The organism is Streptomyces sp. L500, from assembly GCF_054551825.1.
This window is the reverse complement of record NZ_JBTOLC010000048.1, coordinates 1-43,135: the sequence shown is the minus strand read 5'-3', so window position 1 is coordinate 43,135 and position 43,135 is coordinate 1. Positions and strand designations below refer to the sequence as shown.

The 43,135-nt window shown below is 72.8% G+C and carries 29 protein-coding genes; 19 read left to right on the top strand and 10 right to left on the bottom strand.

Annotated elements, in window-relative coordinates:
• Window positions 1-65: 65 nt before the first annotated feature.
• Window positions 66-980 (bottom strand): glycerophosphoryl diester phosphodiesterase membrane domain-containing protein, encoded by a 915-nt coding sequence (locus ACX9I7_RS28300; RefSeq protein ID WP_387575212.1) that lies wholly within the window; start codon window positions 978-980, stop codon window positions 66-68.
• Between the two features lie 439 nt (window positions 981-1,419).
• On the opposite strand from ACX9I7_RS28300, the gene mtnA reads away from it, so the two are divergent.
• The 7 genes from mtnA (at window position 1,420) to ACX9I7_RS28265 (ending at window position 9,976) form a co-directional block, all read left to right on the top strand.
• Window positions 1,420-2,547 carry an S-methyl-5-thioribose-1-phosphate isomerase gene (gene mtnA / locus ACX9I7_RS28295; RefSeq protein ID WP_459388917.1) on the top strand — a complete coding sequence of 376 codons (1,128 nt, stop codon included), beginning with the start codon at window positions 1,420-1,422 and terminating at the stop codon, window positions 2,545-2,547.
• Complete coding sequence (gene mtrA / locus ACX9I7_RS28290) at window positions 2,544-3,221, top strand: two-component system response regulator MtrA (protein WP_126914414.1); 678 nt, start codon at window positions 2,544-2,546, stop codon at window positions 3,219-3,221. The genes mtnA and mtrA overlap by 4 nt, the downstream gene beginning before the upstream one ends.
• Window position 3,222: 1 nt before the next feature.
• Window positions 3,223-5,307: an MtrAB system histidine kinase MtrB gene (gene mtrB / locus ACX9I7_RS28285; RefSeq protein WP_387575208.1), complete on the top strand. Its 2,085-nt coding sequence runs from the start codon at window positions 3,223-3,225 to the stop codon at window positions 5,305-5,307.
• Complete coding sequence (locus tag ACX9I7_RS28280; protein ID WP_387575206.1) at window positions 5,291-7,132, top strand: LpqB family beta-propeller domain-containing protein; 1,842 nt, start codon at window positions 5,291-5,293, stop codon at window positions 7,130-7,132. Before mtrB ends, ACX9I7_RS28280 begins: the two co-directional genes overlap by 17 nt.
• Window positions 7,133-7,280: 148 nt before the next feature.
• Window positions 7,281-8,006 (top strand): ComF family protein, encoded by a 726-nt coding sequence (locus ACX9I7_RS28275; protein ID WP_459388916.1) that lies wholly within the window; start codon window positions 7,281-7,283, stop codon window positions 8,004-8,006.
• Window positions 8,007-8,345: 339 nt separating this feature from the next.
• On the top strand, window positions 8,346-9,032 hold the full coding sequence (gene hpf / locus ACX9I7_RS28270) for a ribosome hibernation-promoting factor, HPF/YfiA family (RefSeq protein WP_189457149.1): 687 nt from the start codon (window positions 8,346-8,348) through the stop codon (window positions 9,030-9,032).
• Between the two features lie 200 nt (window positions 9,033-9,232).
• The gene (locus tag ACX9I7_RS28265; RefSeq protein WP_126914410.1) at window positions 9,233-9,976 is read left to right on the top strand and encodes a response regulator; all 744 of its coding nucleotides are present in this window, start codon (window positions 9,233-9,235) and stop codon (window positions 9,974-9,976) included.
• Between the two features lie 3 nt (window positions 9,977-9,979).
• On the opposite strand, the gene ACX9I7_RS28260 is transcribed toward ACX9I7_RS28265, so the two are convergent.
• Together ACX9I7_RS28260 and ACX9I7_RS28255 are read right to left on the bottom strand one after the other, a co-directional pair.
• Window positions 9,980-11,242 (bottom strand): winged helix-turn-helix domain-containing protein, encoded by a 1,263-nt coding sequence (locus ACX9I7_RS28260; RefSeq protein ID WP_459388915.1) that lies wholly within the window; start codon window positions 11,240-11,242, stop codon window positions 9,980-9,982.
• A gap of 13 nt (window positions 11,243-11,255) precedes the next feature.
• On the bottom strand, window positions 11,256-11,849 hold the full coding sequence (locus ACX9I7_RS28255; RefSeq protein WP_459388914.1) for a GNAT family N-acetyltransferase: 594 nt from the start codon (window positions 11,847-11,849) through the stop codon (window positions 11,256-11,258).
• Between the two features lie 226 nt (window positions 11,850-12,075).
• Here ACX9I7_RS28255 and secA point away from each other — a divergent pair, with 226 nt between their 5' ends.
• A complete protein-coding gene (secA, locus tag ACX9I7_RS28250) occupies window positions 12,076-14,895 on the top strand; it encodes a preprotein translocase subunit SecA (RefSeq protein WP_459388913.1) in 2,820 nt (939 codons plus the stop codon).
• 60 nt (window positions 14,896-14,955) lie between these two features.
• Here the strand turns inward: secA and ACX9I7_RS28245 are convergent, their stop codons facing one another.
• A complete protein-coding gene (locus ACX9I7_RS28245) occupies window positions 14,956-15,396 on the bottom strand; it encodes an Rv3235 family protein (protein WP_392758810.1) in 441 nt (146 codons plus the stop codon).
• Window positions 15,397-15,699: 303 nt separating this feature from the next.
• Between ACX9I7_RS28245 and ACX9I7_RS28240 the strand changes: the two genes are divergently transcribed.
• From ACX9I7_RS28240 to ACX9I7_RS28225, 4 genes are all read left to right on the top strand, one after another.
• Window positions 15,700-16,203 (top strand): DUF6912 family protein, encoded by a 504-nt coding sequence (locus ACX9I7_RS28240; RefSeq protein WP_459388912.1) that lies wholly within the window; start codon window positions 15,700-15,702, stop codon window positions 16,201-16,203.
• Window positions 16,204-16,253: 50 nt separating this feature from the next.
• Complete coding sequence (locus tag ACX9I7_RS28235; protein WP_459388919.1) at window positions 16,254-16,961, top strand: HAD family hydrolase; 708 nt, start codon at window positions 16,254-16,256, stop codon at window positions 16,959-16,961.
• A gap of 331 nt (window positions 16,962-17,292) precedes the next feature.
• Window positions 17,293-22,299, top strand: a complete 5,007-nt coding sequence (locus tag ACX9I7_RS28230; RefSeq protein ID WP_459388911.1) for an NAD-glutamate dehydrogenase — start codon at window positions 17,293-17,295, stop codon at window positions 22,297-22,299.
• Between the two features lie 85 nt (window positions 22,300-22,384).
• Window positions 22,385-23,545: a hypothetical protein gene (locus ACX9I7_RS28225; RefSeq protein WP_387575188.1), complete on the top strand. Its 1,161-nt coding sequence runs from the start codon at window positions 22,385-22,387 to the stop codon at window positions 23,543-23,545.
• On the opposite strand, the gene ACX9I7_RS28220 is transcribed toward ACX9I7_RS28225, so the two are convergent.
• The gene (locus ACX9I7_RS28220; RefSeq protein WP_459388918.1) at window positions 23,473-24,039 is read right to left on the bottom strand and encodes a GtrA family protein; all 567 of its coding nucleotides are present in this window, start codon (window positions 24,037-24,039) and stop codon (window positions 23,473-23,475) included. The two genes, ACX9I7_RS28225 and ACX9I7_RS28220, sit on opposite strands and share 73 nt — an antisense overlap.
• 159 nt (window positions 24,040-24,198) lie before the next feature.
• Here ACX9I7_RS28220 and manB point away from each other — a divergent pair, with 159 nt between their 5' ends.
• The 6 genes from manB (at window position 24,199) to ACX9I7_RS28190 (ending at window position 33,098) form a co-directional block, all read left to right on the top strand.
• Window positions 24,199-25,278 carry a mannose-1-phosphate guanylyltransferase gene (manB, locus tag ACX9I7_RS28215; protein WP_387575184.1) on the top strand — a complete coding sequence of 360 codons (1,080 nt, stop codon included), beginning with the start codon at window positions 24,199-24,201 and terminating at the stop codon, window positions 25,276-25,278.
• 127 nt (window positions 25,279-25,405) lie between these two features.
• On the top strand, window positions 25,406-26,221 hold the full coding sequence (locus ACX9I7_RS28210) for a polyprenol monophosphomannose synthase (protein WP_189457133.1): 816 nt from the start codon (window positions 25,406-25,408) through the stop codon (window positions 26,219-26,221).
• Window positions 26,222-26,224: 3 nt separating this feature from the next.
• Window positions 26,225-27,808 (top strand): hypothetical protein, encoded by a 1,584-nt coding sequence (locus ACX9I7_RS28205; protein ID WP_459388910.1) that lies wholly within the window; start codon window positions 26,225-26,227, stop codon window positions 27,806-27,808.
• On the top strand, window positions 27,805-29,073 hold the full coding sequence (locus ACX9I7_RS28200; protein WP_459388909.1) for a glycosyltransferase family 87 protein: 1,269 nt from the start codon (window positions 27,805-27,807) through the stop codon (window positions 29,071-29,073). Before ACX9I7_RS28205 ends, ACX9I7_RS28200 begins: the two co-directional genes overlap by 4 nt.
• Before the next feature lie 3 nt (window positions 29,074-29,076).
• A complete protein-coding gene (locus tag ACX9I7_RS28195; protein WP_459388908.1) occupies window positions 29,077-31,899 on the top strand; it encodes a bifunctional glycosyltransferase/CDP-glycerol:glycerophosphate glycerophosphotransferase in 2,823 nt (940 codons plus the stop codon).
• Entirely contained in the window at window positions 31,896-33,098 is a 1,203-nt protein-coding gene (locus tag ACX9I7_RS28190) for a glycosyltransferase (RefSeq protein ID WP_459388907.1), read from the top strand. The genes ACX9I7_RS28195 and ACX9I7_RS28190 overlap by 4 nt, the downstream gene beginning before the upstream one ends.
• Before the next feature lie 68 nt (window positions 33,099-33,166).
• Here the strand turns inward: ACX9I7_RS28190 and ACX9I7_RS28185 are convergent, their stop codons facing one another.
• On the bottom strand, window positions 33,167-35,068 hold the full coding sequence (locus ACX9I7_RS28185) for a glycosyltransferase family 2 protein (protein WP_459388906.1): 1,902 nt from the start codon (window positions 35,066-35,068) through the stop codon (window positions 33,167-33,169).
• A gap of 89 nt (window positions 35,069-35,157) precedes the next feature.
• Here ACX9I7_RS28185 and ACX9I7_RS28180 point away from each other — a divergent pair, with 89 nt between their 5' ends.
• Entirely contained in the window at window positions 35,158-36,714 is a 1,557-nt protein-coding gene (locus ACX9I7_RS28180; RefSeq protein WP_459388905.1) for a glycosyltransferase family 39 protein, read from the top strand.
• Between the two features lie 90 nt (window positions 36,715-36,804).
• Here ACX9I7_RS28180 and ACX9I7_RS28175 read toward each other — a convergent pair whose 3' ends face one another.
• From ACX9I7_RS28175 to ACX9I7_RS28160, 4 genes are all read right to left on the bottom strand, one after another.
• Window positions 36,805-37,686 (bottom strand): carbohydrate ABC transporter permease, encoded by an 882-nt coding sequence (locus tag ACX9I7_RS28175; protein WP_358634413.1) that lies wholly within the window; start codon window positions 37,684-37,686, stop codon window positions 36,805-36,807.
• Window positions 37,687-37,795: 109 nt separating this feature from the next.
• On the bottom strand, window positions 37,796-39,166 hold the full coding sequence (locus ACX9I7_RS28170; protein WP_387575167.1) for an ABC transporter permease: 1,371 nt from the start codon (window positions 39,164-39,166) through the stop codon (window positions 37,796-37,798).
• Window positions 39,167-39,180: 14 nt separating this feature from the next.
• A complete protein-coding gene (locus ACX9I7_RS28165) occupies window positions 39,181-40,617 on the bottom strand; it encodes an ABC transporter substrate-binding protein (RefSeq protein ID WP_459388904.1) in 1,437 nt (478 codons plus the stop codon).
• Between the two features lie 210 nt (window positions 40,618-40,827).
• A partial coding sequence (locus tag ACX9I7_RS28160) for an FtsK/SpoIIIE domain-containing protein (RefSeq protein ID WP_459388903.1) occupies window positions 40,828-43,135 on the bottom strand: 2,308 nt, incomplete at its 5' end.

The window sequence follows — 43,135 nt, the reverse complement described above, 5'->3', positions numbered from 1 at the left end:
GATCCTGCCCCTCTGCCCCCTGGATGGGCATCCTCAAGACGCCCACCCAGGGAAAAGCTCAGGTCTCACATACCCGCAGCACGCGCGAGCTCGATATCAAGCGACTCGCGACGGATCCGCTGATCCATATACAGCAGCGCGGTCACGCCGGCAGTGATCGGCAGTGCCAGCGCGGAACCGATCGCCGCACCGATGCCATTGATGATCAAAGACGTCCACGTCAAATGATCCATGGTGGATTCACCGGTCACGATCCCGTCAATGAGACTCGTCGGTATCTGCGCCATTGAACCGATCATGAAAACGATAAAGGCGGCCAGAACCTGTATTCCAAAGATCCGCCAGCCCGCACCCCGAACAAGCTTCGCCGAGCGACGCATAGCGCTGATGACGCCCTGCTTTTCGAGCATGAGCGCCGGCGCCGCGAGGCTGTAGCGGACCCACAGCCAGGCCGCCGTCGCCATGCCGGCGAGCCCGCCGAGGCCCAGCAGGCCCGCACTGTCACCGCTCAGGTCACCGGAAATCCCCGCGTCGGAACCCGCGGCGACCAGCAGCCCCGGGACCAGGCCCACCGCGAACGCCGCCGCCATGAGCACGGGAAGCAGGACGAACAGCCCCGTCAGAGCGAGCAGCCGGGGCCGGGCCTCGCGCCAGGCGTCGCCCACGGAGGCGGGCCGGCCCAGCACGGCGCGGCTCACGACGACCGTCAGCATGGCGCTCGCGATGATCGTGCCCACCAGCCCGACCAGTGAGGCGACGGTCAGGCTGCCCAGGGACTTGCCGATGGCGTCCAGCACCTCATGAAGGTCCGCTGTGCCCGGGTCGGCGAGCTTGTTCAGGCCCGCCACGTCGCGGAACCACAGCCCCGTTACCGTGGTCCCGGCCGCCTGGGTACCGAGGGCGACGGCCGCGGAGACGCCGAGGACCGTCCGCCAGTACAGGCGCGTCGTGCTGACAGCGCCGTCCAGGATCTCGCCCACACCGAGGGGCCTCAGGGGCACGACGCCGGGCTGGGGAGCCGGCGGAGGTGGCGGACTCCACTGTTGGCCACCCCAGCCGCCACTTCCGTTACGAGTGCCGTTGCCACTGCCGCCACCACCGCCCCAGCCGCCGCTGTTGCCCCAGTGCCCGCCGTCACTGCCGTTGCCACTGCCGTCGCCGCTTCCGCTGTTGGCCCGGGCGCGGCCCCGGCCCTGCGGGGTGCGGTCCGGAGAGTCGTTCATCCTCTGTTTCTCCTGTAGCTCCCTCTGATGCCCGTGTTCGCCGTCCAGCGGCCCGTCCGAGCGGTTTACCGGTCAGCCATCGTGTCAGTAAGCGCGTGCGAGGCGGCAAGCGCCCGAGCGGCTCGTAGGGGCTCGTAAGGGGGAGGCCGTCAGGGGAGGCCTTCAATAGTTGGTGTGGGCGGGGCAGACTGGACCAATGGCTGATCAGTACGCGGCATCCGCGTCCGGCACCGGATCCTCCGTCCCGGCCCTGCGCTGGGAGGAGCTGCCCGAGGGACCCGTGCTCGTCCTCCTCGACCAGCGGAGGCTGCCCACGGAAGAGATCGAGCTGGTCTGTACCGACGTCCCCGCGCTGATCGAGGCGATACGAGCGCTCGCCGTGCGCGGCGCCCCGCTCCTCGGCGTCGCGGGCGCGTACGGCCTCGCCCTCGCGGCCGTCCGCGGCTTCGACGTGGAGGAGGCCGCCGAAATGCTCGCCCACGCCCGCCCGACCGCCGTGAACCTCGGCTACGGGGTGCGGCGCGCGCTGGCGGCGTACCGTACGGCCGTCGGAAGCGGTGCCGACGGGCTTCAGGCGGCCGCCGCCGCCCTCGCCGAGGCCCGCGCCCTGCACCAGGAGGACGCGGACGCCAGCGCCCGTATGGCCGCGCACGGCCTGGAGCTGCTGGAGGAGCTGCTGCCCGGGGGCGGGTATCGCCTCCTGACCCACTGCAACACGGGCGCCCTGGTCTCCGGGGGCGAGGGCACCGCCTTCGCCGTGGCGGGCGCGGCGCACCGGGTGCGGGAGCTGCGGCGGCTGTGGGTGGACGAGACGCGTCCCCTGCTGCAGGGGGCCCGGCTGACCGCGTACGAGGCGGCCCGGGCCGGAATGCCGTACACGCTGCTGTCCGACAACGCGGCGGGTTCGCTGTTCTCGGCGGGTGAGGTCGACGCGGTGCTGATCGGCGCGGACCGGGTGGCGGCGGACGGGTCGGTGGCGAACAAGGTGGGCAGCTATCCGCTGGCGGTGCTCGCCCGCTATCACCATGTGCCGTTCATCGTCGTCGCGCCGACCACGACGGTCGATCTCGGGACCAGCGACGGCGCCGCGATCGAGGTGGAGCAGCGGCCCGGGTACGAGGTCACGGAGTTCCCGGGAAGCGTTTCCGGAAACCCGGTGGCGCCCCTGGGTACACAGGCCTACAACCCTGCGTTCGATATCACACCGCCGGAGTTGGTGACCGCCATTGTCACGGAAAACGGGGTTGTTTCGCCCGTGACGGAGGCGGGTCTGGCAGAGCTGTGTGCCAGGTCACGATCGGGTAATGGGATGATGTCGATATGAAGGGACGCGTTCTTGTCGTCGATGACGACACCGCACTGGCCGAGATGCTCGGAATCGTGCTTCGTGGTGAGGGTTTCGAGCCGTCGTTCGTGGCGGACGGCGACAAGGCGCTCGCCGCTTTTCGTGAGGCCAAACCCGATCTTGTTTTGCTGGATCTGATGCTGCCCGGCCGTGATGGCATTGAGGTGTGCAGGCTGATCCGCGCCGAGTCCGGGGTGCCGATCGTGATGCTGACCGCCAAGAGCGACACGGTCGACGTGGTGGTCGGGCTGGAGTCCGGTGCGGACGACTACATCGTCAAGCCGTTCAAGCCCAAGGAGCTGGTGGCCCGTATCCGGGCGCGGCTGCGCAGGTCGGAGGAGCCGGCACCGGAGCAGCTGACCATCGGTGATCTGATCATCGATGTCGCGGGGCACTCGGTGAAGCGCGACGGCCAGTCGATCGCGCTGACGCCGCTCGAGTTCGACCTGCTGGTGGCGCTGGCGCGCAAGCCGTGGCAGGTCTTCACCCGTGAGGTGCTGCTCGAGCAGGTCTGGGGCTATCGCCACGCCGCCGACACGCGGCTGGTGAACGTGCACGTCCAGCGGCTGCGCTCGAAGGTCGAGAAGGACCCCGAGCGGCCGGAGATCGTGGTGACCGTCCGTGGTGTGGGCTACAAGGCCGGACCCAGCTGACGTGTCGGGTGACGGTGCCGCTCCGGAGCGGGACGCGGGGCGGCCCGTGGACGCGGGCGGGGGGATATCGCTCCTCCGGCGTCTCTGGCGGGCCGGCAGGCTGCTGTCGGACGGCGCCGGCTCGGCGCCGGTCCACCCGGTGCTGCGGCTGTACGCGCGCTGGGTGCGCAGGCCGCTGCTGCCCGCGATGCGCCTGTGGCGGCGCAACATCCAGCTGCGCGTGGTGGCGACCACCCTGCTGATGTCGCTGGGTGTGGTGCTGCTGCTCGGTGTGGTCGTCATCGGGCAGGTCCGCAACGGTCTGCTGGACGCCAAGAAGCACGCCTCGCAGAGCCAGGCCGAGGGCGGTTTCAAGGCGGCGCGCGACGCCGCGGACGCCGCCGGTGCCGATCGCGGTCAGGACGGCGCCCAGTCCGGTGCCCGGGGCACGCCCGACTCCGGTGCGTGGCTGACGGCGCTGGTGCAGCAGCTCGCCAGCGGTGGGCAGGGCGTCTACCACGTGGTGGCGCTCAGCGCGGGCGACGGCGACACGACGTACGTGGGCGGGACGCGGGGGCCGAGGGCCTCCGGGGACATCGACCCGGAGCGCAGTGTCCCGGCGGATCTGCGCAGGCAGCTGGACAGCCGGACGGGCACGTTCGAGAAGCCCGGGACGATCAAGCGGAGCGCCTCCGACGAGGGCGAGCCGGCGCTGATCGTCGGCAAGCGGCTCTACGACGTCAACGGCAAGCCGTACCAGCTGTACTACCTCTTCCCGTTCACGCAGGAGGAGAAGTCACTCAGCCTGGTGAAGGGCACGCTGACCACGGCCGGGGTGTTCGTGGTGGTGCTGCTGGGCGCCATCGCCTGGCTGGTGGTGCGGCAGATCGTCACGCCCGTGCGGATGGCCGCGAGCATCTCCGAGCGGCTCGCGGCGGGTGTGCTCCAGGAGCGGATGAAGGTCACCGGTGAGGACGACATCGCACGTCTGGGTGAGGCCTTCAACAAGATGGCCCAGACCCTCCAGGTGAAGATCCAGCAGCTGGAGGAGCTCTCACGGATGCAGCGGCGGTTCGTCTCGGACGTCTCGCACGAGCTGAGGACGCCGCTGACGACCGTACGGATGGCGGCCGACGTCATCCACGAGGCGCGCGACAGCTTCGATCCGGTGACCGCGCGTTCGGCAGAGCTGCTGTTCGGACAGCTGGACCGGTTCGAGTCGCTGCTCGCGGACCTGCTGGAGATCAGCCGGTTCGACGCGGGCGCGGCGGCGCTGGAGGCCGAGCCGATCGATCTGCGCGACGTGGTGAACCGGGTGGTCGAGGGCGCTCTGCCGCTCGCCGACCGCAAGGGGAGCCGGCTGCTGGTGCGCGGCGCCGAGCAGCCCGTCATCGCCGAGGCGGACGCCCGCCGGATCGAGCGGGTGCTGCGCAATCTCGTGGTCAACGCCGTGGAGCACGGCGAGGGCCGGGACGTGGTCATCCGGCTGGGAGTGGCCGGGGGCGCGGTCGCGGTCGCGGTGCGCGACTACGGCGTGGGACTCAAGCCCGGCGAGGCCACCCGGGTGTTCAACCGCTTCTGGCGCGCCGATCCCGCCCGCGCGCGGACGACCGGCGGTACGGGCCTGGGCCTGTCGATCGCGGTGGAGGACGCGCGGCTGCACGGTGGCTGGCTGCAGGCGTGGGGCGAGCCGGGCGGTGGTTCGCAGTTCCGGCTGACGCTGCCGCGCACGGCGGGCGAGCCCCTGCGCGGTTCGCCGGTTCCGCTGGAGCCCGAGGACTCGCGGCGCAACCGCGGGGTGGAGGCGTCCGGGCTGCCGCCAGCGCTACCGGGGCGGGGTGCGCCCGTGCCCGGCGCGGGGTCGCCCGTACCGGCGCACGGCAGAAACGTGCCTCCGTCAGTCGATCCCACCGCGCTGCCGGGCAGCGGCGCGCGGGTGGTGACGCGTCCCGGAGGGGCGCTCGGTGGTGAGAAGAGTGGTGACCGTGCCGGTGACACGACGGCCCGTCGGGCCGATGGCCGGGAAGGTCGCGAGATCGAGGAGGCCGACGCCGACGCCGAGGGCGGCGGAAGCGGGACCGGAGGCGACCGTGACGGTCAGGCGTAAGGAGACCCGCCCGAGGCGACGGTTCGCCGGTGCGGGCGCCGTGCTGGTCGGCGGCGCGCTGCTGGCCGGCTGCGCGTCGATGCCCGACGGCGGCGAGGTGAAGTCGGTCGACTCCCCGCAGCAGCGCGCCGACGCCGACGCGCAGGTGCGGGTCTATGGCGTGGCACCGCGCAAGAACGAGCAGCCGCTGGAGCTCGTCATGGGCTTCCTAGAGGCGACGACGAGCGACGACACGGACTACGAGACGGCCCGGCAGTACCTGGCGAAGGGCATGCGGGGCCGCTGGGATCCGTCGGCGCCCACGACGGTGCTGTCGCAGACGCCCCAGGTGCGGGTCGAGCGCACCGGCGGCGACCGCGAGCCGGGGTACACCGTGACGCTGACGGGCCGGCGGGTCGCGACGGTGGACGCCAGGCACGCCTACAAGCCGGACGAGGGCGAGTTCAAGACCCAGTTGCACATGGCGCGTGAGGATGGCGAGTGGCGCATCGACGGGCTGGAGCCGGGCTTGGTGCTCGGGGTGGCCGACTTCCAGCGCATCTACCGGTCGGTCAATAAGTACTACTTTGCCGAGTTGGGGCAGGGCGCGAGCGGCGCGGGGAAGTCCCGCGAGGTGCTCGTCGCCGACCCCGTGTATCTGCGCAAGCGGATAGACCCGGTGACGTCGACGGTGAAGGCGCTGCTGGACGGGCCGACGTCATGGCTGGACCCGGTCGCCGCCACCGCCTTCCCCACGGGTACGCGGCTGGAGGACCAGCGGCTGTCCATCGACGACTCCAACGGCCTGAAGGTGCGGCTGAACGACAAGGTCGCCGGCGCCAACCAGGACCAGTGCCTGCGGATGGCCGCGCAGCTCCTCTACACCGTGCAGGAGTCGGCCAAGGCCACCGATGTGACGCTCCAGCGCAAGGACGGCTCCAGGCTGTGCGTGCTCGGCAAGGAGCAGGCGCGCTACTACGCGCCGGACCTGACCTCCGGGCGGCCCGACCGGCAGTACTTCGTCGACGGCCAGCACCGGATGGTGAGCCTGGCCGACGGGGACGACGAGGCGCGCCGGGTCGCCGGTCCGCTGGGCGCGGACGGTTCGGCTCCGCTGCGCTCGGTGGCGGTGGACCGCGCGGAGCGCCGTGCGGCGGGTGTGTCGGCCAACGGGCAGGCCCTGTACGTCGCCTCGCTGCAGGCGGGTGCGCCGCTGGGCGAGGCCCGGCTGACGGTGCGCGGCGGTACGGGCGCCAGGACGGGGCTGACGGCGCCGAGCTGGGACGGGCTGGGCGACCTGTGGGTCGCGGACCAGGACGCGGACAGGCCGAGGCTGCTGCGGTTGCCCGGGGGCACGGGCGCTCCGGAGGAGATCCAGGTGCCCGGGCTGGACGGCGGGCGGATCACCGGGTTGCGGATCGCCGCGGACGGTGTGCGCATCGCGCTGCTGGTGACGAAGGGCGACCATACGGTGCTGCGGCTCGGCAGGGTCGAGCGGCGGGGCGGCGCTGGTCATACCGGTCTGTCGGTGCAGGAGCTGCGGAACGTGGCGCCCCGGCTGGTGGACGTCAACGCCGTCTCCTGGGCGGGCGCGAGCCGGCTGCTGGTGGCCGGCAACGAGCAGGGCGGGCTCCAGCAGCTCCAGTACGTCGAGACGGACGGTTCGCAGGCCAATGGCTCCGGCCTGCCGGGGATCACGGGGGTGCGGGGCGTGGCCGCCTCGGAGAACCCGGGCAAGGCGCAGGCGCTGGTCGCCGAGGGCGACGGCGGGATCGTACGGCTGTTGCCGGACACCAACTGGAAGCTGGTGGGGAAGGAAGGTACGGCTCCGGTCTACCCGGGGTGACGGCCGGTGGCGCCTGGTGGTGACGGGCGCGGTCGGCGCCGGCGGGGCGATGGGCGTCGCGTTCGCGCAGGCCAGGGCTGTTGGCTCGGGGCGGCGCGGGTTATCCACAGGGGTGGCGGCTCGGGGTGCTGCGCGCGAGAGTGGAGCCATGCGCGGGTGGTGGCAGGAACTCGCCGGCCTGGTGGCGCCGGTGGACTGCGCGGGGTGCGGGCTGCCGCGGTCCGTGCTGTGCGAGGAATGCGGTGCGGAGCTGGGCGGGCGTCCGGCGCGGCGGGTGCGGCCGGATCCGGTCCCGGCCGGGCTGCCGCCCGTGCACGCCTCCGCGCGGTACGAGGGCGGGGTGCGCTCGGCGCTGATCGCGCACAAGGAGCGGGGCGGGCTCGCGCTGGCCGGTCCGCTGGGCGCCGCGCTGGCGGGCGCGGTCGGGGCGGCCGGTCGCTCTGGTGCGGGGTGGGATGTACGGGGCCGGAGGGGCCCGTTATGGCTCGTGCCGGTGCCTTCCGCGCGGTCGGCGGTGGCCGGGCGGGGGCAGGACGCCGGGCGGCGGCTCGCCCTGGCGGCGGCCCGGGCGCTGCGCGGCTCCGGGGCGTCCGTGCGGGTGGCGGCGGTGCTGCGGTTGCGGCGGCCCGTGCTCGATCAGTCGGGTGTGGACGCCCGGTGGCGGGTGGAGAACGTGGCGGGGGCGATGGAGGCCGTCCGGGGCGCGGAGCGGCTGTGGCGGTCGGGAGGTCCGGTGGTGCTGGTGGACGATCTCATGACGACCGGCGCCTCGCTGGCGGAGGCGGCGCGCGCGGTGACGGCGGGCGGCGGCCGGGTCGTGGCCGGGGCGGTGATCGCGGCTGCACCGAGAGCGTTCGGAAACCACCGGAACTGACGGAGAACGTCCTGCGTTGCTGAGGGAAACGGCCGGAAAACACCTGAACGGAGGTACGTCGCGATAGGGGGTACCGACGGGCTTCCGAGCGAGATATGTTCGGTTGTGAGGAAGGGCAGGATCTATGCCTGATATCTCCGATTGGCGTGCTTTGTACGCCTGGGCGGAAGCTTGTAAGTAGCCCGTGGAGCCTTGAGGCACGGTGGGGTGTAGATCTTGCCGACGGGGGAGGAGGAGGTGAAAACCGCTTAGTCGGTGGCTCCGGCTCTCCCCGGGGCCTGATGCAAGAGGGATGCGCTCCGCAACCTTCGGCGGAGCGATCCGGGAACGGAGTTCTGCGTGGACATCGTCGTCAAGGGCCGCAAGACAGAGGTGCCCGAGCGGTTTCGCAAGCACGTGGCCGAGAAGCTGAAGCTGGACAAGGTCCAGAAGCTGGACGGCAAGGTGATTCGCCTCGACGTGGAGGTGTCCAAAGAGCCCAACCCGAGGCAGGCCGACCGCTCCGACCGAGTGGAGATCACGGTGATCTCCCGGGGACCGGTCATCCGGGCGGAGGCCGCAGCGACGGATCCCTATGCCGCGCTCGATCTGGCCACGAACAAGCTCGAGGCACGGCTGCGCAAGCAGCACGACAAGCGTCATTCCCGCCGGGGCAACGGACGCGTCCCGGCGAGCGACGTCGGCGCCGTCATCGGCGCCGCAGAGCTCAACGACAGCGGTGAACTCGTCGCGGAGCAGGGAGCGGGCGAGGTGCCCGTCACCCACATGGGACCACTGGAGATCCGGGGAGAAGGCCCCCTGGTGGTCCGCGAGAAGACCCACTCCGCGGCCCCCATGGCGCTCGACCAGGCGCTCTATGAAATGGAGTTGGTCGGCCACGACTTCTATCTGTTCGTCGACTCCGAGACCAAGATGCCCAGTGTCGTCTACCGGCGGCACGCGTACGACTACGGCGTCATCCGCCTGAACAGCGACCCGTTCTACACCGGAGAGCCCGGAGGAGCGGGCGGAGAGCTCGGCGGCTGACCCGTGACGATGCCCCGGGAGCGCCCGGCGCGCTCCCGGGGCACCGCTTGTGCGGCGCGCCACCTCCGCGGCCGGGGAAGCACCGTCCGGCGGCCCGGCATGAAATCATGGCCCGGACCAACCACCGGTCCGCCGGAGCCGTTTGGGGCGGCGCCGGACCGAGCGACCGCGACGGGCCATGGCCTTCAGGGGGAGGAACAATGGCGGACAGGTTCGGGCCCGTGATCGGGGCCGACGAGGACGACGAAGAAGGCGCCCGGGACGAGCGGGACGCCGCCCGGAGGGAACCGATCAGGGTCCTGGTCGTGGACGACCACGCGCTCTTCCGCAGGGGGCTGGAGATCGTCCTCAAGCACGAGGAGGACATCGAGGTCGTCGGGGAGGCCGGGGACGGCGCGGAGGCGGTGGACAAGGCTGCCGACCTGCTGCCCGACATCGTCCTCATGGACGTCCGGATGCCCAAGCGCGGCGGCATCGAGGCCTGCACCTCCATCAAGGAGGTGGCCCCCAGTGCGAAGATCATCATGCTGACGATCAGCGACGAGGAAGCCGACCTCTACGACGCCATCAAGGCCGGGGCGACCGGCTACCTCCTCAAGGAGATCTCCACCGACGAGGTGGCGACGGCCATCCGGGCGGTCGCCGACGGCCAGTCCCAGATCAGCCCGTCGATGGCCTCGAAGCTCCTGACCGAGTTCAAGTCGATGATCCAGCGCACCGACGAGCGCAGGCTGGTGCCCGCCCCCCGGCTCACCGACCGCGAGCTGGAGGTCCTCAAGCTCGTCGCCACCGGGATGAACAACCGGGACATCGCCAAGGAGTTGTTCATCAGCGAGAACACCGTCAAGAACCACGTCCGCAACATCCTGGAGAAGCTCCAGCTGCACTCCAGGATGGAAGCGGTCGTCTACGCGATGCGGGAGAAGATCCTCGAGATCCGCTGAGCCTCAGCCGAGGGCGGTCAGGGCGCTCACCAGGGCGGCGGCCAGCTTCGCGTCGTCGCACCGCTCGACGCGCACGCTGTCGCAGCCCACCCACCCGGCCGCCTCCCACAGCGCCCGGGCCATGGGCTCGACCGCCTTGGCCCCTTCGAGCGACACCTGCCGGGCCACCAGCGTCCGGCCCTCGCGCGCCGGGTCCACCCGGCCCGCCAGCCCGCCGGCCGTCAGCAGCGGCATCGCGAAATAGCCGTGGACGCGCCGGGCCTTGGGCACGTACGCCTCCAGCCGGTGGGTGAAGCCGAATATCCGCTCCGTGCGCGGCCGGTCCCAGATCAGCGAGTCGAACGGCGAGAGCAGCGTCGTACGGTGGCGGCCCCGGGGCTCCTCCGCCAGCGCCGCCGGGTCCGCCCACGCCGGCTTGTCCCAGCCCGCCACCTCGACCGGCACCAGCCCCGTACCGTCGATGACGGCGTCGACCTGCTCGCCCTTGAGGCGGTGGTAGTCCGCCAGATCCGCGCGCGTCGCCACACCCATCGCCGCGCCCGCCTGGGCCACCAGCCGCCGCATGCACTCGGCGTCGTCGAGGTCGTCGTGGAAGAGGGCGTCCGGCACGGCGCGCTCGGCCAGGTCGTAGACCCGCTTCCAGCCGCGCCGGCGGGTGCAGACCACCTCGCCGGTGTCGAGCAGCCACTCCACCGCGATCTTCGTCTCGGACCAGTCGTACCACTCGCCACCGTTCTTGGCGCCGCCCAGGTCCGTGGCCGTCAGGGGGCCCTCGGCCCGGAGCCGGTCCCGGACGGCCGCGCACGAACGGTCGGCGTCCGCCATGATGTGCCAGCGGTGGCCCCGCTCCCGCATGGCCCGGCGGCGGAAGGCGAACAGCGGCCACTCCTCGATCGGCAGGACGCACGCCGCGTGCGACCAGTACTCGAAGGCCCCCGTCTCGGCGTCCCCGCTCCAGTACGCCTCCTCGACCGTGCCGCGCCCGACGGCGCCCAGCCGCGCGTAGGGCACCAGCTCGTGCGAGCGGGCGAGCACCGAGATCGTGTCCAGCTGGACCGCGCCCAGCCGGCGCAGCACCCCCCGGACGCCCCCCTTCCGGTCGGGCGTGCCGAGGAGGCCCTGCGCGCGGAGAGCCAGCCGGCGCGCCTCGTCGGCAGAAAGCCGGACGGCGGCCCTCCGGTCCCCGGAAGGGCGGGCGCCGGGCGTACCGGCCTTGACGGTGACGGCAGTTGTCATGCCGATCACCCTAGAGGGGACCACTGACATCACCCGGTGATGATCAGCCGCGCCCGGGAAACGGCAGGTAGGGGGTGTGCGTCGGCCGGCCGAGGTCCGAGGGGAGCAGCGAGCCGATCCAGGCGTCGCGGCGGGTGCCGTTGTAGACGATCTTCGAGCGCATCGTGCCCTCCATCCGGAACCCGGCCTTCAGGGCGACGGCGCGCGAGCCCTCGTTGCCCGCCTCGGCGTACCACTCCAGGCGCTCGACACCCAGGTCCTCGAAGGCCCAGCGGATCACCTCGCGCGCGGCCTCCACGGTGTGGCCGCGGCCCCGGCCCTCCTTGGCGGTCCAGTAGCCGAGCTCGGCCTGGCGCTCGGGGGTGCGCAGCTCGGCGAGCCGCACCAGGCACATGGAGCCGATCAGCCGGCCGTCCTCGCGGGAGAAGAGACCGAAGGTGTACATGGAGTCGTCGCGCCAGCCGTCCGGGCACTTCGTCCCGACGAACGCGCAGGCGTCCTCCAGGGTGTAGGGGGAGGGCACGCTGGTGTAGCGCGGGATGTCGGGGTCCTGGCAGGCCGCGTGGACGGCGGGTACGTCCGACGAGGTGAACGGGCGCAGCAGCAGGCGTTCGGTGGTCAGATGTATGGGCTCCATGGGCGGAGTCTAGATTCGGGGCGCTTCGGACGTGTCCGAATTTCGCCGCTCCGGCACCTTCCGGGAGTGCCGTTCGTTCTCACAGTGGGTGACACCCGGCCTCGGTGATGACGGACCTCCCGGCGTGGTGGGGTCCTCGCTTACGATGGCCGTTGCGGCGGGGACTGTCCCGTCGTGCCCGCGCACCCCACCGTGCCCAGGCCCGACCGGCAAGGAGCCAGCCTACGTGTCCGTCTTCGGCAAGATCATGCGTGCAGGAGAAGGCAAGATCCTGCGCAAGCTGCACCGCATCGCGGACCAGGTCAATTCCATCGAAGAGGACTTCCTGCACCTCTCCGACGCTGAGCTGCGCGCCCTGACCGAGGAGTACAAGCAGCGGTACGCCGACGGCGAGAGCCTGGACGACCTGCTGCCCGAGGCCTTCGCGACCGTCCGCGAGGCCGCCAAGCGCGTCCTGGGCCAGCGGCACTACGACGTCCAGCTCATGGGCGGCGCCGCGCTGCATCTGGGCTATGTCGCGGAGATGAAGACCGGTGAGGGCAAGACCCTCGTCGGCACCCTCCCGGCGTACCTGAACGCGCTGTCGGGCAAGGGCGTCCACCTGATCACGGTGAACGACTACCTGGCGGAGCGCGACTCGGAGTTGATGGGCCGGGTGCACAAGTTCCTGGGCCTGTCGGTCGGCTGCATCCTCGCCAACATGACCCCGGCGCAGCGCCGCGAGCAGTACAACTGCGACATCACGTACGGCACGAACAACGAGTTCGGCTTCGACTACCTGCGCGACAACATGGCGTGGTCCCAGGACGAGCTGGTCCAGCGCGGGCACAACTTCGCCGTGGTCGACGAGGTCGACTCCATCCTGGTCGACGAGGCCCGGACGCCGCTGATCATCTCCGGTCCGGCCGACCAGGCCACGAAGTGGTACGGCGACTTCGCCAAGCTCGTCACCCGCCTGACCAAGGGCGAGCCGGCGAACCCGCAGAAGGGCGTCGAGGAGACCGGCGACTACGACGTCGACGAGAAGAAGCGCACGGTCGCCATCCACGAGGCCGGCGTGAGCAAGGTCGAGGACTGGCTGGGCATCGACAACCTCTACGAGTCGGTCAACACCCCCCTCGTCGGTTATCTGAACAACGCCATCAAGGCGAAGGAACTGTTCAAGAAGGACAAGGACTACGTCGTCATGGACGGCGAAGTCATGATCGTCGACGAGCACACCGGCCGTATCCTCGCCGGCCGCCGCTACAACGAGGGCATGCACCAGGCCATCGAGGCGAAGGAGGGGGTGGACATCAAGGACGAGAACCAGACGCTCGCCACGATCACCCTCCAGAACTTCTTCCGCCTCTACTCCAAGCTGTCCGGTATGACCGGTACGGCCATGACCGAGGCCGCCGAGTTCCACCAGATCTACAAGCTCGGCGTGGTGCCGATCCCGACGAACCGTCCGATGCAGCGCAAGGACCAGTCGGACCTGATCTACCGCACCGAGGTCGCGAAGTTCGCCGCCGTCGTCGAGGACATCGCGGAGAAGCACGAGAAGGGCCAGCCGATCCTGGTCGGCACGACCTCCGTCGAGAAGTCGGAGTACCTCTCGCAGCAGCTGTCCAAGCGCGGCATCCCGCACGAGGTCCTCAACGCCAAGCACCACGAGCGCGAGGCCCAGATCGTCGCCCAGGCGGGCCGCAAGGGCGCCGTCACCGTCGCCACCAACATGGCCGGCCGCGGTACGGACATCAAGCTCGGCGGCAACCCCGACGACCTCGCCGAGGCGGAGCTGCGCCAGCGCGGCCTGGACCCGGTGGAGCACGTCGAGGAGTGGGCGGCCGCGCTGCCCGGCGCCCTGGAGAAGGCCGAGGCCGCGGTCAAGGCCGAGTTCGAGGAGGTCAAGAGCCTCGGCGGGCTCTACGTCCTCGGCACCGAGCGCCACGAGTCGCGCCGCATCGACAACCAGCTGCGCGGTCGTTCCGGCCGTCAGGGCGACCCGGGCGAGTCCCGCTTCTACCTGTCGCTGGGCGACGACCTGATGCGTCTGTTCAAGGCCCAGATGGTCGAGCGCGTGATGGCCATGGCCAACGTCCCCGACGACGTGCCGATCGAGAACAAGATGGTCACCCGCGCCATCGCCTCCGCCCAGTCGCAGGTCGAGCAGCAGAACTTCGAGACCCGCAAGAACGTCCTGAAGTACGACGAGGTGCTCAACCGCCAGCGCGAGGTCATCTACGCCGAGCGCCGCCGCGTCCTGGAGGGCGAGGACCTCCACGAGCAGGTCCTGCACTTCATGGACGACACCATCGACGACTACATCCGCCAGGAGACCGTCGAGGGCTTCGCCGAGGAGTGGGACCTGGAGCGGCTGTGGGGCGCCTTCAAGCAGCTCTACCCGGTCAAGGTCACCATCGAGGAGCTGGAGGACGCGGCGGGCGACCGCGCGGGCATCACCGCCGAGTTCATCGCCGAGTCCGTCAAGGACGACATCCACGACCAGTACGCCGCCCGCGAGGAGCAGCTCGGCTCCGACATCATGCGTGAGCTGGAGCGCCGCGTCGTGCTGTCCGTCCTGGACCGCAAGTGGCGTGAGCACCTCTACGAGATGGACTACCTCCAGGAGGGCATCGGCCTGCGGGCCATGGCCCAGAAGGACCCCCTGGTCGAGTACCAGCGCGAGGGCTTCGACATGTTCACCGCGATGATGGAGGGCATCAAGGAGGAGTCGGTCGGCTACCTGTTCAACCTGGAGGTCCAGGTCGACCAGCAGCTGGAGGAGGTCCCCGTCGAGCAGCGCGAGGCGCCGTCCCTGGAGAAGGTCCAGGACACCGTGCCCGCCGCCCGTCCGGAGATCCGCGCGAAGGGCCTGGGCGCCCCGCAGCGCCCCGACCGGCTGCACTTCTCCGCCCCCACGGTGGACGGCGAGGCCGGTCTCGACGAGCGCGACCTCACGGCCGACGAGATGACCGAGTTCCGCTCCGAGGCGGACGGCATGACGCGCGCCGAGCGCCGCAAGGCGCAGCGCGGCGCCGGCGGTCGCCGCCGCAAGAAGTAACGGCGCGGCACACGTTCGCGGAGGGGCGGGACACCACCGGTGTCCCGCCCCTCGCCGCGTTCAGGCACGGGCCCCGCCCAGTTCCACCGCGGCGCAGCGCCACCGCCGGTCCGGGCAGTGCTCCAGCCGGAAGGCCAGCGCCCGCAGCCGGTCGCCGGAGGCGATCCGGGCGAACGCCTCGATCACCCCGGGCCGGGGCTGGAACTCGTCGCAGTGGCGCACGAAGGGGATGCCGTGCCCCGGCGGGACGGGCCGCAGCGGTGCTCCGGGCGCGAGCTCGGCCAGCTGGTCGTAGGCCGGGGGCAGGGTGTGCCCGAGCATCCAGTGCACCGGGCGCTGGCCGCTGAGGGTGAGCAGCAGCCGTTCGGCGAACCAGTAGCGCGGATGCCGCCGTTCGCGTTCGTGGCGCCGGGCGGCCGCGTCGGCGGCCGGCCGCCGGGAGTCCGTGCGCCGTGGTGGCGCGGCCGGGCCCGGGCCGGCGGGTCCCCTGTTCCTGTTCACGCGATGGTTCCTGTTCACGCGTCGCCCCCGCGGTGCGCGGCCCGGCTGCAACCGGGCGTGGCTTGGTCGGTGGATCTTCTACCGGCGCCGTTCGGAGGCGGGCAAGGACGTCCCCGGGGTGGCCGTGGGACCGGGGACGTTCACCTATCAGGGGGACACGGGCCGCGCGGGGCGGCTGGGCCGGGAGACCGGCGCGTCCGGGGGGAGGCGCCTCAAGGGGCCTCCGGCACTTCGAAGGGGGACTCGCGCCCGTATGCTGGCAGCACTGTTCGTAAGCCCTCAGGAAGCAGGAAAGCGGCGGTCATGCGCGTCTACGTCCCCCTGACCCTCCACAGCCTCGCCGAGGCGCACAAGGCGGGCCTGCTGGGCCCGGCACCGGTGGACGCCTACGCCGTCACCCCCGCCCTGCGCGAGTGGTACGTCTCGGACGACATCGAGGAGCTGGAGTACGCGGCGCTCGGCCGTGCCGCGCAGGGCTCGCTGCGGCGGCTGGCGGCGGATCCGCGGGCGCCGCGGCGGCGCGTGGTCGTCGCGGTCGACGTGCCCGACACGGCGGTGACCGCCGACCCGGATCGCGGGCTGGACCAGTCGGCGCTCGGCGAGGTGCGGCTGGTGGAGACGGTGCCGCTGAAGAAGGCGGCCTCGGTGCACGTCGACGCGGACGACGCCGAGGAGGACGTGGCCGCCGCCGCGGCGGCGCTGGGCGCGGCGGACCAGGGCGACGAAGACGCGCAGTTCATCGTGGACGGCGCCGACGACCACGAGCTGATGTGGTTCGGCGTCCAGGAGATCCCGAACCTCGTCTGAGGGGTCTGTCGGACCCGGACGGTACGGTCGTGAGCATGGGGACGCACAGCATGGGCACGCGGAGCACGGGGCACAAGCGGGGCACGGGGGAGCGGGGCGGGGAAGCCGCGCCGCACATCGTCTGGGACTGGAACGGCACCCTGTTCCACGACATCGACGCGGTGATCACGGCGACCAACGCCGCCTTCGCCGAGATCGGCCTGGCGCCGATCACCCTGGCCCGGTACCGGGAGCTGTACTGCGTCCCGATCCCGCGCTTCTACGAGCGCCTGATGGGCCGCCTCCCCACCCAGGACGAGTGGGACCACATGGACGTCGTCTTCCACCGGCACTACGCGGACCATCACATACGCTGCGACCTCACGGCCGGCGCCGAGTCGCTGCTGGCGCGCTGGCAGGACACCGGCGGCACCCAGTCGATCATGTCGATGTACGGGCACGAGGACCTGCTGCCGCTGGTGCGGGGCTTCGGCATCGAACGCAGATTCATCCGGGTGGACGGACGCACCGGGCCTTCGGGCGGCAGCAAGACGGAGCACATGGCGCGCCATCTCGCGGGGCTGTCCGGTGTGGCCGCCGGTCGTACGGTGGTCATCGGGGACGCCGTGGACGACGCCGTCGCGGCGGCGCACGTCGGTGCCCACGCCGTGCTGTACACGGGCGGTTCGCACAGCCGGGGCAGTCTCGCGGAGGCTGGTGTTCCGGTGGTGGACAGCCTGGAGGAGGCCGTCGCCGAGGCGGAACGTCTCGTTGTCTGAGGCCGGGCTGTCCAGAGTGCGAAGGTTTCGTGGCCGTAATGTATAGAAGCTGCTCATGGACGCCTCCCGGGGGAAGAGCGATAGCCTTACCAGGTGATCAGCGCGATATCCAGCAGGGGCGCCGTCGCCCCTGTCCTGCTCCCGGGCCGCCACCGCGCCCGGGCCATCGCAGCGGATCCCCGGAGCCGGGCTGTCCTGACGGCGTTCGCCGTGTTCCGCCCGGCCACCCCTCATCCCGGCGGACCGTCGGTGACGACCGGACACCCCGAGTCGCGACGTGAAGCCATCACCACCTATGTCACGCAACGGCGCGCGACAGGAGCCAGAGGACATGCAGACCAAGCTGGACGAAGCAAAGGCCGATTTGCTCGAGCGGGCGGCCCGCGTCGCTGAAGGCAGCCCCGGGGGAGCGCACCCGGCCGGCCCCCAGGGCGAGGGCGGCCTCGACCAGAAGACCCTGACCGCCTACCTCCAGCGCTACTACCTGCACACCGCACCCGAGGACCTCACCGGCCGTGACCCGGTCGACGTCTACGGAGCGGCCATCTCGCACTACCGGCTGGCCGAGAACCGGCCGCAGGGCACCGCGAACGTGCGCGTCCACACGCCGACGGTCGAGGAGAACGGCTGGACGTCCAGCCACTCCGTCGTCGAGGTCGTCACCGACGACATGCCCTTCCTCGTCGACTCCGTCACCAATGAGCTCTCCCGCCAGAACCGCGGCATCCACGTCGTCATCCACCCGCAGGTCGTCGTCCGCCGTGATGTGACCGGCCGCCTCCTGGAGGTCCTCGGCTCCGCCTGCGACGCGCACGGCAACGGCAAGGACGCCGAGCTGCCGCACGACGCGTTCGTCGAGTCCTGGATCCACGTCGAGACCGACCGCGAGACCGACCGCGACGACCTCAAGCAGATCGCCGCCGACCTGCTGCGCGTCCTGTCCGACGTCCGCGAGACCGTCGAGGACTGGGGCAAGATGCGCGACGCCGCGCTGCGCATCGCCGAGGGCCTGGCCGAGGAGCCGACCGCCGACGTCCCGCCGACCGAGCTCGACGAGGCCCGTGAGCTGCTGCGCTGGCTGGCCGCCGACCACTTCACCTTCCTCGGCTACCGCGAGTACGACCTGACCAAGGTCGTCACCGACGGCGAGGAGGAGGACGTCCTCACGGCCGTCCCCGGCACCGGCCTGGGCGTGCTGCGCTCCGACCCCCCGCACACCGCCGACGGGCACCACGGGGGCCACCACGCCCCGCTGCCCCGCCCCTCCTCGGCGTCCTTCAGCCGGCTCCCGGCGGACGCCCGCGCCAAGGCCCGTGAGCACAAGCTGCTCGTCCTCACCAAGGCCAACAGCCGCGCCACCGTCCACCGCCCCTCCTACCTCGACTACGTCGGGGTGAAGAAGTTCGACGCCGACGGCAACGTGATCGGCGAGCGCCGCTTCCTGGGCCTGTTCTCCTCGGCCGCCTACACCGAGTCCGTCCGCCGCGTCCCGGTCATCCGCCGCAAGGTCGCCCAGGTCCTGGAGGACGCCGGCTTCAGCCCCGACAGCCACGACGGGCGCGACCTCCTCCAGATCCTGGAGACCTACCCGCGCGACGAGCTGTTCCAGATCCAGGCCGACCAGCTGCGCGCCATCGCCACCAGCGTGCTCTACCTCCAGGAGCGTCGCCGGCTGCGGCTGTACCTGCGCCGCGACGAGTACGGGCGCTTCTACTCCGCCCTGGTCTACCTGCCGCGCGACCGCTACACCACCGGCGTCCGGCTGCGCCTGATCGACATCCTCAAGGAAGAGCTCAACGGCACCAGCGTCGACTTCACGGCCTGGAACACCGAGTCGGTCCTCTCCCGGCTGCACTTCGTCGTCCGCGTCGAGCCCGGCTCCGCGCTGCCCGAGCTCTCCGAGGCCGACGCCGACCGCATCGAGGCCCGCCTGGTGGAGGCCGCCCGCTCCTGGGCCGACGGCTTCGCCGAGACGCTCACCGCCGAGGTCGGCGAGGAGCGCGCCGCCGAGCTGCTGCGCCGCTACGGCCAGGCCTTCCCCGAGGGCTACAAGGCCGACCACACCCCGCGCGGCGCCGTCTCCGACCTCGCCCACCTGGAGAAGCTGACCACCGCCGGCGGTGCCCGGGCCTTCGAGCTCAGCCTGTACGAGCCGGTCGGCGCGGGCCCCGGCGAGCGCCGCTTCAAGATCTACCGCAAGGGCGAGCCCGTCTCCCTCTCCGCCGTCCTGCCGGTGCTCCACCGGCTCGGCGTCGAGGTCGTCGACGAGCGCCCGTACGAGCTGCGCTGCGCCGACCGGGCCAACGCCTGGATCTACGACTTCGGGCTGCGGCTGCCCGAGGACATCGTGGGCGACAACGCGCGCGCCCGCTTCCAGGAGGCCTTCGCGGCCGTGTGGACCGGCGCCGCGGAGAACGACAACTTCAACAACCTCGTGCTGCGGGCCGGTCTCGACTGGCGCCAGGCGATGGTGCTGAGGGCCTACGCCAAGTACCTCCGGCAGGCCGGTACGACCTTCAGCCAGGCGTACATGGAGGACACCCTCAGCAACAACGTCCACACCACCCGCCTCCTGGTCAACCTGTTCGAGGCCCGGATGTCCCCGGCGCTCCCGCAGGACGGCCGCAACGAGCTGATCGAGGGCCTGCTGGAGGAGCTGGACGGCGCCCTGGACCAGGTGGCGAGCCTGGACGAGGACCGCATCCTGCGCTCCTTCCTCACCGTCATCAAGGCCACGCTGCGCACCAACCACTTCCAGCGCGACGAGCAGGGCGAGCCGCACTCGTACCTCTCGCTGAAGCTGGACCCGCAGGCCATCCCGGACCTGCCCGCGCCCCGCCCGGCCTTCGAGATCTGGGTCTACTCGCCGCGCGTCGAGGGTGTCCACCTGCGCTTCGGCAAGGTCGCCCGAGGCGGTCTGCGCTGGTCCGACCGGCGCGAGGACTTCCGCACCGAGATCCTGGGCCTGGTCAAGGCGCAGATGGTGAAGAACACCGTCATCGTGCCCGTCGGCGCCAAGGGCGGCTTCGTCGGCAAGCGGCTCCCGGACCCGTCCGTGGACCGCGACGCGTGGCTCGCCGAGGGCATCGCCTCGTACAAGACCTTCATCTCCGGTCTGCTCGACATCACCGACAACATGGTCGGCGGCGAGGTCGTCCACCCCAAGAACGTCGTCCGCCACGACGAGGACGACACCTACCTCGTCGTCGCCGCCGACAAGGGCACCGCGACCTTCTCCGACATCGCCAACGAGGTCGCCGAGTCCTACGGCTTCTGGCTGGGCGACGCGTTCGCCTCCGGCGGCTCGGCCGGCTACGACCACAAGGGCATGGGCATCACCGCCCGGGGCGCCTGGGAGTCGGTCAAGCGGCACTTCCGCGAGCTGGGCCACAACACCCAGACCGAGGACTTCACGGTCGTCGGCGTCGGCGACATGTCCGGTGACGTCTTCGGCAACGGCATGCTGCTCTCCGAGCACATCCGCCTGGTCGCCGCGTTCGACCACCGCCACATCTTCATCGACCCGAACCCGGACGCGGCCGTCTCCTACGCCGAGCGCCGCCGGCTCTTCGAGCTGCCCCGCTCCTCCTGGGCCGACTACAACACCAAGCTGCTCTCCGCGGGCGGCGGCGTCCACCCGCGCAGCGCCAAGTCGATCCCGGTCAACGCCCATGTGCGCGAGGCCCTGGGCATCGCCCCCGGCGTCACCAAGATGACCCCCGCCGAGCTGATGAAGGCCATCCTCAGCTCCCCGGTCGACCTTCTTTGGAACGGCGGCATCGGCACGTACGTCAAGGCGTCCACCGAGTCGCACGGCGACGTGGGCGACAAGGCCAATGACGCCATCCGCGTCGACGGCCGGGACCTGCGCGTCAAGGTCGTCGGCGAGGGCGGCAACCTGGGTCTGACCCAGCTCGGCCGCATCGAGTTCGCCCTCACCGGCGGCCCCGAGTCGACCGGCGGCCGGGTCAACACCGACGCCATCGACAACAGCGCCGGCGTGGACACCTCCGACCACGAGGTGAACATCAAGATCCTGCTCAACGCCCTGGTGACCGACGGCGACATGACCGTCAAGCAGCGCAACAAGCTGCTGGCCGAGATGACCGACGAGGTCGGCGAGCTGGTGCTGCGCAACAACTACGCGCAGAACGTGGCCCTGGCCAACGCCGTGGCCCAGGCGCCCAGCCTGCTCCACGCCCACCAGCGGATCATGCGCCGCCTCACCCGCGACGGCCACCTCGACCGCGCCCTGGAGTTCCTGCCCGCCGACCGGCAGATCCGGGAGCGGCTGAGCGCCGGGCGCGGCCTGACCCAGCCCGAGCTGGCCGTCCTGCTCGCCTACATCAAGATCACCGCGGCGGAGGAGCTGCTCACCACCGAGCTGCCCGACGACCCGTACCTCCAGCGACTGCTCTACGCCTACTTCCCGCAGGCCCTGCGCACGTCGTTCGGCGAGCAGATCGACAACCACGCGCTGCGCCGCGAGATCGTCACGACCGTCCTGGTCAACGACACGGTCAACTCCGGCGGCTCGACCTTCCTCCACCGTCTGCGGGAGGAGACCGGCGCCTCGCTGGAGGAGATCGTCCGGGCGCAGACCGCGGCCCGCGAGATCTTCAGCCTGAACGAGGTCTGGGACGCCGTCGAGGGCCTGGACAACGTGGTCGCCGCCGACGTCCAGACCCGCATCCGGCTGCACTCGCGCCGACTGGTCGAGCGCGGCACCCGCTGGCTGCTCAACAACCGCCCGCAGCCGCTGGCGCTCGCGGAGACCATCGCGTTCTTCCGCGACGGCGTGGACATGGTCTGGGCCGAGCTGCCCAAGCTGCTGCGCGGCGCCGACATGGAGTGGTGGCAGTCCATCCACGACGAGCTCGTCGCCGCCGAGGTGCCCGCCGAGCTGGCGGTCAAGGTCGCGGGCTTCTCGTCCGTCTTCCCGGCGCTGGACATCGTCGCCACCGCCGAGCGCACGGGCAAGGAACCGCTGGGCGTCGCCGAGGTCTACTACGACCTGGCCGACCGGCTGCACATCACCCAGCTGATGGACCGCATCATCGACCTGCCGCGCGCCGACCGCTGGCAGTCGATGGCCCGCGCCTCCATCCGTGAGGACCTCTACGCGGCCCACGCGGCGCTGACGGCCGAGGTCCTCTCGGCGGGCAACGGCTCCTCCACGCCGGAGCAGCGCTTCGCCGAGTGGGAGGAGCGGAACGCCGCGATCCTGACCCGGGCGCGGACGACGCTGGACGAGATCCGCGGGTCGGACGCGTTCGACCTGGCCAACCTGTCGGTGGCCATGCGCACGATGCGCACGCTGCTGCGTTCGCACACCTGACGGGTGACCGCCGCACCGGCATGAAGGGGGCGGCTCCGGGGGAAAACCCCCGGGGCCGCCCTTTTCGCATGCGTGAGAGAGTCGGATGACAGTCGTTCCGCGGCTCGCGACCACCCGGACGGCGTACCGGGAGGCGGTCGTCGCGGCGGCCGTCCAGCTTGCCGTCGCCGCCGTCGGCTTCGCCGTCCTGCTGCTGGTCAACCACCACCTCGGCCACGGGACGCGTTGGCTGCTGTACCGCTGGGACAGCGGCAACTACCTCCGGATCGCCGAGCGGGGCTACCCCGGCCACATCCCCCACCGCCCCGACGGGACGCCCGACTACAGCCGGCTCGCCTTCTTCCCGCTCGTCCCCGCGCTGATCCGCGGGCTCCACCTGGTGACCGGCCTGCCCCACGACTGTGCCGGGGTGCTGGTCTCCTGGTGCGCGGCGGCGGTGGCCGGGGCCGGGGCGTACACGCTCGTACGGTGCTGCGGGGGAGGCCGGGGCGCCGGGTACGCGTGCGTGGCGCTGTGGTCCTGTTCGCCGTACGCCTTCGCGCTGTGGGTGCCGTACTCGGAGGCGGTCTTCAGCGCCCTGCTGATGTGGGCCCTGGTGGCGCTGGTGCGGCGCCGCTGGGTCGCGGCGGGCGTCCTGTGCGCCCTGGCGGGCGCCGTACGGCCGACGGCGACGGTACTGATCGCCACGGTGCTGCTGGCCGCCGCGGTGGCCCTGCTGCGCCGCCGGGACGGCGCCCGGCCGTGGGCGGCGCTGGCCCTGGCACCGCTGGGGCTGCTGGTCGGCTGGCTCTATCTGGGCAGCCGGGTGGGGCGGTGGGACGGCTGGTTCGAGGCGGAGCGGGCCTGGGGGCAGACGTTCGACTTCGGCGCGGGCACCGCGGACTTCCTGCGGCAGGTCCTGCTCTACGGCGATCCCCGGGCGGTCGCCGACGTGCGCCACACGGCCGTGCTCGCCGTGGTCCTGCTGACGGCGGCGGCGGTGGTGGCGCTGGCACTGGACCGGCGGGTGCCCTGGCCGCTGGTCGCGGTCGTCGCCGGGGCCTGGCTGCTGATGGTGGCGACGCCGGGCTCGCCGTACTCCAAACCACGTTTCATGCTGCCGTTCCTGCCGGTTCCGCTGCTGTTGGCGGCCCGGCCGCTCGCGCGTGTTCCGCTGGGGGTGCGGGTGTGTCTCTACGGTGGAGGTGCGGTGGTCTCGGGTTGGTACGCGGCCGGGTTGCTCGTGCTGTTCGACGGATCGCCGTGATCGCCGTGACCTCCGTGGGGAGAGTCGTGGCGCATGGCCCGCCCCGGCAGGGCCCTGAAGACCCAGGCCCGGTAGGACCAGAAGCGGAACAGGGTCGCCGTGCCGATGCCCAGGAACTTGAAGAGATTGCCGAGCAGCGCCCCGCCCCAGCCGAAGCCGTAGGTGGCGACGTAGAGGACACCGTTCTCGATCACCAGTCCGATGCCGCTGAAGGCCGCGAAGAGGGCGATCTCCCTGCTGCGCCGGCCCTTGTCGCGATCGCGGTAGGTGAAGTGGCGCAGCCCCAGGTAGTTGAAGGCGATGGCGACGGCCGTCGCGACCACGCTGCAGCGCACCACCGGCAGCCCGGTGGCCCCCCGGCACACATTGAAGACGCCGAGGTTGACGAAGATCCCCAGGCCGCCCACCGTGCCGAACTTCGCGAACTCCCGGACCAGCGCCGTCAGCCTCCCCCGGCCGGGCGAAAGTCTTTCCCTCGATTCCGTCGGTCGCAAGGGCTTCTCCAGATACGGTCGCCACGCGTAGCGGACATCTCGCTTAGACAACCGATTGTAGTGTAAATTGCCGCAAAAACTGACGTAGTGCGACGAGATGGCCACAATGGGCGAGGGTCTGGTATAGGGAGGAACCGGCATGTATGACGAGGAACTGGCATGACTGAGGCGGTACTGCTCGTCGGAGGCAAGGGAACCCGGCTCCGGCCGCTCACCATCAACACGCCGAAACCCATGGTCCCGGCCGCCGGGGTGCCCTTCCTCGCCCATCAGCTGGCCCGCGCCAGAGCCGCCGGCGTGAAGCACGTCGTCCTCGCCACCTCCTACCTCGCCGAGGTCTTCGAGCCGTACTTCGGCGACGGCTCCGCCCACGGCCTGCGGCTCACGTACGTCCACGAGGAGGAGCCGCTGGGCACGGGCGGGGCCATCCGGCAGGCCTCCATCGCCCTGACCTCCGGGCCCACCGAACCGGTGCTCGTCTTCAACGGCGACATCCTCACCGGCCTCGACATCGGCGACCTGCTGCTGCGCCACGAGCGGGCGCAGGCCGACGTCACCCTCCATCTCACCCGGGTGGCCGACCCCCGCGCGTTCGGTCTGGTCCCCACCGGCCCCGACGGCCGGGTCCTGGCCTTCACCGAGAAGCCGCGCCGCCCCGAGGAGATCGTCACCGACCAGATCAACGCCGGGGCCTATGTCTTCCGGCGCGAGGTCATCGACACCATCCCGCAGGGGCGGCCGGTCTCCGTCGAGCGGGAGACCTTCCCCGGGCTGCTGGCCGCCCGGGCCGTGCTGCACGGGGTGGTCGACGCCTCGTACTGGCTGGACCTGGGCCGCCCCGCCGCCTTCGTCCAGGCGTCCGCCGACCTCGTGCGCGGCGTCGTCCACTCCCCGGCCGTCCCCGGCGACCCCGGTGAGTTCCTGGTGCTGCCCGGTGCGCGGGTGGCGGACGGGGCGCGGCTGCTGGGCGGCACGGTGGTGGGGACCGGCGCGTACGTCGCGGCGGGCGCCGTCGTGGAGGGCTCCGTCGTGCTGGACGGCGCCCGGATCGAGGAGGGCGCGCGCGTCCGGGCGTCCATGATCGGCACCGGCGCCCGGGTCGGCCCCCGGACCCTCCTCGACGACGTGGTGATCGGGGACCGCTCCGACATCGGCGCGGACAACGAGCTGCGCGAGGGGGCGCGCGTCTGGTGCGCGACGGCGATCCCCGACGCCGCCATCCGCTTCTCGGCCGTCTGAGCGTCACCGCCTGCCCCCGCGCGAACACCGACTTAGTGTTTGAACGTCTTCAGCGTTTGAACGTCCGTCGACCACCAACTGTCGACAGCCGCCCGATTGGCCCTCTCCGTCTGCCGAGGATCCGCTCATGAGCCCTCCGCGCACTCCCGCCGCCGCGACACCGCTGCCCGCCGAATGGGGCCGTACCCCGCTCACGGTGGTGATGCCGACGTACAACGAGGCGCAGAACCTGCCCACCATGGCCGAGGCGCTCATGGCCCTGCCCCTCGAAGGGCTGCGGCTGCTGGTGGTCGACGACAACAGCCCCGACGGCACGGGCACCGTCGCCGAACAGCTGGCGGAGAAGTACAACGAGCCCGGCCGGACGCGCATGGGCGTCATGCACCGCACCACCAAGGACGGCCTCGGCCGCGCCTACGCGGCCGGCATGGAGCGGGCCGTGGCCGAGGGCGCCGAGTACGTGCTCCAGATGGATGCCGACGGCAGCCACCCCACCGGCAAGATCTCCGAGATGCTCGGCGTCGCCCTCGCCACCGGCGCGGACGTGGTCGTCGGCAGCCGGTACGTGCCCGGGGGCACCCTCTCCGACGCCTGGAAGGCCCACCGCAAGCTGCTCTCCCGCTGGGCGAACGCCTACGCCAGCGGGATCCTCGGCACGCGCGTCCGCGACATCACCAGCGGCTTCAACCTGTGGAGCGCGGACGCGCTGCGGGCCGTGGGCCTCGGCAGCGTCGACAGCGCGGGCTACAGCTTCCAGGTCGAGACCAAGTACCGCGCGCTGCGGGCCGGTTTCACGGTCATGGAGGTGCCCATCCACTTCGAGGACCGCACCGCCGGGGAGTCGAAGATGAACCTGGCCGTGCAGCTCGAATCCGTGGCCATGCCCTGGCGGCTGCGCTCCAGAACACTCCGCGGCCCGGCGGCCGGCAAGCGTGCCCGCTGACCTGTGAGCCCGCCCACGGCCTTCAGGACGCCCCGGCCGCCGCTGTCCCGGACCTTCCCGCCGCGCGGAGCGGGCCTGCCGCGCCGGACGGCCGCGGCCGCCCTCCTGCTGCTGGGCGTCCTGCTGCTGCTCATGGTGGTGCGGCTGCCGTGGTCCGGCGACCTGGGGATGCACGCCGCCGTCCTGGAGCGGCTGCGAGCGGACCTGATCCACCCGGGCAACCCCCTGGTGGACGAGGACACGCCGAGTCCGTACTACTCGCCCTGGACGGTCGCGCTGGCCCTGGTCGCGAAGGCGACCGGCTGGGGCACCTTCGGGGTGCTGCGGCTGGCCGGGCTGGCCGGTCTCGTGCTGCTGGCCACGGGCCTCGCCGCCTTCACCCGGACGTTCAGCCGGGCACGGACGGCCGTCCCGCTCGCGCTGCTGTGCGTGCTGCTGCTGTACGGGGTGGTGCCGTTCGCGTGGAGCGGGATGCCGGGGCTGGCCTCGCTCAGCCTGACCCTCGCCTACCCGGGCACCTTCGCCCTGGGCCTCTCCTGCTGGCTGTGGGCGCTGCTGCGCCGGGCGCGGACGGCCGGCTGGGGGCTGCCGGGGCATCTGGGACTGGGGTTCCTGCTGGGGTCGGTGCTGCTGGTGCATCAGTTCACCGGGGTGGTGGCGGTGCTGGGCGTCCTGGCGGTGCTGCTGGGGACGCGGCCGGGACCGGCCGGGACCGGGTGGGCGCTGGTGGCGGCGGGGGGTGCCGTGGCCCTGGCGCTGCCGCTGTGCTGGCCGTACTACTCCTTTCCCGCGCTGCTCGGCGGGGGCGGGCTGGACCCCGTCCACCGGGCGCTCTACGGCCGGGCGGCGGAGCGGTTCTGCCTGATGGCCGTGGGGGTGGCTGCTCTCGGGGCGCGGTGGTGGCGTGATCGCCGCGACCCTCTGACGCTCCTCTTCGGGCTGGGCGTGGTGGTCGTCTCGGCGGGGTGGGCGAGCGGGCATTACGCGTGGGGGAGGGCGCTGCCGGCCGTACTGATTGCGGCTCAGCTCGCGCTCGCCGTCGAGACGGCCGAGGCTCTCGACGACCGTGGGGCGGACCGTGGGGCGGGTGGTGGGCGGCTGCGGAGCGTGCGGCGCGGTCTGCCGGTGGTGGCGGTGGCGGCGCTGCTGGCGGGGGCGTGGGCGCAGGCGGGGGTGCTGTCGTATGTGCTGCGGCGGGAGGCGGTGCCGCCCGGGCTGCGCGAGGCGCCCGTCATCGCGCTGTGGCCGCGCTTCGGCTGGGTCGCGACGCATGTACCCAAAGGGGCGACGGTGATGACGGACGACTACTACGCGCTGCGGATGCTCCCCGCGTACGGCCCGTACACCGTCGCGCCGGCCTATCCCGACCTCTTCCTCCCCGACGAGAAGCGGCGGCGCGACGCCACGCGGCGGTACTTCGCCCCGGTCACCTCCCGGGCCGAACGGCTCGGCATCCTCAAGGAGTACGGCGTGCGGTGGGTGCTGCGGAAGAACGGGGAGGCGGGCCTGGCGCCCGGCGACCCCGCGCTCAGGAAGGCGGCCCAGGGGCCGGGCGGGCGCGTGCTGCTGGAGGTCGTTGGACGATGAGCGCGACGGAGACCGCGCCGGTGGCCGGGCCGTCCTTCGGGGACGCGGCTGCCGGGTGGCTGCGCGGCCGGGCTCCCGTGCCCGCGCTGGTCTCGGCGGTACTGGTGTTCACCTTGAGCTCGGTGCGGGCGTACGGCAAGGCGCGTTCCGGCATCGACAACGCGGTCGTGGTGCGGGCCGCGCGAGCGCTGCTGAGCGGCGGGTCGCCGTACGCGGACAAACGTTTCCTGTATCCGCCGGGGGCGGTGTTCGCGGCGCTGCCGCAGACGCCGTTCCCGGAGAAGGTGCTGTTCTACGCCGTGCCGGTGGTGACGGGCGCGCTGGTCGCGGTGGGCGTGGTGCTGGCGCTGCGGATCTTCGGGGTCCGGGCGGACAGCCGGCTGGCGGTGGCGCTGGCGCTGGGGACGGCGCTGTTCCTGCCCTTCCAGAGCCTGGTCTTCCTGGGCAACTGGACGGCGGCGTCGGTGGTCGCCTTTCCGGCGGCCCTCCTGCTGGCGCGGCACGGGCGGTGGTCCGCGGCGGGCATGGTGGTCGGGGCGGCCGTCGCGCTGAAGCCGATGCTGGTGCCGCTGTTCCTGCTGTTCCTCCTGGCGCGGCAGTGGCGGGCGTTGGCGTGGGCGCTGGGGCTGCCCGCCGTGATCTCGCTGTCGGCGGCGGTCGCGTTGCCGAGGCCGGGGCTGTTCTTCACCCGGACGCTGCCGTTCCTGTTGCACGGTCAGGACGCGTACGCCCGTCCGTACGACGCCTCGTGGCCGGCCGTGCTGCCCCGGCTGGGGGTGCCGCACCTCCTGGCGTTCGCGCTGGCGGCCGTGGCCGGGACGGCGGTGCTGTACTTCGCGTGGCTGCGGTGGCGGTGCGGGGGAGACCAGGCGTTGCGGCTGGTGGAGTGCGCGGCGCTGCTGATGCTGGCCGCTTTCGTGGTCTCGCGGCCGTCGTTCCTCAACTACGCGCTGGTCGTGGCGCCTTCGCTGGCCGCGTCGGTGGCGGTACGGGGGGCGGCGGCGAGGTCGGTGTGGTTCTGGGTGCCTCTGGTGCCGCAGTTGGGCGGGGTGCCGTGGCCGGGGGTGGACAGCGCGCAGCGGCACGCGTTCCGGGACGTGGTGATGTTCGGCGGGCTGGCGGTGGTGCTGGGACTCGCGGCGTGGCGGGAAAGGGGGCGAGGCGAGGGGGTTGTCACGGAGAGTAGTTATGGTTACTCTCTGTGTTCAGCGGCCGAGGTCCGGCGTTCAGGGGCCGAGGTCCGGCCCGATCCCGAAGCGAGGTGAACCATGTCCGCTCCCGCGCCCTCCGCCACCCCGGAGGTCAGCGTAGTAGTGATCGTCCACAACGACGCCGGGCGGTTGCCGCGCGCCGTCCGATCGGTCCTCGGGCAGTCGCTGCGCCACCTCGAAGCGATCGTCGTCGACGACTGCTCGACGGACGACACTCCCCGCGTCGCCCGGGAGCTGGCCGCCGGTGACCCACGTGTGCGCCTGCTGAGGCTCCCGGTCAACAGCGGCGGCTGCGGCGCCCCGCGCAACGCCGGCCTCGCCGCCGCCCGCGCCCCTTATGTGATGTTCCTCGACAGCGACGACGAACTCCCCTACCACGCCTGCAAAACGCTGCTGCTGACCGCGGAGGAGACCGGAGCCGACCTCGTCACCGGCGAGGTCACCCGGATCTTCGAGGAGAGCGGCACCACCGCCCTGTGGTACCCCGAGCTCTTCGGCGACGCCCGCCTCGTCGCGGGCCTGCGCGCGGCCCCCGAATACCTCCTCGACCACCTCTCCACCAACAAGCTCTACCGCGCCGCCTTCCTCGCCCGGCACGGCCTGCGCTTCCCCGAAGACCTGCACTACGAGGACCAGCTCTTCACCGCCCAAGCCCTCACCCTGGCCCGGTCCTTCGCCGTCGTCCCCTGGCCCGTCTACACCTGGCGGCTCGCCGGCGACCCGGCCACCGGCCCCTCCATCTCCTCCAGCCGTCACAAACTGCGGAACGTCGCCGACCGCGTCGCCGTCGCCCGGCGCGTCGACGCCTTCCTGGAGGAGTCGGGCCACGCCGACCTGCGGCCCGCGAAGGACGCCAAGTTCCTCCGGCACGACCTCCGCCTCCACCTCGGCGACCTGCCCTTCCGCGACCGGCGGTGGACCGAGGAGTTCGCCGCCCTCGTCGCCCCCTACCTCGCCGGCATCGCCCCCGGCGCCTGGGAGACGGTGCCGCGCGAACAACGCGTCTGCCAGTACCTGCTCCTCACCGGCCGCCTCGACGAGGCCGCCGAATGCGCGCGCACCCTGGACCGGCCCCGCGTCGCCCCCCGCCACACCGTGCGCGACGCCGCCGGGCACCGGTACTGGGGGCGGGAACTGCCCGGGGACGAACGGACCGCCCGGGAACTGGACATCACCGAATGGCGCCTGGACGACCAGCCCTTCGCCACGGGCCCCCTGCGGCACGAGGTGACGCACGTCGAACCGGCCGGAAGCCGTCTGCGCCTCACCCTGCGCACCTACGACCCCGCACGGCTGCTGGCCGGGCCCGTGCCCGTCACGGCGGAGCTGCGCGTCGCCGTGACCGCCGAGCCCCTCGTCGTCCCCATCCGCTACGAGCCGGCCGAGGAGGGCGCCGAGGGCACGGAAGGCGCGGAGGGCGCGGAGGCGCGCACCGCCCGGGCCGAGATCGATCTCAGCCGGGTGCCCCTCGGGCCCACCGGGTTCCGGGGCCGGCGCCACCCCCACGTGGTGCTCACCCGGCAGGGCCTGACCCGCGCCGATCCGCTGCTGGCCCCCGCCCCGGCGCCGTCCCTGCGGGCACGGATCGGCGGGCACCTGGTGCGGGCGGGATGCGAAGGCCACGGAGCCGGGCGGTTCGAGCTCGCCTGGGAGCGGACGGGCGCCCTCGGCCGGGCCGAGGCCCTCGTCCCCGCACGGCCGGTTCTGCGCCGCGCCCACCGGCTGATCCGCCGCGCGACAGGGCCGCGCGCCAAGGCCCTCGCCTACCACGAGCTGCGGAAACTGCCCATCGATGACCGGCTGGTCGTCTTCGAGGCCCTGGAAGGGCGCGGCTACGCCGATAGCCCCCGCTACATCCACGAGGAACTCGTCCGGCGCGGACTCCCGCTCCGCGCGGTCTGGTCGTACACCGGCGACCGGTCCTCCTTCCCCGAGGGCGTGGAGCTCGTCCGGCGCGGCAGCTGGGAACACGCCCGTACGGTCGCCCGGGCGCGCTACTGGGTGGACTCGCACGGCTTCCCGGCGTCCTACGCCAAACGGGCGGGCACCCACTACCTCCAGACCTGGCACGGCCAGGCGTTCAAGCACATGGGGTTCGACATCCCCGAGCTGCGGCTGGCGAGTCCCGAGCGGCGCCGGCGGCACCACGCGACGGTGGCCCGCTGGGACGCGCTGATCTCCCCCAGCGAGGAGTTCGAGCGGACCTTCGTGCGGGCCAACGGCTACGCGGGCCGGCTGCTGCGCACCGGGCTGCCGCGCAACGACGTCCTCGTCCGCTGGAACGAGCCGGAGCAGCGCGACCGCGCGGCCCGCACCCGGGAGCGACTGCAGATCCCCGACGGCAGGAAGGTGCTGCTGTACGCCCCGACGTTCCGGGACGGCGAGCGCGGCAGCGGGGCGTCGATCCGGATCGACCTGGCGGAGCTCGTCGGCGCGGTCGGCGAGGAGTGGACGGTCGTGGTCCGCCCGCACTACTACGACCGGTTCACCGTGCCCCGCGAGCTCGGGCACGCGGTGCGCGACGGAAGGGCGTTCACCGATCTCAACGATCTGCAGCTCGCCTCGGACGCCCTGCTCACGGACTACTCGTCGGTGATGTTCGACTACGCCAACCTGGGCCGGCCCATCCTTCTCTACACCGACGACTACGAGGACTACCGCTCGGTCTCGCGCGGCGCCTACTACGAGCTGCCGGACATCGCCCCCGGCCCGATGCTCACCACCACGAGGGAACTGGCGGCGGCGCTGGCCGATCTGGCGGGGGTGCGCGAGCGGTGGGCCGGGCCGTACGCCCGCTTCCACGAGCGGTTCAACCCCCTGGAGACCGGATGGTCGAGCAAAGCCGTGGTCGACCAGTTCTTCGAGGGGAGCGACCGGTGAACCGCAACGACGGGCGGCCAGCGGTGAGGGCTTCGGCGTCGGCGGCCTGCCGAAGGCGGCTGTTCCTCCTCGGCATCGACGTCGATTCGACGGGCGGCTCCCAGCGGGTGCTGCACACCCTCGCCCAGGGGTTCGCCGAGCGCGGCCACGCCGTCGAGCTCATCGGCATCCGGCCGAGCCCCCGGCCCCACGCGTACATCGCCGACCCCGCCTACCGGCGGACCACCCTCTACCGGGCGTCCGCTCCGCCCTCGTGGCGGGCGGACTCCCTCGCCGAGCGGCTGAGCCCGGCGCGGCTGTGGGCGGCACGGGCCGAACGCCGAGAGCGGCAGCGGGCCCGGGAGCTTCTCGCCCGACGGTTCGCCGGGACGCCGGAGGACGGCAGGGGGTATGTGATCGCCGGTTCGCCCTGGGCGGCGGTCTGGCTGGAGTCGGTGGCGCGGCCGGCACGTGTGCGGGCCATCGGCCAGTACCACGAGTCGTTCCACCAGGCGCGGGCGTCCGTCAACCTGGAGCTGATCCTGCGGCACTATCCGGCGCTGGAGAAGTCGCTGTTCCTCAGCGAGCCGGACGCGGCGGAATTCCGTCGCAGACGGCTGCCGAACGCCGGAGTGATGCCCAACCCGCTGCCCTTCGCTCCCCTCACCCCCGCGCCCCTGGACGGCCGGCGTGTCGGCGCGGTCGGGCGGCTGGAACCGGTCAAACGGCTGGACCGGCTGCTCGACGCCTTCGCCACCGCCTCGGCCGAACACCCCGGCTGGGAGCTGCACTTCTTCGGCGACGGCCCCCAGGAGCCGGAACTGAGGGCGCGGGCGGCCCGGCTCGGCATCGAGGACAGGGTCCGCTTCCGGGGCGCCGTTCGCGACATGGCCGCCGCCTACCGGGAGCTGTCGCTGGTGGCCCTCACCAGCGAGCGCGAAGGACGGCCGATGGCCCTCGCCGAGGCGTCCGCCGTCGGAGTGCCCTGCGTGAGCTTCGACCTGTCGGGCGGCGTCCGCGAGCTGGTCGTCCACGGGCGTACGGGAACGCTCGTGCCGCACGGGGACACGGCGGCGTTCGCGACCGCGCTGGGCGAGCTGATGGGGGACGGCCCGGCGCGCGAACGCTATGGACGGGCCGCGCGCGAACACGTCGCGCCACTGGCCCTCCCGGCGGTCCTGGACCGCTGGGAGGCGCTGTTCGAGGAGATCGACCGCTAGGTCCACCACCGGACCGGCCACAAGAGGGATGGCACACAAGGGGGGGATGGGGCATGAGTGTCGTGAGGCTAGGGGCGACCGTCGGTACGGGCCGTCGCCGTGCGCCGCAGGAAGGGCAGCAGGGGCAGGAGCGTACGGGTCCTGCGCAGGGCGACACCGAGCGCGCAGCGGACGCCGGGCGCGAGCCGCAGGACGAGCGAACCGCTCGCCGTGGCGTGCGGCTGCGCCAGCAACAGGCCGTACCGCGCGCCGAGCAGCACGGCGGGGCGGGAGCCGGCGCCCACGGCCCGTACGGCCGTCCGCAGGGTCCCGCCATGGGCACAGTGGATGCGCACGCGGACATCCCACGCCTGTGGCCCGGTCGCCAGGGCCCTGCGGGCCCTGGCGTCGAGGCGCCCGCGCGCGGCCAGCGCCGCGAGGTCCACGGGCACGGAGACCACCCACGAGGTCGCGGCGCCTGGCCCGACCGGTCCGCCTGGCCCACCGTCGCTTGGCCTACCCGGTTCATCCGGCCTACCCGGTCCGTCCGGCTCGTCCAGCCCATCCGGCCCATCCGGCCCATCCGGCCCATCCGGCCCATCCGGCCCATCCGGCTCATCCAGCCCATCCGGCCATGGCGAGGCGGCGTGTTCCTGGACGGAGGCGCCGTCCCGCAGGCGGAGCTCGACGTCGACGCCGTGCGGCCGGGCCGCCGCCAGCCGGCCATACAGCTCGTGCACCCGAAGCCGGAGTTCGGCGTGGCGGCCGCGCCCCGCGCGGCGGCGCAGGGCGGCGTCGACGGTGACCGGCAGGCGGCGGGCCGGCTTGGCGCCCGGGCCGGTGAGGCCGTCGAGTACGACCCTCGGCAGGTCCGCCGCCCAGACCGGCCGCCCCGCCGCCTCGGCGTAGGGGGGCAGCAGCCGGGCGGGCCGGGCGGCCAGCTGGGCGAGCCGCTCCAGATCGCGCGGCGTCTCGGAGGCGAGCACGACCCGGGCGATCCAGCGGGCCGGGGCCCGGGCGGCGCGCAGGTCCGCCTCGTCGCAGGCGGCCAGCGCGGCGCGCGCCGCCCGCCACCAGGCCGCGCGGTACGCCGGGCCGTGGCCGGGCAGCTCCCGGACGTACATCCGCAGGTCGTGGTCGAGGAACTTCACCCGGGCGGCGTGGGCGAGCGGCTCGTTGCCGGCGTCGCGGAAGACCTCCACACCCCGCTCGTGGGCGCGGACGCGCGCCTGCCAGTTGCCCACCCGCTCGCGGTCCAGGGAGATCGAGGGCCGGGCCGCGCCCCTGCGCACGTGCCAGACGTAGACCGGGTCCGGGACGACGGCCACGCGCGGCCCCGCCGCCATGACGCGGGCGCTGAAGACGAAGTCCTCGTAGGGGAACGGGCCTTCGGGGAAGTGGATGCCGTGCGTGTCGAGGAAGTGGCGGGCGTAGAGCTTGTTGACGCACAGCGTGTCGCGCAGCAGTGCCGGGTGCTCCTCGGGGGAGGCGTGGACGGCGGGCCGCCGGTAGAGGGCGGGCTGCCAGGGCGTGTCCCGCCGCCGGGGGAGCTCCCTGCGGACGCACAGCCCCGCCGTCACCGGCGCGTCGTGGGCCAGTGCGCCACGCAGCAGGGCGGCCACCGCGCCCCGGGGCAGGATGTCGTCGCTGTCGAGGAACATCACATAGGGCGTGGTGACGGCCCGGAGGCCGTCGTTGCGGGGGGTGCCGCAGCCACCGCTGTTGACGGCCCGGTGGAGGACGCGCAGCCGGGGTTCGCGCGCGGCCAGCCGGTCGAGGAGGGCCCCGGTGCCGTCGGTGGACGCGTCGTCCACGGCGACGACCTCGGCGACGGCCGGGCCCTGACCGAGGGCGGAGCGCACGGCGTGGCCGATGTGGGCGGCGTCGTCGTAGCCGATGACGACGACGCCGACCCGGGCGTCGGCCGGGGCGGCCGCCGGAAGCCCGGCGGCGGGGTGCGCGACAGGGATTCCACTCCCGTTCACTGCCATAAAGCACAGTTTTATCCAATAAGTATGCGTAATCGGGGCATTCTGCGACCGCGTGTGGCCGGCAGGAACGGAAGTGGGGAGGGACGACGATGGCGCGGACCGCGGTACGGCCCGAGCTGAGGAAGGAGCCGGGGAAGGAGCCGGGAGAGTCATGGGCGGGCACCCTCGGGGCCGCGCTCCGGGGGCTGACCTCCGCCGTCCCCCTGGCCGTGATCGTGCCCGCCGCCGTCATGCTCCTCCTCGGCCTGTGGGGGCTCGACCGGGGCACGATGTGGCGGGACGAGGCCGCCACCTTCCAGGTGGCGCGCCGCTCGCCGGGCGAGATCCTGCGCCTGCTCGGGCACGTCGACGCCGTGCACGGGCTCTACTACCTGCTGATGCGTCCGGTGCTGGCGCTGCGCGCCGACGAGACCACCCTGCGGCTGCCGTCCGTCGTGGCCGCGGCCGTCACCGCGGGGCTGATCGGCGCGATCGGCTGCCGGCTGGCCCGGCCCCGGGTGGGCCTGTGGGCCGGGCTGCTGTACGCGACCACTCCGTTCGTCGGCCACTACGCCCAGGAGGGCCGTTCGTACGCCCTGGTCGCGGCGGGCGCGGCGCTGGCGACGTGGCTGTTGCTGGAGGCCGTCGAACGGGGGTCGCCCGGGCGCTGGGCCGGCTACGGCGTGGTGGTGGCGGTCACGGCGCTGCTGCACGAGTTCGCGATCCTGCTGCTGGCGGCCCATGGGCTGACGCTGCTGATCTCCCGGGTGCCGGGGCGGACCTGGCGCGGGTGGGGTCGCGCCGCGGCCGCGGCCTGCGTCGTGCTGGCGCCGCTGGCCGTGCTCTCCCAAGGCCAGAGTGAGCAGGTCTCCTGGCTCCGCGCGCCGGGATACGGGCAGGCGAAGGCGCTCCTCCACGCCTTCACGGGTCCCGGCGAGCCCGTCGTGGCCGCCGTGGTCGCGCTGATGGCCCTCGCCGTGCTCGCCCCGCTGCCCCGCACCGGCCCGCTGCGGCTGACCGCCGTCGCCCTGCCGCTGGCCGTCGTCCCACCCGTGCTGCTCTACGCGGCGTCCCAGTGGCAGCCGCTCTTCCTCGACCGCTACCTGCTCTTCTGCCTCGCGGGCGTTCCGCTGCTGGCGGCCGCCGGGGCGGAACGGATCCTGGGGCTCCTGCCATGGCGGAGTGTGGCCACTGCGGTCGGGGTCGCGGCCGTGGCGGCGGCCTTCGTGACGCAGCTGCCCTTCCACGAGCGCGAGCGGCTGCCGTCCAGCCGGGGCGACGAGCTCGCCCGGGTGGCCGCCGCCGTCGGGAGGACGGCCCGGCCGGGGGACGCGGTGCTCTTCCTCCCGCTCCACGAGCGCCGGATATCCCTGGCCTACCCGGGGGCCTTCACGGGGCTGCGGGACCTCACCCTCAAGAGGTCGCCCGCCGCCTCCGGCACCCTCTACGGCCAGGAGGTCGGGGCGGGGGAGCTGCGCTCCCGGCTGCGGGCGCTCTCCCCGGGCATACGGGTGTGGGTGGTGGCGGACACGAGCACGGTCGGGACGCCCTGGTTCCGGGCCCAGCGCGCCGAGTCCGCCAAGACGAGGGAGCTCGACGCGCTGTACCGGGAGGAGTCCACGGTGTTCGTCCGGGGAGGGGCGGTGTCGCTGTACCTGCGCCGCTAGCCGCGCGTGGGCCGTCGCGCCGACCGCCCTACCGGCTGCGGCGCCGCCGCCCCACCGGCCGCCGCACCGCTCGTCCGCCCCCGCGGGCGGTCACTTCACCGCGCCCGCCATCACCCCGCTCACGAACTGGCGCTGGAAGGCGAAGAACACCGCCAGCGGAACGACCATCGAGAGGAAGGCGCCCGACGCGAGGATGTCCACGTTGTCGCCGAACTGCCGGACCTGCTGCTGAAGGGCCACCGTGATGGGAGGGTTGCCACTGTCCGCGAAGATCAGCGCGACCAGCATGTCGTTCCACACCCACAGGAACTGGAAGATGCCCAGGGAGGCGATGGCCGGCCCGCCCAGCGGCAGCACGACGCGGGTGAACAGCCGTAGCTCGCCCGCGCCGTCCAGTCTCGCGGCCTCCAGCAGCTCACGCGGTATCTCCGCGAAGAAGTTCCGCAACAGGAACACCGCGAAGGGCAGCCCGAAGGCGGTGTGGAACAGCACCACCCCCACCGTGGACTCGAAGATGCCGAGGGCGCTGAAGAGCTTGGCCACCGGGATCAGCGCCACCTGCACGGGCACCACGAGCAGCCCCACGACGACCATGAACCACCAGTCCCTGCCGGGGAAGTCCAGCCAGGCGAAGGCGTATCCGGCGAGGGCGCCGACGAGGATCACCAGCACCGTCGCCGGGACGGTGATCAGCGCGGTGGTCAGAAGGGAGTGGGTCACCTTGTCGTTGGCGAAGAGCGTGCGATAGCTCTCCGTCGTCAGCTGGGACGGGTGGGCGAAGACCTGCCACCAGCCGGAGGCGGCGATGTCCGACTTGTCGCGCAGCGACGACAGCAGCAGCCCCACGGTCGGCATCAGCCAGAACAGCCCGACCAGGACGAGGAAGCCCCGCGTCGCCCCCGCGCCCAGACGGGCGGCCAAGCGGGCGGGAAGGGAGCGCTCACCCCGTACGACGGTGTCTTGAAGGCTCATCGTTGCCGCTCCCTCCGGATCCGGCGAATGCCGCAGTCTTCCGGGGGGCGCGGCGTCTTACAGCGGCTTCGCCGCGGACCGTACCCCCGGCCGGGAGTGTGGCGAAGGTTCATCGCTGCCTGTCCCTCCGGATCCGGCGAATGTTCACGATTACCACCGGAGTGACGAGCAGCAGCAGGAAGACGGCGATGGCGCTGCCCACGCCCTGGTTGACGTCCGTACCGAAGGAGGACTGATAGAGCTGGAGGGCCAGCACATTGGCGTTGTCGAGGCTGGAGCCCGGGGCGATGATGTAGACCAGGTCGAAGATCTTCAGCACATTGATCATCAGGGTGACGACCACCACCGCGAGGACCGGTGCCAGCAGGGGCACCGTCACCCGGCGGAAGACCTGCCACTCGTTGGCGCCGTCGACGCGTGCCGCCTCCAGCAGTTCGCGCGGCACGCCCGCCAGGCCGGCGGCGATGAGCACCATGGCGAAGCCCGCCCACATCCAGATGTACGCGCCGATGATGGAGGGCGTCACCAGGGAGGGGCCGAGCCAGTCGACGCCGTTGTAGGCGGAGGCGAAGTTGGCCGCGGGCAGCCGCAGCCGGGCGCCGTCCGCCACCGTGGGCAGGGTGAAGGTGCCGTCGGGGTCCGTGGTGGTGGAGGCGACGGTCCTGCCGTCCTTGACGGCCTCCACCGTCACCCCGGCCAGGGCCTTCTCACCCGCGTCGATCTTCCCGGCCGTTCCGCCGCCGCCCCGGCTGAAGTCCATCCACACCGTGCCGGTGACCTTCCCGGCCACGTCCCGCGCGGGAATGGCGTCCCTGGCGCCGGAGACGTCCTCCGGCTTCACGGCCACCAGCGGCAGTGCCACGGCACTGCCCGCCCGCGCCGCCGACTTCGTCGTGAACGCGCCGTCGCCGCTCGCCACGAGGTCCCCCGTCGGCCGGGGGTGCGCCCCCGGGAAGGGGGCGGGAGCGGCGAAGGTGTCGTGGATGCCGACCCAGACGGCGTTGGCGACGCCGCGGTCCGGGTTCTGCTCGTACACCAGCCGGAAGATGATGCCCGCGGCGAGCATCGAGATGGCCATCGGCATGAAGACGACGAGTTTGAACGCCGTGCCCCAGCGCACCCGTTCGGTGAGCACGGCGAAGATCAGGCCGAGGGCGGTGGCCACGGAGGGCGCGACGACGACCCAGATGACGTTGTTCTTCAGGGCCGTGCGGATCCGCGCGTCGGTGAAGACCTCCTGGTAGTTGTCCATGCCCACGAAGCCGTGCCCGGAGGCGTCGAAGAGGCTGCGGTAGACGGAGAAGCCGATGGGGTAGACGACGAGGGCGCCCAGCAGGGCCAGCGCGGGCAGCAGGAAGCAGGCGGCCACCCAGGGCCGCGTGCCGAGCGCCCCCCGGCCCTTGCCCCGAGGGGCCGGGGCCGGGCGGACGACGGAGTCGGGGGGCGGCGGTGGTGGTGGGACGGCGGTGGCGGTGGTCATGGTGACCGGTCCCGTCAGTTCTTGAACGCCTTGGCCGCGTCGGACTCCAGCCGCTGCTGGGTGCCCTCCACGTCCGCCGGGTTCCGCAGGAAGTCCTGGAGGTCCTTCCACTCGCCCTGTCCCGGCTTGCCGCCGAACGCGGCGGGCGCCTGGTCGGACATGTCGAAGCGGAAGGAGTCGCCCGCCGAGACCAGCGCCTTGGCGATGGAGCGCTGTACGTCGTCGGGGTAGGAGGCGAGGTCGAGGTTCTTGTTCGCGGAGATGAATCCGCCCTCCCTCGCCCAGATCCCGGCGGCGTCGGTGGAGGCCAGGAAGGTCAGCAGCGCCTGCGCCGCCTGGCCGTCCTTGAGCGCCACGCCCACGTCGCCACCGGTCACCACGGGCGGTCGGCCGCCGACCGCCGGGAAGGGGAAGACCTTGGCATCGGTACCGATCTTCGCCTTGGCGGCGGTGATGTTCGCGGCCGCGAAGTCCCCCTCGAAGACCATGGCGGCCTTCGCCTTCTCGCCCCCGCTGAAGGTCTGGGTGACGGACGTGGGGAACTGCGCCTGGAGGGCGCCCTCTTGCCCGCCCGCCAGCAGCTCCTTCTTGCCGAAGAGCCGGCCGAGCGTGGTCAGCGCGTCCTTGACGGAGGGATCGGTCCATTTGATCTTGTGCTGGGCCAGCTGGTCGTACTTCTCCGGGCCCGCCTGGGAGAGGTAGACGTTCTCGAACCAGTCCGTGAGCGTCCAGCCGTCCGCGCCGCCCACCGACACCGGGGAGACGCCGAAGTCGGCGACGGCCTGCGCGGTGCGCAGGAACTCCGGCCAGGTCGCGGGCGCCTTGACGCCCGCCGCGGTGAAGATCTTGGTGTTGTACCAGACGAGGGACTTGTTGCTCGCCTTGAAGTAGACGCCGTACTGCTTGCCGTCGGCGGAGCCCAGGTCCTGCCAGCCCTGCGGGAAGTTCTTCTTCAGCTGCGCCCGCGCCTCCTCGCTCAGTGGCCTGAGCCACCCCTTGCCGGCGAACTCGCGCAACGCTCCGGGCTGTTGCAGCATGGCCACGTCCGGCGGGTCGCCGCCCGCCACCTTCGAGCCGATGAAGGCCGCCATGTCGTCGCCACTGGGCACGTACGCGACCTCGGCGCCGGTGCGCTTGGCGAACTCGTCCAGGACCTTGGTGAAGCTCTTCTGCTCGACGCCCGTCCAGACGGCGGTCACCTTGAGCTTCTGCCCGTTGAGCTTGGGGAGTTGCACGGTGTGGGTGATGAGGTCGGAGCGCCCGGGTGCGGGCTTGTCGCCGCTCTTGTCCTTGTCCCCGCCGCTGTCCCCGCAGCCGGCGGCGGTCAGCGCCAGGGCGCCCGCCACCGCGAGGGCCAGGGCGCCGCGCCGCGCCCCCGCGCCGTCGCCCGCTCTGCGCCGGCCGCGTGACGCGCGTGCCGCGCGGAGCGATGTACGTGTTGCCGTGCGCATGGCCCGTACCTCCCGTGCCCGGTCCCCGTCGACGGCCGCGCCGCACGTCGCCTCGGCATACGGCCGCACTCCCGTGCGACAGGTCTACGCCCCGGCACGGACCGCCGCAATACCGTCTCCGACGTCAACCAGCCGATCGTGACAGGGCTGTGACGCTCCGGCACCGACGGTCGGCCCAGGCCGCGACCACGGCAGCACCACGGCAGCGGACTACAGCAACGGAGGTGCCGCCTGGGCCCCGGCGGACTGCGCGGCGCGCTGGAGGGCGCTGGCGAGGAGGGCCAGGTCGGTGGGGCCGTTGCCGAGTTCGCGCACCGGACGGCGGGTGGGCGGGTCGCCCATGCGCTGCCAGTCGAGAGTCACGACCGTCGGCCGGAGCGTCGCCGTACGGGGGATGCGGCCGGTGACCCGGCCCGCCTGGAACGGGGTGGTCGCGTCGTCGTCCGGACGCCGCAACCGGCTGCGCCCCGGGGCGGGTTCGCCCGCGCCGGGCCCGTCACCGCCGGACGCGACGGCGTCCGCCGACGGCGGGGCGATGTCCAGCGTCACCCGCAGCCCGGCCCGCTCGACCGCCGCCGTGTCGGCCGTACGGTCCGGACGCCCCGACGCGGCGATCAGATGCACCCCGAGCCGTTCGCCGTCCCGCGCCACGGCCTCCAGAGCCCGTACGACCGAACCGGCCGCCGGTCGGCCCGTGCTGCCCAGCGCGGGGGCGACCAGGGCGTCGAAGTCGTCGACGAGCACGACGAGCCGGGGCAGGGCCGTCTCGGCCGTACGCGCCCGACCGCCGCTCTGCGTACGCAACTTGAGCGTCCCGCTCGGCGCGGACTCGAGATCGGCGGCACCCCCGCCCACGCTCACGCCCATCCCCGCGGCGGAACCGGCACCCGGGCCGGAGGCGGCCGCCGCGACCGCGGCCGGAGCCGGAGCCGTCGCCGGCTCGGCCGACCGGCGGGGGCCGACGACGTTCGGGCCGGGGGCCGGGTTCCGGTCGTGCCAGCCGACGAAGTCCAGCGTGCCCAGCAGCTCGGCGCGACGCTTGAGCTCGGAGATGAGCGCCTGGGCGAACTCCCGCATCCGCACCGGGTCGGCGGCGGCGAGATACGTCGAGACGTGCGGCAGGTCCGTGCAGACCCGCAGCCCCTCGCCCCGCTCGGCGGCCGCCCCGTCGACCAGGACGAGCGAGAGCCGGTCCGGCCGGTCGGCCGCCGCGAGCGACGCGGCGAGCGAACGCAGCAGCTCGGTCTTCCCGCTGCCCGGGGAACCCTCCACCAGCAGATGCGGCCCGTCCGCCGCCAGGTCCACGGACAGCGGGCCGTGCGGCCCGGCCCCCAGCACGGCCACGGCCCGCCCGCCGGGCCGGGTGCCCCGGTCGGTGGCGGCCGCCCAGCGCGCGGTCAGCGAGGCGGGCGTGGCGCGGGCGAGCCCCAGCTCGTCCAGGAGCCGGGACGACCGGGGCAGCGCCGCCGCGATGCGCGAGGCGTGCGCGGGGTCGCCCGCGGTGTCCGCCATGCGCAGCGGCGCCAGGGCCCGCGCGAAGCGCTCGGCCCACGCGCCGGACACCGCGTCCAGCGCGGCGATCATCGTGTGGCCCGGGCGCACGGGGTGCGCCACGGGCGCGGCCGGTGCCGAGGCGCGGTGGATGACCTGCACCACCGTCGCCACGTCGCCGCTCAGCAGCGCGACCGCGCCGCAGTGCGCGAAGGCGGGGGAGACCGCCTCGGCCGACGCGAGCGTCGCCGAGACGGGGGAGGCGGGCGTGGTGGCCGGGGCCTCCGCCAGGCACAGGACGTGGATGCCCGCCGCCGGACCGCCCGTCGCCAGCCGCGCGACCGTCTCGCGCAGCGCCGTCGAACCGGGGTCGCCGTCGACGATCAGGACCGTGTACGGGCCCTCGTGCCGCGCGGCGGCCTCCGCCACGGCCTCGGGCGGCGCCGTCGTCCAGCCGGTGCCCAGCGGGCCGTCGTCCAGCCGCCGCACCAGCTCGGCGGTACGGGCCTCCGCCTGCTCCCGGTCGTAGCCGACGAGCAGCCGGCAGTCCTGCCCGTGCGCCGGCCGCGAGTGCGGCAGCCAGCCCAGCCAGGACCACTCCGCGGCCCGCTCCTCGGCCGGGCGCGAACGATCGGTGCTGATCAGCACGTACTCCAGGGTGCCCGGCGCGTGCAGCGCGGCCAGCTGCGCCAGGACGGAGCGGGCGAGCCCGGACAGCCGTTCCCGGGGCCCGGTCATGCCGAGCGCCCCCACCTCGCGCAGCCCGACCGTCACCGGCACGGACGGCAGCGGCCCGCCGCCGTCGGGCGCGTAGCGGTCGGCCGTGCCCAGCCGGACGGTCAGCAGGTCCGGGTGGCCCGGGCCGCGCTCCCACAGCCGGGGGCCCGGCCCCAGCGCGGTCAGCAGCACGGCGGCGGGGTCCGGCCAGCGCTCGCGCAGCGCGGCGGCGGTGTCGGGCGCGCGCTCGGGCGCGGCGGCGGCCCGCTCCCCCGGGCCCTCACCCGGCACACCTGGTCCTTGGCCTCGG

Coding starts and splice junctions, on each gene's coding strand:
- ACX9I7_RS28240 (WP_459388912.1), top strand. CDS start 15,700: ATGCGCGTCTACGTCCCCCTGACCCTCCACAGCCTCGCCGAGGCGCAC.
- ACX9I7_RS28225 (WP_387575188.1), top strand. CDS start 22,385: ATGACAGTCGTTCCGCGGCTCGCGACCACCCGGACGGCGTACCGGGAG.
- ACX9I7_RS28255 (WP_459388914.1), bottom strand. CDS start 11,849: ATGGAGCCCATACATCTGACCACCGAACGCCTGCTGCTGCGCCCGTTC.
- ACX9I7_RS28230 (WP_459388911.1), top strand. CDS start 17,293: ATGCAGACCAAGCTGGACGAAGCAAAGGCCGATTTGCTCGAGCGGGCG.
- ACX9I7_RS28170 (WP_387575167.1), bottom strand. CDS start 39,166: ATGACCACCGCCACCGCCGTCCCACCACCACCGCCGCCCCCCGACTCC.
- ACX9I7_RS28235 (WP_459388919.1), top strand. CDS start 16,254: ATGGGCACGCGGAGCACGGGGCACAAGCGGGGCACGGGGGAGCGGGGC.
- manB (WP_387575184.1), top strand. CDS start 24,199: ATGACTGAGGCGGTACTGCTCGTCGGAGGCAAGGGAACCCGGCTCCGG.
- ACX9I7_RS28210 (WP_189457133.1), top strand. CDS start 25,406: ATGAGCCCTCCGCGCACTCCCGCCGCCGCGACACCGCTGCCCGCCGAA.
- ACX9I7_RS28180 (WP_459388905.1), top strand. CDS start 35,158: ATGGCGCGGACCGCGGTACGGCCCGAGCTGAGGAAGGAGCCGGGGAAG.
- ACX9I7_RS28200 (WP_459388909.1), top strand. CDS start 27,805: ATGAGCGCGACGGAGACCGCGCCGGTGGCCGGGCCGTCCTTCGGGGAC.
- ACX9I7_RS28165 (WP_459388904.1), bottom strand. CDS start 40,617: ATGCGCACGGCAACACGTACATCGCTCCGCGCGGCACGCGCGTCACGC.
- ACX9I7_RS28275 (WP_459388916.1), top strand. CDS start 7,281: ATGCGCGGGTGGTGGCAGGAACTCGCCGGCCTGGTGGCGCCGGTGGAC.
- ACX9I7_RS28260 (WP_459388915.1), bottom strand. CDS start 11,242: ATGTCAGTGGTCCCCTCTAGGGTGATCGGCATGACAACTGCCGTCACC.
- mtrA (WP_126914414.1), top strand. CDS start 2,544: ATGAAGGGACGCGTTCTTGTCGTCGATGACGACACCGCACTGGCCGAG.
- ACX9I7_RS28195 (WP_459388908.1), top strand. CDS start 29,077: ATGTCCGCTCCCGCGCCCTCCGCCACCCCGGAGGTCAGCGTAGTAGTG.
- ACX9I7_RS28175 (WP_358634413.1), bottom strand. CDS start 37,686: ATGAGCCTTCAAGACACCGTCGTACGGGGTGAGCGCTCCCTTCCCGCC.
- ACX9I7_RS28185 (WP_459388906.1), bottom strand. CDS start 35,068: ATGGCAGTGAACGGGAGTGGAATCCCTGTCGCGCACCCCGCCGCCGGG.
- mtnA (WP_459388917.1), top strand. CDS start 1,420: ATGGCTGATCAGTACGCGGCATCCGCGTCCGGCACCGGATCCTCCGTC.
- ACX9I7_RS28265 (WP_126914410.1), top strand. CDS start 9,233: ATGGCGGACAGGTTCGGGCCCGTGATCGGGGCCGACGAGGACGACGAA.